Here is a 54349-nt window from a genome sequence, read left to right on the forward strand (position 1 = left end):
AACCCCGATGTTTCACCCTGGGTCGGCCTGCTGGTCTGCGCTTACCCGGTCATCGAAACCCTCTACACCATCCTGCGGCGTTTGCGCAGCCACCAATCCCCCGGCGCGCCCGACGCGGCCCACCTGCACAGCCTGGTCATGAGCTGCCTGGTTGCGCGCCGGGCACCCGGCTGGCCCGCCTGGGCGCAGCACAGCCTGGTCAGCCTGCCACTGTGGGGGCTGGCCGCGGCCCCGGCGGCGCTGGCCATCTGGCTGGCACTAGAACCCGCCCAAAACCTGGCCTTGGCCTTTGCCGGCATGTTCGTCGCCTACCACCTGATTTACCGCCTCGTGCTGTGCCGGCAAAAGGCGCGCCCAGCCAGCCCTCTTCGGCAAGACCCCCGTCAGGAACACCTCCACGCGCCTCGCTGACGCCGCCAACGGCCGACACAGTTCACACACGCACGCAGGGGCACCGCCCCCGGCCGCGCCATCCGCATGGATGCACAGATGCCACCCCACCCGCCACTGCAAGCACAACTGCGCCAGCAGCCCCATGTCTGGCTGGTCACCGGTGTGGCCGGCTTCATAGGCAGTCACCTGCTGCAAACCCTGCTCGAAACCGACCAGAGCGTCGTCGGTCTCGACAACTTTGCCACCGGCCCACGCAGCAACCTGCACGCCGTGCAAAGCCAGGTCATCCCCACCCAATGGGCCCGGTTCCGGCTCATCAAAGGCGACATCCGCGCCCCCGGCGACTGCCACCGCGCCTGCGACGGGGTCGACCACGTCGTCCACCTGGCCGCGCTGGGCAGCGTCAAACGCAGCCTGGCCGATCCCATCACCACCAACAACACCAACGTCTGCGGCTTTGTCAACATGCTGGTGGCCGCGCAGGAAGCATCGGCCAGCACCTTCACCTACGCCACCTGCAGCAGCACCTACGGCCAGCCAGCCGTGGCCGCTGCGGCTGAAACACAGCCCGGCCAGCCGCTCAGCCCCTACGCCGCCAGCAAACAGATCAACGAGCTCTACGCCGACGTCTTTGCCCGCAGCCTGGGCATGCCCTCCGTTGGCCTGCGCCTGTTCAACGTCTACGGCCCACGGCAAGACCCCGACAACGCACACGCCTACCCCGTGGCCCAGTGGATCCAGGCGCTGCAGCGCCAGCAAACGGTGCAACTGCAAGGCAACGGCCATGTGCTGTGCGACCTCACCCACGTTCGCGACGCGGTGCAGGCCATCTTGCTGGCCGCCACCGCCCGGCCCGAAGCCCGCAACCAGGTCTACAACGTGGCCAGTGGCCAGAGCGTGCACCTGCTGGCGCTGCTGGCGCAACTGCAACAGGCCATGGGCCAAGCTCCCCACGGCCACCCCCGGCCAGCGCCCTTTGGCGCCAGCGCCCTCACTGTCTGCGCCGACATCGGCAAAGCCCAGCAACACCTGGGCTACCAGCCCAGCGTGCCCCTGGCGCAGGGCCTGGCCGAAACCCTGGCCTGGTACCGCACCCACTGCGCCCACGCCACCGCCCCCGCCAAAGCGGCCCCCCGCACCCGCCCGCGCGCTCGAACACGCACATCCTCCTCTCTGACCCACTCTTCATGAACCTGCAAGACAAGACGATCGCCATCATCGGCCTGGGCTACGTCGGCCTGCCCCTGGCGGTGGAATTCGGCAAACAGCGCCCTGTCGTCGGCTTCGACATCAACCCCCAACGCATTGCCGAACTCCGCGCCGGGCAAGACCGCACGCTGGAGGTCAGCGCCGAAGAACTGGCCCAGGCCGCCCACCTGGCCTGCACCCACACCGCCAGTGACCTCGATCACTGCCAAGTGTTCATCATCACCGTGCCCACGCCGGTGGACAAAGCCAACCGCCCCGACCTCACCCCTCTCGTCAAGGCCAGCGAAACCGTGGGCCGCGCGCTCAAGTCGGGTGACATCGTCATCTACGAATCCACCGTGTACCCCGGCGCCACCGAAGAGGTGTGTGTGCCCGTGCTCGAACGCGCCAGCGGCCTGCGCTTCAATGTGGACTTCTTCTGCGGCTACAGCCCCGAACGCATCAACCCCGGCGACAAACAACACCGCCTGCCCAGCATCCAGAAAGTCACCAGCGGCAGCACCCCGGCCGTGGCTGACGAAGTGGACGCACTCTACGGCCAGATCATCACCGCAGGCACCCACAAAGCCAGCAGCATCAAGGTGGCCGAGGCCGCCAAGGTCATTGAAAACACCCAGCGCGACCTGAACATCGCGCTCATGAACGAGCTCAGCCTGATCTTTCAGCGCCTGGGCATCGACACGCTGGACGTGCTGCAGGCCGCCGGCACCAAGTGGAACTTTCTGCCCTTTCGCCCCGGACTGGTGGGCGGCCACTGCATCGGGGTGGACCCGTACTACCTCACCCACAAAGCCCAAGAAATGGGCTACCACCCCGAAGTGATCCTGGCCGGCCGCCGCATCAACGACGGCATGGCCCGCCACGTGGCCGACCAGACCGTCAAGCTCATGCTGCGCAAAGGCCAGCCCGTGCTGGGCAGTCGCGTGCTGGTGCTGGGCCTGACCTTCAAAGAAAACTGCCCCGACCTGCGCAACACCAAGGTAGTCGACATCGTGCACCACCTGCAGACCTACCACACCCAGGTCGACGTGTACGACCCCTGGATCGACCCGCAAGAAGCCCTGCACGAATACGGCCTGCACTGCATGGCGCAAGAACCCGAACCCGGCAAGTACCACGCCATCGTGGTGGCCGTGGGCCACCACGAATTCCTGCAACTGGGGGCCGACGGCATCAAGACATGGGGCGTGCCCGATGCCGTGCTGTACGACGTCAAAGCCATCCTGCCCGCCGGCACCGCCGACAGCCGGCTGTAACCCCCGCCATGGCTCTCATGCCCATTCCCCGCACCCCGGCGCCCCTGGCGGAGCCCACCCGCTACCAGGCGCTCTGCCAGCAACTGCAGGCCCAGCCCCGTACCTGGCTCGTCACCGGCGTGGCCGGCTTCATCGGCAGCCACCTGCTGGAAACCCTGCTCAAACTCGACCAGCACGTGGTCGGGCTGGACAACTTCGCCACCGGCCACCGTCGCAACCTTTGCGAAGTGCAATCTCTGGTAAGTCCCCTGCAGTGGGGGCGGTTCGACTTCATCGAAGGCGACATCCGCAACCCGGTAGACTGCCAGCGCGCCTGCGACGGCATTGATCACGTGCTGCACCAGGCGGCGCTGGGCAGCGTGCCCCGCAGCCTGGCCGACCCGGTCACGACGAACGCCACCAACATCGACGGCTTTCTGAACATGCTGGTGGCCGCACGCGACGCGCAGGTGGCCAGCTTCACCTACGCCGCCAGCAGCAGCACCTATGGCGACCACCCCGCCCTGCCCAAGGTGGAAGACGCCATTGGCCGGCCGCTCAGCCCCTATGCCGTCACCAAATACGTCAACGAGCTCTATGCCGACGTGTTCGCCCGCAGCTATGGCTTTCACACCATCGGCCTGCGCTACTTCAACGTCTTTGGCCCCCGGCAAGACCCCAAAGGCGCCTACGCCGCCGTCATCCCCAAATGGGCTTTAGCCTTGCTCCAGGGCGAACCCGTACACATCAACGGCGACGGTGAAACCAGCCGCGACTTCACCTACGTGGCCAACGCCGTACAGCCCAACCTGCTGGCCGCCACCGCCACGGCACCCGAAGCGCTGAACCAGGTCTACAACGTCGCCGTGGGCGACCGCACCACCCTCAACGACCTGTTCCGCGAACTGCGCAACAGCCTCGTACCCCAAGGCGTGCCACCCGACACTCAACCGCAGTACCGCGACTTTCGGGCTGGCGACGTGCGTCACAGCCTGGCGGACGTGGGCAAGGCCCAGCGCCTGCTAGGCTACGCGCCCACCCACCGGCTGGCTGAAGGCATTCAACAAGCTATGCCGTGGTACGTAGCGCAGGAAGACATGAAGTGAAGGTAAACGTTTTGGGGTTGATGCAACTACCCGTAAACAGCGTACAAAGACACTGAGCAATTAATCAGAATGAGTATTGGACGCCACACGTTACTCAACCTTGGGAGTGCACTGATTCCTATGGCGATTGCACTGACAACAGTGCCTCTTTATCTGGGATACATCGGCGCTGAACGTTTCGGCGTACTTGCCGTGATCTGGGCGCTGTTGGGATATTTCGGACTCTTCGATCTAGGCTTTGGTCGCGCAGTAACTCAACGTATGGCGCGACTTCCGGAGGCAGATGAGATTGAGCGCAGCAAGCTCCTTTGGACAGCCTTTCTAAGCACCTTTTTGCTAGGAATGCTTGCAAGCATGTTGGTTTGGCTTTTTGCTGACTACATCCTGCTGAACGTGATTGACATGTCAGCCCAAAGTCGTCGCGAAGTAGCCATCGCGGTTACATGGATGCTGATTGCACTTCCAGCGCTCCTGACAACGACAGTCTTGACAGGTGCAATGCAAGCGCGCCTCAGGTTCACCGAACTAAACGCCATCCAATTGCTCGGCAACTCAATTAGTCATATTCTGCCTCTCGCGGTTGCTGCTTCGGGACGCGTTGAACTAAATTTTTTGGTACCGGCAATGCTCGTATCGCGAGTACTACTACCATTCCTTTTATTTAGGCAATGCCGCCAACATGTACCGTTAATTGGAATACCAGTAATTGACCGCACGCATTTCAAGGCAATGCTGAACTATGGTGGCTGGGTGTCAGTAATGATGTTTATCGCGCCACTTCTAGTTATCGTGGACAGATTGATCATTGCCACTATCAGCGGTGCAAAAGCTGTGACCTCGTACACCGTGCCGTATGACCTAGTTTCAAGAACAATGATCATTTCAGGGAGCTTGTCCAGTGCGCTGTTTCCTCGACTTGCATCAGCTGGCGCAGTCGAGGCACACAAGCTGGCTGAACGGGCGACCATTGTTCTGATTGCGATAATGACACCAGTGGTGATCACTGGCATATTTTTAGCTCAGCCCGCCTTAAACTTATGGCTGGGTTACTCACTCGCGGCCAATAGCGCAGGGGTTTCCGAGCTAATTTTACTTGGGGTGTGGATCAACGCACTAACAATTCCTTATCACGCTAGACTGATGGCAACAGGCCATCCTAAAACCGTCGTCACAATTTATCTTATCCAGATACCCATCTATCTGTTCATGCTATGGATAGGACTCAGAAACTGGGGGATTGCAGGCGCTGCCGGTGCATGGACTTTGCGCGTCTCAATTGACACCATGATGTTGCTCAGCGCAAATCACGCACTAGCAAATACTTTACGCCACGCGGCGCCATATGCAGCTTTGATTGCTATCGCCTCCGCCAGTGTCTTTTTTTTAAACTTGGCACCTTGGTCACAGTGGAGTCTAGGTCTACTTTTACTGGGAATTACTTTAGCCAAGGATCTCGATCTATTGGTTACAACGATTAAAGCACTCACGTATCAAAAGGCACCCATCAAATGACATTTAGGCGCCTCCGCTCTCTTATAAGCAAGATTTGGGAACGTCTTTTTCACGCGGACAATGTACCACTCGCCGTGCGCTACCCAGAACACCAGATTGGGATAGGTACTTATGGTGATTTGACTGTTTATTCGTGGGGCGAACGCGCCAAACTCAGCGTCGGCAATTACACATCGATTGCAGCAGGGGTAAAAGTATTTCTCGGCGGTGAACATCGAATAGATTGGGTAACAACCTTCCCATTCAACGTACTCATGGAAACTGCCCGCCACCATACAGGACATCCAAAAACAAAGGGCGACGTCTTGATTGGTAGCGATGTATGGATAGGGACAGATGCTCTAATTTTTTCAGGAGTCACAATTGGTGATGGTGCCGTTATTGGCGCCCGCGCGGTGGTAACACGTGATGTTGCACCCTACGCCGTAGTGGCAGGAAATCCAGCCAGTTTAATTAAATTCCGGTTCGATGAAGCAACCATTGAAAGGTTAATTAAGTTGAAGTGGTGGTCATGGCCACAGTCACAGTTAGAAAAAGCTATGCCAGATATGCTCAGCCAAAAAGTGCATGTTTTTTTGGAGAAAGCTGAAAGAAAAGAATACCAATAAACAACTTTTACACTGTCACCGATTAGTTGTCAAAAAAATTTTCCAACTCAAACCATCAGATCCTAACCGGGCAAATTACTGGCAACAAGTTCACGGCACAAATACTCTTGCTGGGGTTCTGGATCAACGCGTTTGCACGCGTCCCCTATGCACAACTGCAGGCGGCGGCCTTGGCAAGTTTGGTAGCCAAGTGTCACCTCGGTGAGTTGATCCCGTACATGCTGGCGCTGTATGCAGGCCTGCATTTCTGGGGTCTGCCGGGCGCTGCGGCCGCCTTCGGTCTGCGCGCCTTTGCCGACTGCGTCCTGCTGCTTTGGCTGGCAGGCAGTCTAAGAGTCGCCTTTTCGGCACTCGGTGTACCGGTGTTGCAGTTGTTGCTCGGGCTGACGGTGGCGGTTGCCCTGCCCGCTGGCGGTGGCGTGTGGTGGCTGGCGACCCTCGGCCTGCTGGCAGTGTCGCTCGCGTGGGCGTGGCGTAGCGCCCCCATCAAGGTTCGCCGCCTCGTGATGAAGATAGTGAACCGCTGAGCGAACGGTCTCCACGTGCCAACAATTGATTGAAAACCGAACAATCCAATGAGTGAACCCATCCTGTCTGCCAATGCACCGTGGAACCAAGACTGGCCGCCGGGCGATCTCGATCGTGTGCCGGTCTGCCCCATCTGTGGCGGTACCGAGCGCTCCAACCTGCATGAGGATCTGGTGGACAACGCTTTCTTTGTCGCGCCTGGCAAATGGTCCTTGCATGGCTGTGCCCACTGTGGGGGGGCTTACCTCGATCCACGCCCCAGCAAGGACTCGATTCACCGCGCCTATGCCAGTTACTACACCCACCAGGTAACGGCAGCCAAAGATGCATACACCAGCCTGAGCCCGGTGCGAAAACTGCGCCGCCGGCTCGTCAACGGCTACACCAACTGGCGGTATTCAACAAGGGAACACCCGTCTTCAAGATTAGGCCTATTCATGTTTGCGCCCTTATGGGGGCAACGCAATAGGCTGGCCAGTGAATACCGTCATCTGCCAAGACACCCTGAGGGCGGCGGCACGCTGCTGGATGTTGGATGCGGAAGCGGGGCGTTCCTCCGTGTGGCCCAATCCGCAGGCTGGAACGTGACGGGCGTCGACCCGGACCCTTCAGCAGTGAAAAACTGCCACAACCAAGGGCTCGATGTTTTGCAAGGCGGACTTGAGCGGTTTTCTGAACACGAAGCTTTGTTTGACGTGATCACCCTCAATCATGTCATTGAGCATGTACCTGACCCCGTTTTGACACTGCAAGCTTGCCATCGCCTTCTCAAACCAAAGGGCCAACTCTGGCTTGCCACCCCCAACATCAACAGCCTGGGTCACCAGCGATACGGCCCCAATTGGAGGGGTATTGAAGCACCAAGACATTTGGTTCTATTCAATCAAAAATCTTTGGCCACAGCACTCAAAGCGGCAGGATTCAAGAAACTCGTCAACAAGGCGAGTTCGAATCCCCTGCGATCCATGACGTTGGCTAGCGAGGCAATACGCTCAGGTCACTCGCCTGATCAAGTGCCGAAGCTATCGCTGGCGAAGGAATGGGCGGTTGTCGTTGGTCGGTTGCGCCAGATAATTGACCCCAGCGTCCAGGAGTTTTTGACGGTGATTGCCTACCGGGATGAATCAAATTTGAAAGGAACCCAGTGATGCCGACAAGAATCTCCGTGGCCATGGCCACCTACAACGGGGAAAAATACCTGCGGGAACAACTGGACAGCTTGGCAAAGCAAACGGCACTCCCTTACGAACTCGTCGTGTGCGACGACGGCTCTAAAGATGGCACGGTTCAGATCATCCGCGAATTTGCAGCCACCGCACCTTTTCCGGTCAACATCCATATCAATGAAACGAACCTGGGGTATTCAGATAACTTTCTGAAGGCAGCCAGACTGTGCCAGGGCGACTGGATCGCATTTTGCGATCAAGATGATGTCTGGATGCCTAGAAAATTTGAGCGGGTGACTCAAACCATTCGAAGTCAAGCAGACCATGAATTGATGTTGATCGGCCACACCTCGTTGGTGGCAAACGACAGGCTTGAGCCGACAGGGCAACGACTTCCAAATTTCCAACGAGATAGCCGCGACAAAAGAGCTAGTAATTTTGGCTATTTTTGCATTGTCGGATTTTCAATGATCTTCCGCAACAAATTAATAAATGAAATTGATGCAACACTAAGACCCAGGATTCATCGTGAAAATGCCTCAGTGCCCCCAGGACATGATCAGTGGATCGGACTGCTTGCCAATGCTCTGGGTGATATGGCGTTCATAAGCGAACCACTCGCGATTTGGCGCAGGCATGAAAACTCGTTAACACGGCCACCCGGACCCATGAAATGGATGGGGGAGGTGCGCATTGCCAAAACCGCCCTGACGCCTGAACCGTACATACTGCTCGGAAACATGGCAAAAGAGACCGCTGAGTGCTTGAAAAATATAGCAGACAATGTACCGATTAGCATAACCAAGCGGCGTCTCCATGTGGCATCCAAGAGTTTTTCAAAACTCGCCAACAACGCGTTTCTCCGAGGCAACTTGTACGCTCAACAAAGTCGGATGTCCAAGATCTGGGTGTTTGCCAAACTTCTCAAAACGAATGCCTACACCGGTCCGAAAATCAGTTCGCTCGGCTGGAAGTCTTTGTTGAAAGATATTGCTTTCACTGTCGGGGCTATTCATTGAGCGGTGAAATCGAAAAATACAATGCCGATATTTTCTATTCTCACGCCTTCATGGAACCGGGCGGCTTACCTTGAACGCGTTTGGCGTGGCCTGAACAGTCAAACCTTCAGGAATTTTGAGTGGATCGTTGCTGACGATGGTTCTACGGACGAAACCGAAGAGGTCGTTCGGTTACTCGCGGCACAGTCGAATTTCCCTGTCACCTATATCCGGGCCGACAAACATGTCGGCAAGGCGAGGATGGACAACGAAGCAGTTCGACAGGCCAAGGGTGAACTGGTCCTCTGGTGTGATTCCGATGACTGGCTGCTGCCAAATGCCACGACAAGCTTATGGCATGCTTGGTGCGCCATTCCCCAAGAATCAAAAGATGGATTCGTCGGGCTGACTGCATTGGCTTCTACCGAAGCGGGTACTATTGCCAATCCCATTGCAAATATAAGTGCAAGGGATGTGAGTTGGAATGATCTTGTGGGCACTCATTGCCTCACGGGGGACATGCTGTTTGTTGCGCGTGCAGATGCCCTCAAGGAACACCCCTTCCCTGAGGTTGATCTGGTCATTCCAGAGAGTGTTGTATGGACAACAATTGGACATCGTGCGACCCGACTGATCCCAGAAGTTCTAAAGATGGTGGAGTACAGATCTGAACATGCCATCTCTTTCAGCGGAAACATGAGCTACAGTCGGGGGCGCGCACACGCCTTGGCCACATCGGTCCGGAATCTGCGTTCGTACCCGAGGCCATGGAGGGTGCGAGCCTGGCGCTTGATCACTTTTATCCGCTACAGCTTGCATGGTGAAATTTCCCTGCGCGAGATGCAGCAACTATGGGATTCCAATTCCAAAGCACTTGATTTTTGGCTGGCTTTTCCATTGGCTTGTGCCATGGCCATTAAAGATCGCTTGCAGGGCAAGGTGCGTAAAACACACCGGGCGTTCCTTGACGGAAAGAATGCAGCACACATCACCACCACCGAGTTAACAAATGGAGTTGATGCAAATTGAATCAAGCAGGATTGGAAATGGCACAGACAAAAAAAGTTGCATTTTTGCTACCCAGTCTTAAATTTGGCGGCGGAGAGCGCGTGGCCTTGAATCTTGCACATGCGTTCAAAGCAAAAGGCCTGGAAGTTGATTTTCTTTTGATGAGCTTCGAGGGAGAATTTCTGTCTGAAGCAATTCGGCACTTCAATGTGGTTGATCTTGAATGCAGTAGGACCTGGATGTTGCCCGGCAAACTGGCACGCCACCTATTGCGCCATCGGTCTGATGCATTAATTTCAAGCTTCTGGAAGCTGAATCTTTGCGCCTGCCTCTCGCGCTTAGCAAATCCCCGAACAAAATTGATCGCATGGGAGCATTCGCCCCCCACGCGAAGCAGTCCGGCTTGGCTGTACGCAATCTCCTCTTCCATTCTCTACCGGTTGGCGACTCGCGTAGTCGCGGTGTCATCGGGCGTGGCAGCCAATGTATTGAAGAATACTGTGGGTCTGCGACATAAAGTCTCAACTATCTTCAATCCAATTGCGCCGCCAATCAATTTGCCAGCGCCCAGCAATGGCGCCGGTCTAAAAAAATTGATTTGGGTTGGTCGACTTGATGCCCCAAAAAACCCAAGCCTAATGCTGGAGGCATTTTCTCTGCTGCCCAAACATTCTGGCTATGTCCTGGATTTTGTTGGAGAAGGCAGGCTAAGACCAACTCTAGAGAGGCGCGCATCCGAACTCGGCCTGAATAAGAGTGTGAATTTTCTCGGCTTCCAGAGCAATCCGTATGCATCGATGGCTGCATCGGACATGCTGGTACTCACCTCTGATTCAGAAGGATTGCCTACCGTTTTAATTGAGGCTTTGTATGTCGGGCTGCGAATCGTGAGCACAGACTGTGGCGAGGGGGTGCATGACATTCTTGGGGATAACACCCACGGACTCATAACGCCTACTGAAAACCCAATTGCATTGGCTACAGCCATTCAATCCGGCTTTGCCAAATACTGCAATCCATCAATGCAGCGGGCTGCAGCCGATCGATTTAAGCCAGAAATGATTGCCGGGCAATTTGCAGAAGCCATTGGGCTTGAGGTGGCTTGAAATTTTTTCTGAGACCAACCCGAGAGAAGGCGAAAGTTTCGGCCTGGCAAAATCATCCACACCATAAAAAAGTCACACAAGGCAATCACCCAGCCCTTACCTCTAATCAGATTGCTCCTCAATCATACAAATGGCGCTGAATTCCAAAATGCGTGTGACTCACGTCCTTTATTCAGGTCTTGGCGGACACAGTGCGGTACTTTTTAGTCTTTTAAGGGGTGGGTTGCTGCGCACGGACCAGCACAGTATTATTTTCGCTGGTGTGGAGCCACCCCCTCCCGATTATCTTCGGCAGTGCGATGAATTAAAAATAGATAATCTGTATATCCCAAAGGCGCTTGGCAAGGGCAACCTGAAATTCCAATATCAAATTTTCAGGCGATTGGCGGATTTGAATACAAACATACTGTTTGTCCATGGCTTGGCCGCTACGCCCGCAATTGTGCTTCTCAAGGCACTCTGCATCGGCCGCAGAAAAACTTTCGTGCTGCTCAGGGAAACTCAGGCCAATGATCTTAAGTCACGGCGTGAATGGTTGATGCTGGCAATCGCGCACCAGTTTGCGGATCGAATTGTCCACCTCACGGAAGAAGCTGCACAAGGCGCTGCGTTGTATTTGGGAAAGCTTGTCCGATCACAAAAGGTTGGCATCATTCCAAATGGTCTCGATGTTGATTTTTATTCACCCGCCCCGAATTCCCGCAGCGTCGATGGAACAATTCATATTGGAATGCAGTCTCGACTGCAGTCAAATAAAGATCACCCCACACTTATCAAGGCTTTTGCCTTGATTCGCGATAGACATCCAAGTAAAAGTTTCCATCTTCATATTGGTGGGGACGGGAGTACCTACGAAGCCATCAAGCAAATGATTGACGCGTACGGACTCGGCAAAGTAGTGACTCTGCATGGGATGCTTGATCAGGCCAATCTGCGGGCCCTTTTGCAAAGGCTCGACATCTATGTACATTGCACGCATGGTGAAACGATGAGCACTGCACTCATGCAAGCTATTTCCTGTGGACTTCCGGTTATTGCATCGAATGTCGCAGGCGTAAACAACATGATTTTACCTAACCTGGGACTTCTGTATGCGCCGGGCGATGAAAACGACTTGGTCAAAAAAATCGATGGACTCGTTCTTAATCCATTGATGGCTGATAGGTTTCGTGAATGCGCAAGGAGTTACGCGCTTAAAAACTATTCCGTTGCGAACATCGTTAAATCATACGAAAAACTCATAGGCGAAAATGTCTTGCAGTAGTCGTATAAAAGTTGTTCATGCCATTCCCTATGATGGCATTGGTGGCGTTGAAACTGCTGCACGCTCATTGGTGGATGGGGTTTACGACGACATCGATTTCTCCAAGCTTTATCTGGTCGACAAATCTGACCACCCTGACACCAACACGTACACCTCCGAGAACCATCCGCTTGCCTATTGGGCGGCTCTCAGGACATTGTGTGCCCGCAATCCGGATGTGCTCGTGGCGTCTTTGTGGCGCAGTTGTGCGGTGTTGATTGCTTTCAAGCTGTTGCGTCCGCGTACCCCGGTGGTGACTTTTTTGCATTTGCCCGTGGATGTCCATTGGCTTGATTGGGCGTTGAATCGGCTGGCCATGCTCCTATCTCGTGAAATCTGGTGCGATTCACAGACCACCCTGGTCACCCGGGTGCCCAAGGTCTTGCGCAGACGGACACGGGTGATCTCTTTTCTGGTTCATCGTCTCTCTGCACCGGTTGAACGGCCAGTAGGCCCAAGCTTTATTTTTTGGGGTCGCTTGCACCCACAAAAAGGGTTGATCCGGGCTTTACGGCTATTCGCTAGAGTGCGAGAGACACAATCTGGTGCGGCGTTTCACATCGTCGGCCCTGATGGCGGTGAACGTGCTGCACTGGATGAGGAAGTGACTCGTTTGGGTTTGCAGCCATGCGTGCATTTTCACGGCGCCATGGCACAGCCAGATATTTTTTCATTGGCTCGTGGATTCGCTTTTTATTTGCAAACCAGTGTGAGCGAAGGTATGGCCTTGTCGGTGGTTGAGGCCATGCAATTGGGCCTCGTGCCTGTTGTGACGGCCGTGGGCGAGATCGGGCGTTATTGCGTGCATGAAAAAAATGCGTTAATCGTTGACCGCGATGAGGACGCCGTGAAATTGATTATTGAAATGCTGAGCGATGGGCAGCGCTACCAAGCAATGAGCCGAAGGGCTGTGGCGACTTTGGCCGATCAACCGCTATATGCGGAATCGGTCTTGAGTGCATGCCGCGGGATTTTTGAACCCAAAATGGCGCAAGACCACTGATGTGCGAATTTGCTGGTTTCTTTCAGCCGGGCGACGCGCGTCCTGAGTCTTCAATAGCGGTGGCCACCCGCATGGTCGCGGCCGTCACCCACCGCGGTCCGGACGACGCCAGCGCCTAGGCCGATGAAGCAGTCGGTGTGGCCCTCGGGCACCGTCGCCAGGCCATCGTCGAACTGTCGGCCGCCGGGCACCAGCCCATGGTCTCGAATGAGTGCGCTTCGCCATCGCCTTCAATGGCGAAATTTGCAACCACCTAGCGTTGCGCGCCGAGTTGCAACCCACCGCTGCTGCGCCAGCCTGGCGCGGGCATTCGGACACCGAGACCTTACCTGCCGATTTTGAGCAATGGGCATTGAGGCCACTTTAAGAAATACAAGACAGAGGGAAACAACATGTGTGGAATCACGGGGCTCATGGCCCTGACAAAAGACAGAGCGCCGATGGTGTTGAGAGACGCCATGCACGCCATGACAGATGCTCTGCATCACCGTGGGCCAGACGATGCAGGCGCCGATGTCGACGAAGTCGAGGGTTTGGCCCTTGGGCACCGGCGCCTGTCCATCGTCGACCTGTCCGCCGCCGGGCACCAGCCCATGGCCTCGGCATCCGGCCGCTACGTGATCGCCTTCAACGGCGAGATTTATAACCATCTGCAATTACGGGCAGAGCTGGAGGGGGCTGGGTTGGGGGCGGGAACGGGGAGCCCTCACCCCGGCCCGCTCCCAGTGGGAGAGGGAGCAAGACAGTGGCGCGGGCATTCAGACACCGAGACCTTGCTGGCCGGTTTTGAGCACTGGGGCATTGAAACCACTTTGCAGCGCTGCGTGGGCATGTTTGCCATTGCACTATGGGACAGGCAAACCCGCACGCTGACGCTGGCGCGTGACCGTATGGGTGAAAAGCCGCTGTACTACGGCTGGGTGGGGCGTGGTGAAGACCGGGCCTTTGCCTTTGGCTCCGAACTCAAGGCCTTGCGGGCTTACCCGGGGTTTGCCAACCCGGTGTGCCGGCAGGCGCTGACGCAGTACCTGCGCTTCATGTATGTGCCGGCGCCGCGCAGTATGTACCAGGGCATTTACAAGCTGGAGCCGGGTTGCCTGCTGACGGTGCAGGGCCAGCCACCAGTGGATGCACCCGAGCAGCCGCTGCGGCCAGGCCAGGCCCACGGCAGCCTGCGCGTGCAGCGCTGGTGGGCACTGGCCGACGTGGTGCAGGCCGGTGCACGCAACCCGGTGACCGACGACACCCAGGCGGTGCGCTTGCTGGAACACCGGCTGAGCGAAGCCGTGGCCATGCAGGCCCTGGCCGATGTGCCGCTGGGGGCATTTTTGTCGGGCGGGGTGGATTCGAGCACCATCGTGGCGCTGATGCAGCGCCAGGCCACCCGGCCGGTGAAGACCTTCACCATCGGCTTTGACGAAGCGGGGTTTGACGAAGCCCCGTACGCCCTGGCCGTGGCCCGCCACCTGGGCACCGACCACCACGAAATGCGCGTGACCGCGCAGATGGCGCAAGACGTGATACCCACGCTGCCGTGGATGTACGACGAGCCGTTTGCCGATGCCTCGCAAATACCCACCCACCTGGTGTGCCGGGCCGCGCGCCAGCACGTGACGGTGGCGCTGAGCGGCGATGCCGGCGACGAGCTGCTGGGGGGGTACAACCGTTATTTTTGGGGCCCTCGCATCTGGAACCGGCTGGGTGCGCTGCCAGCCCCCCTGCGCCACGGCCTGGGCCATGCGATGGCGAGCGTGCCGGTGGCAGCATGGAACAGCCTAGGCGCACCGTTCATGGGCTCACGAGGCGGCGTGGCCCGCCTGGGCGACAAGCTGCACAAGCTGGCTGACCGCCTGCAAACGGTGCACAACCTTGATGGTGTGTACCGCAGCCTGGTGTCGGAATGGGCGGACCCGGCCGCACTGGTGCGGGGGGCAGACGGTGGTGCCGTGCAGGAGCCGGCCAGCCTGCTGGACGACCCGCTGCCCCCCACCGGGCTGCAAGACGACCCGCTGCCCATGATGTACCGCGACAGCATGAGCTACCTGCCCGACGACATTTTGTGCAAGGTGGACCGTGCCGCCATGGCCACCAGCCTGGAGACGCGGGTGCCCTTTCTGGACCACCGGGTGGTGGAACTGGCCTGGTGCATGCCGCTGCACATGAAGGTGCGCGGCAACGTGGGCAAGTGGGCGCTACGCCAGGTGCTGTACCAGCACGTACCGCGTGAACTGATCGAACGGCCCAAGGCGGGCTTTGCCGTTCCCATCGGCCCGTGGCTGCGCGGCCCGTTGCGCCCCTGGGCCGAAGACCTGTTGAGCGAAGCGCGCCTGCGCGCTGAAGGCTATTTGCACCCCACCCCCATACGCCAGGCCTGGGCCGAACACCTGAGCGGCCGGCGCGACCACACCGCCCGGCTGTGGGCGGTGCTGATGTTCCAGGCCTGGCTGCAGGCACAAGGCCCCACCTGACGCCCACCCACAACCCGACGGCACCCGCCATGGCCACGGCCGCGGTTTGATTTTTTTGAACGATTCCCTGAGCGACCCCCTGATATGTGGCCCTATTGGTTGATGTTTTTGGTGCCGGCTTATATGGCCTGGCAAGAAGTGAGGCAACGGCCGGCTGGTCTGGCTACCAGTCAAGGCGCGCCGGTGCCGCTGGGCTGGGCCTTGGCGGGCCTGGCCCTGGCGCTGCTGGTGGGTTGGCGGCACGAGGTGGGGGGCGACTGGGTGAGCTACCTAGGCCATTTCAACGCGGTGGGCTACGAGTCGCACCACGCTGACTGGTGGTGGAACGACCCCGGTTACCGCCTGCTCGAATGGCTGGCGTTCCAGAACGATTGGGGCATGCACGGCGTCAACCTGATGGCGGCCGCCGTGTTCAGCTTTGGGCTGCTGCGCTTTTGCCGCGAATTGCCCCGGCCCTGGCTGGCGCTGGCGGTGGCGGTGCCGTACCTGGTGATCATTCTGGGCATGGGCTACAGCCGCCAGGGTGTGGCGCTGGGTTGCCTGATGGCGGGGCTGGTAGGGCTGGGGCGCGGGCAGTTGTTGACCTTTGTGGTGTGGACGGTGCTGGGCGCCACGTTCCACAAGTCTGCCGTGCTGCTGCTGCCCATGGCGGCGCTGGCCGCCACCCGCAACCGCACCTGGGCCACCGTGTGGGTGGGCCTGGTAGTGGCACTGGCCTACAGCCTGCTGCTGGAAGATTCGGTGGACGCCCTGCGCAGCGGCTACCTGGAGGCGGAATACCAGTCAGAAGGCGCACTGGTGCGGCTGCTGATGAACGCTTTGCCGGCCGCCTTGCTGCTGTGGCATTACCCGCGGCTTGCAAAGACGCTGCCCCATGCGCAGCAGCGCCTGTGGTACTGGCTGGCGTGGGCATCGATGTTGCTGATGGCTTTGTATCTTTTGAGCCCGTCGAGTACGGCGGTGGACCGGGTGGGCCTGTACCTGCTGCCCCTGCAGCTGATGGTGTTTGCCCACCTGCCCGAAGTGCTGGGCCACCCACGCGCGGCCAACCAGGGCTGGGTGGTGGCGGTGCTGGGGTATTACGCCACGGTGCAATTTGTCTGGCTGAATTTCGCCACGCACGCATTTGCCTGGCTGCCCTACCGCTTTTACCCGCTTGAGGTGCTTTTCTGACATGCACTTCAAAAGTGCTTCCGCCTGTCAATTTAGATCATGCATGCATCAACAATCACCGATTTGAGATCTTTTTTGGTTAAACATTCATCTATATGAACACAGTCAACTATAGAAGACTTGTCGCGCTCCTATGCATGATCACTGCTATTTCGATAACTAACAGGTGGCTCGTAACGCCTCTCGGCCTCGAATCATTTGGACGAATATGGTATTTGTTTGTTAGCTATCAAGACCTCGGATTTGTCAAGAGAGCTCTTGAGGGAACGATCCTCAAAGCCACAGGCTTATCTTTGGCATTTGAAAACCCATACCGATTTGCCTTCCTCTATCACTCCTGCAAACTAATATTATTAATTGGGCTTATTTGTCGATTGCTGGTGAAAAATCAAATTGAGAACCGCGCATTAATATACGCAATATTTTTTCTCCCGCACTTGTTTTGCATTATGGATATGAAACAGGAAGCATGGATGCAACTCTTGCCATCCTCACACTTGCCATATTTTTGTTCAATATCAGCAACCTCCTTTTTATCATCGCACTTTGCACTGGCGTGATGCTGCATGAGGTGTATATTTTTTTATCCCTTCATTAATAGTACTTAGACTTAATTATACAAAAGAGATGCCGCAATCTTTTGTTGGTCTTATTTGGAAACTACTTCTATATTCAGCCGCACCCACACTCATTGTGGCAATTCTAATCTATGCAGCACAAAATCCTCCAGATAGACTTTGGTACGAGGAGATTATTTCAAAATACCTTGGCCCAGCCGTCAATAAGCATCCATTTTGGAGCGGCTATTTTGAACTATATAAAGGAATCAAGGAAAATGTTGACGCCACACACAATTCTCGCAACCTCTCACCAACTGACATTGCATTAACACTGATTCCCCTGCTTTACACTTCACTTTTGCTAAGATTAATCTATCTTCTCTACAAGAGGATAGATCACTCAAAGGCATGGATACTGGTCATCTGCCTGTGCCTGCCGATGGTAGCTTTTTATTTCGCCACTGATCTTTACAGGTATTTTTCATACATTGGCACAATATCCATTCTTGGAATAATATCAACCTGGAATAATAAGACGGGTACTTCAAATCAAATTAAATATATATTAATTGCGATAACCATACTAACAATAACCGGACCGCTAGGTAATTTTCCGGTATCAGACCCCTATCCCGTGCTTAGATTTGCCGTAGATAAAGTTCTCTAAATTCAATTTAGACACAAAACTCCATAACGGCAGCCATTATTCAGGCGGCCGTTGCAAAAGCATCAATCGAACAGACGCCGAGTATTGATTTCGAAAAACAAACCCACACCGCCCGCCGGGGCCGGCGCCTGCTGCTGGTGGCGGGGCTGTGGCTGACGGTGTGGTCGCTGCCGGTGGTGAGCGAAAGCCTGCGCGGCGCCTGGGAGGCGCGTGCGGGCGAAAGGGTGTGGCAGCGCCTGCCCCCTGCGGCTGCCCTGGTGGTGCTGGGCGGTGGCGTGAGCGGCGCCCAGCCGCTCCTGCGGCCCGAGTCCGACATGGGCCGCAGTGCCGACCGCCTGTGGCACGCCGCGCGCCTGTACCACGCGGGCAAGGCGCCGGTGGTGGTGCTCTCGGGCGGGGTGGTGCGCACAGGCGGCGGTAGCGAAGCGCAGGCCATGCGCCAGGTGTTGCAAGACCTGGGCGTGCCAGCCGCGGCCATCTGGCTGGAAGACCAAAGCGCCGACACCGCCAGCAATGCCGAACGGGTGATGCGGCTGCTGCGCGCACGCGGCATTGAACGGCCCTTGCTGGTGACATCGGCACTGCATATGCCGCGCGCGGTGCGCGAATTTGCCCGCGCCGGCCTGGCGGTCACGCCGGCGCCCACCGACTTTGAAGTGATCAACCCGACCCAGGACCTGCTGCAGTGGGTACCCAGTGCCGACGCACTGGCCGGCAGCGGCCGCGCTTTCAAAGAACTGCTGGGCTGGTGGCTGGCCGCACGCTGAGCGGTTTCTACACCGGCCGGTTGGCTGCCTACGCGCACCGGTAGGCCACACACGCAGACCTGTTGGTTGGTCTGCACCCCAGTGCACCAGCACTGAACGCCACACCTCATTGCCCTTTTTGCTCTTTGGCGCCAACCGCTGCCGGTTGGCCTGCGCCTGACAGCCGCTGCCCCTCTGGCGTGCCTGCTGCGTTTCCGCGTCCCCCGCTACATCCCACCCGCCCCCGGCACCGGCCGGCGTGGCGCTGCGTGGCGTTGCCTTTCGCCCCCCTTCCCCCCACCCGACCAGGAGACCCCATGAAAATCATGCTGTTTGCCAACACAGACTGGTACCTCTACAACTTTCGCGGTTCTTTGGCGCACGCACTGCGCGATGCGGGGCACGATGTGTTGCTTGTGTCACCCGCAGGCCCGTACGGCCCGAAACTACAAGCGCAGGGTTTTCGCTGGGTGTCTGCCCCCATGGACCGGTGCAGCCTGAATCCGCTGCGCGAGCTGGTGTTGATCAACTGGCTGCGCCAGCTGATGAACCGTGAGGCGGTGGACGTGGTGCACGGTTTCACCATCAAGTGTGCGGTGTATGGCTCGCTGGCCGGACGCCTGGCGCGCGGCAGTGGCGGCGTGCCTGCACGAGTGAGCGCGGTGGCCGGTCTGGGTTATGTATTCACAAACAACGCCCCCAAGGCAAGGGTGCTGCGGCCGGTGGTGCGTGGCCTGTTTCGGCTGGCGCTGGGTGGGTCACGGTCACGGCTGGTGCTGCAAAACCCGGACGATGTGACGCTGTTTGAACAGGCAGGCCTGATCGCGCCCGAACGTGTGCGCCTGATCCCGGGGTCGGGTGTGGACTGCGTGCGCTTTCACCCGGCTGAGCCGACCGAGGCCGATGCACGACCACGCTCGCTGCGCGTGCTGTTGCCGGCCCGTTTGCTCTGGGACAAGGGTCTGGCCGAATACGTGGCCGCAGCCCGTGCGTTGCGCGCCAGCGGGCGGTCGATTCATTTCTTGCTGGCGGGCACCCCCGACGCCGGCAACCCGGCCACGGTGCCCGAAGCCACGGTGCGCGAATGGGAGGCCGAGGGCGTGCTGAAGTGGCTGGGCCACGTGAACGACATGCCTGCGCTGTACCGGGCGGTGGATGTGGTGGTGCTGCCCAGCTACCGCGAAGGTCTGCCCAAGGGCTTGATCGAGGCGGCTGCCTGCGGCCTGCCACTGGTCACCACCGACGTGCCCGGCTGTCGCGAGGTGGTGAGCGATGGGGTGAACGGTTACTTGGTACCGGCTAAAAACGCGAACGCCCTGGCACAAGCCATGGCCCGGATGCACGACGACCCGGCCGAGCGGCAGCGCATGGGCGCGGCTGCTCGCGCGCGTGTGCTGGCCGCATTTGACGAGCGCATCGTCATTCGGGACACGCTGGCGGTTTATGCGGAGCTGCTGGACATGGACGGTGGAACACCCACAGGTCCACAGGCGCTGATGCCTCTGAGCAACGCCAAGACCCACACCACACCACAAGGCCAGCCTGCGTGACCCAGCACAACGCGGAAGATCCCGACCAGCCCGACAACACTGCCGCAGCCCATGGCCCACACCGCGGCCCAGAAGCCCAAGGAATGGGAATGGCCCTGGACAACGAACACCCGGCGGCGTTCGATGCCCTGCTGCAGGGGCTGATGGCCGACTTCAAGCCACAGGGCACGAGCGAGACGCTCATCGTGCAACGCATGGCACGCTGGGCATGGAAGCAGCAGCGCCTGGAAGAGCTGGAGCACCACAGGCTGGCACATGCCGCGCAGAGCCGGGTGACGCCGGCAGACATCTTCAAGAAGATGAATTTGCCGGCTGTGCCCGAGAAGGCCGTTGAACTGTTCGACGTGTTCGACACCGGGCATGGCCTGGACGACGACGCAGCACTGGAGGAAGTGAACGAACTGCTGGTCGAATGCGAAGACTTTGAACGGCTACCCGGGCTGCTGCTGGACCCGGCGCGGGGACCGACAGCGTTCCCACGGCTGTGGACCCGCGTGGTTCCGCCAGACTGGCAAGAGAACCCCGAATGGATGCACCGCCCGGACCGGAGCGGGGACCAGCCGGCGCCGGAGATCCTGCAAAAGGTGCGGACCTTGGTCGAGCTGACACGTCAGCACTTTGAAGCTGTCGCGTTTTTGGTGCGCAACCGCGATGGCATTCACAAGGCGCGCGCTGCCGTGCGCGCTGACAACGTGGCCGCAGCCTGGCATCTGGACCAATCGCACCGTCACCACACGCAGCTGGAGGAGCGGTTCGACCACGCGCTGGAGATCCTGCACCAACTGCAACAACGGCGCCCGCCACCGAAACCCGGCGCGGTCAGTGGCTGACGGGCGGCCCACGCAGGTGGCGGTGGCAGCCAACGGCCCAAGCACGCCACCAAAGTCGCGTTCCAGGATGACCCGAGGCGTGCCAGGCCCTAGCACCACAACGGTGGCATCCCGCGAAATTGATACACAAAAATATCAAACATATATAATATGACATTTATCACAATCTAAGAGGCAACCACATGCCAGCGATCGCAGTCGTGAATCGCAAAGGCGGTAGCGGCAAAAGCACGCTGTCCACCAACATCGCGGCGTGGTGCGCCCACCAAGGCTGGCAGGTCATGCTTGGCGACTCCGATCGTCAGCAGTCCATGCGCACATGGCTGCAGCGCCGTTCGCCAGCGCTGCCACACATCACCAGCTGGATGGTTGACAACAGCAAGATGTTTCGGGCGCCACGTGGCACGACCCACGTGGTTCTGGACACCCCCGGGGCGCTGCATGGTTACGAGCTGGCGAAGCTGTTGGTCCAGGTCAAGGCCATCGTGGTGCCTGTTGGGCCGTCGCTGTTCGATCGCGAAGCTTCTCGGCCCTTCATCCGTGAGTTGCTCAACCACCCGCGCGTGAGCAGCGGCAAATGCAGGATGGCGGTCGTCGGGATGCGCTGGCCAACTGGCGCGCTGGACGGCTGGCGGCGCGGCAGCGAGGAGGTGTGGGGACAGTCGCTACTGACCGTGATCCCCGACGACCCGCGGTACAGCGCGCTGCTGGACAGCGGGGCAAGCATCTTTGACGACCGCCCTGCCCCAACCCCACAGGACTGGGAGCACTGGGCGCCGCTGATGCAGTGGCTGAGCAAGTTCTGGTGCGATGTCCAGGCACAGGCAGCGGCCCCCGTCACACGCGCATGCCATCCACAAATGGACACCGTGAACTGAGCCGATGGCTCGCTTGTTTCAGGGGACGTTCGATGAAGTGCTTCTTTTTCCGCTACCTGATCCAGGACAGGCGTTTGGCCCCGGCAGAAACGGCATCGCGCGCCGTGGTGATCGTGGACCACCATGAAAGTCACGCGCGACAGCGGCTGCTGAAGATGCATCCCACAGCCAGGGTCGTGGAGGTGGTGCAGACACCATTCGATGCGGAGTGCGGACCGCATGACTTGCCCAGCAGGCGGCATGGTTGACTTCGTGGGCGGAGGGCCACCTTCACAGCATGCAGGCCTTTGTAGAGCGCCGGATGACCAGCAGTCACGCAACAAATACCACTTTCACCACATTGATTATTATTTTTTCACATTTAATCAGATATAAATGCCACTCTCATTTAAACAGAGACGGTGCGGCGGTTGGTGTCTGTTGACAACGGCTGCGGGTCGCCGGATTGCACAGCCTTCCAGAAGACAGCCAAGCCAAGCATGACCGATGAGCGCGAACAACCAGGACAGCGGTGGACAGATGATGATGGGCTGGTGGTGGCCGGTGTGACGGCGTTCGGTTGAGCATGGCGCCGCCCCGCCCCACATACCTCCCAGCGCTGTTGCTGTGCGTTGCCGCGGTTGGCGCCCAAGCGCGCGACTGGACGCTCACGCAGGTGCTGACCGAGGCGCAGTTCAACCACCCTTCCGTCAAATTGCGCCGCAGCGAAACGCGCGCAGCGGTTGCCGAGTTGCAGACCGCACATTGGGGCCGTTACCCCGCACTGAGCGCAGAACTCCAGGCCGGAAAAGGAGCCGACGAAGCGATTGCCCGTCTACAGCAGCCGCTGTGGACCGGCGGTCGCCTGACGGGCCAGATCAAGCGGGCCGAGGCCAACCTGGGCGCCGCTGAAGCCAAGGTGGAACAGGCTCGTCAGGCGATCCTGCTGGAAGCAGGGCAGGTTTTTTTTGAACATCTGCGCCTGAAGGCCCGGCTGCTGGCGGCACAAGCCAATGTGGCGGAACACCGCCGTTTGCAGGAGGTCATCGAGCGGCGCGTGCAGGCCGAGGTCAGCCCCGCCACGGACGCGACGCAGGCGCGGGCACGGCTTCAGCAGGCGATCTCGGAGCGCCTTCAATTCGAGCGACAGCTGGAAGCCTCACGTTCGACCCTGACGCAGATCGTGGGTTCGGATCCCGGCCAGCTGTCGATGCCGCGCGCTGTCCATCTGCAGGCGACGTCCATCGGAGACCTCCAGTCCGCGGCCTGGGCGCATTCGCCGGAGCGCCGTCATCTGCAGGCCCTGGTCGAGGCGGGACAGGCTGAGGTGGATACCACCCGGTCGGCCCTGATGCCGCAGGTCCACCTGAGTTACGACCTCAAGCTGGGCCACCTGCCAGCGGGCGAGGACAGAGGGCGCCTTTTCCTGGGGTTGTCCATGCAGACCGGCGCCGGGCTTTCAAGCCTGTCCACCATGGAGACGGCCGTGGCGCGCCAGCAGGCTGCGCGCGACGGGCTGGAACAGTACCAGCGACAGCTGGAACAAAGCGTGCGCGCCGGCTGGAACGAGTTCTCTTCGCTGTCTGAACAGCTTGAGCCGGCCCGCGCCCTGCTGGGTGCTGCTGACGAGGTGGTGGCCTCGTACTTGCGGCAGTTCCAGGTAGGCCGAAAAACCTGGCTGGACGTGCTCAACGCCCAGCGCGAGAAAACCAACGCCCGATACACGCTGGCCGACATCGAAGCGCCCTTGCTTCACGCCAAGCTGCGCCTGGTGGTGCTGGCGGGCTTGCTCCAGCCCGATGCCATGGGGGAGGTCATCCATGACTGACGAACACAACACATTGTCGGGAGACGCCCTTGAGCACCCCGCATCCGTACAAAGCCCGAAGGATGCGGTGGACGAAATCCAGCTCACCTGTGCAGGCCTGCTGTCGCGCCTGGCGGCGTTGCTGGGAACCGCCTTGCCCGAGCACCGTTTTTCCATGCTGGTGAACACCACGGAGGGCGTGGCGTTGTCTTCGCTGGGGGTCGCGCAGCGGGCCGTCGAAATGTGGCGGTGCCGGTTTCCCGGTGCCGACACGCGCGAGACGACGGCCACAGCACTTCAGCCAGGTGATTTCCCGGCCCTGTGGGTGGACGGCGAAAGCCAGCGCGTCTTGCTGTTGCGGGGCAAGCTGGCATCTGGTGTGCTGGCGGCCGAAGATGCGCGGGGTCGGGCTTGTCAGATCACCCCCAGCACGGCAAGCAATGGACAGGTGCTGTGCTTGCACACTACCCCGGTCGCCGAAGACGGCGGCGAGGTTGGCGCCCCCAAGTCGGCCAGCCAATGGTTTGCCTACGCCATCCGCAAGCACCGGCGCATTTTTTATGAAGCCGTGTTCGCTACGTTCGTGATCAGCAGCGTGGGGCTCATGACCTCGCTGTACACCATGCAGGTCTATGACCGTGTGGTCCCCACCAAGGGCTATGCCACGCTCTGGGTGCTCACCGCGGGTGCGCTGCTGGCCATTGGGCTGGAGTTCTTGATGAAGCAGGTCCGGGCCCACATGGTGGACCAGGCATCCAAGGCCATCGATCTTGAGCTCTCGGCCGTGTTCTTCGGCAAGGCGCTGGACATTCGCATGGACGCACGCCCGGCCACGGTGGGCACCTTTGCATCACAGATTCGCCATTTCGAATCGGTGCGCCAGTTCATGACCACGTCGACCCTGTTCGTCATGGCCGACGTGCCATTCGCCCTGTTTTTCGTCGGGGTGATCGCCCTCCTGGCAGGCCCTGTGGCGGTCGTCCCGCTGGTCATGATCCCGACGGCGGTGCTGGTTGGTTTCATGTTTCGCAAACCCATCGAGCGGCTGAGCACCGCCAACATGGCCGAATCCAACCGCAAGAGTGGCCTGCTGATCGAAGCCATCGACGGCATCGAGTCTGTCAAGGCCTGCGCTGGCGAGTGGAAGATGCTCGACCGCTACCGCAACCTCAGCGCGTCGATGGCCGACAGCGAGTTGGCGTTGCGCACCATCACCAGTCGCGGCACCAACCTGACCCAGGTCCTGCAACAGCTGAGCTATGTCGGCTTGATCGCCGCAGGGGCTTACGCCATCACGGCGGGCGAGCTGACCATGGGGGGTCTCATCGCCTGTTCCATCATCAGCGGCCGGGCCCTGGCCCCCATGGCCCAGATTCCACAGCTCATGATTCAGTGGAAGAGCGCGCAAATCGCACTCAAGTCCCTGGATGACATCATGGCCATGCCCAGCGACCGCGATGCTGCACAGCGACTGGTGGTGCCCGAGCAGTGTCAGGGCCACTTGCGTCTGGACCAGATCAAATTCCACTATCAACACCAGCAGCCGGCGTTCGAAGTGGCGGCGCTCGAATTCCGTCCAGGGGAGCGCGTTGCGATCATCGGCGCAGTCGGCTCGGGCAAGACCACCTTCATCAAGTTGCTCTCAGGCCTGTACAAGCCGGGCGCCGGCCAGGTCTTTCTGGATGGCGTGGAAATGCAGCACCTCGCCCCGGAGTACATGCGGCAGCACATTGGCTATCTGCCGCAGGACGTGCGGCTGTTCAATGGCTCTCTGCGCGACAACCTCACCCTGGGTCTGCCCACTCCCAGCGACGCGACGATCTTGGCGGCCTGCCGACTGACCGGCCTGGACCAGGTCATCCAGGCGCACCCCAAGGGCCTGGAATTGGACATATCCGAAGGCGGCCGCGGCCTGTCGGGTGGACAGCGTCAACTCGTCGGCCTGACGCGCATGCTGATCGCACAGCCCAACATCCTGTTGCTCGACGAGCCGACCGCGTCCATGGATGCGCAGCTTGAAGCCAAGGTGATGCATCACCTGTTCCAGAAGATTGCCCCGGACGCCGTGCTGGTGGTCGTGACCCACAAGCCGGCCGTGCTTTCAGAGGTGAACCGGATCATCGTGGTCGATCGGGGGCATGTGATGCTCGACGGGCCGCGCGACGCCGTGATCGAAAAGCTGCGCCAATTGCAGATGGCAGCCAAAAACCGTGCGGCCGTTGGTGCCATGCGCCCCGTCACACCGAATTCCGCCACCGCCGCGCCGGCCCACACACCCGCCCGTTCACTGCACGAGGAAACACTCACGTGAAACCCACACCCCACAGGCGAAGCTCACACCGGGCGGCCTCTTTGGCTGCAGATCTGCACACCTCCCGTCGCCTGATGTGGATGACCGCCCTCACACTGGGCTGCTTTCTGGCTTGGGCGCACTGGGCCGAGATCGACGAGGTGACGCGCGCTCCTGGCTCTGTGATTGCCAGTTCCCGCACGCAGTTGATTCAGTCCCAAGAAGGCGGCGCACTCGAATCCGTGCTGGTTCGGGAGGGGGACATCGTAGAAGCCCAGCAGATCCTGGCCAGGATCGAGAAGACCCGAGCCGAAACCGCCTACCTCGAAACCCGGGCCAAGGCGGCCAGCCTGACCGCCACGATGGCGCGCTTGCAAGCGGAGGTTTTCGGTGGCACACCCAACTTTTCAGCAGCACTGCGCACCGACTACCCAGACTTGGTGGCAAACCAGCGCATGCTACTGCGCAAACGCCAAGCCGCTTTGCAAGAGGAAGCACAGGCCATCAACACCATGGTGCAACTCGTTCAACAAGAACTGGACATGAATCTGCCACTGGTGGCCTCAGGCGACGTCAGCAAGACCGAGATCCTGCGCCTTCAGCGGCAGATCGCCGACATGAAGTCCCAGATCACCAACAAGCGCAACAAGTATTTTCAAGATGCGCAGGCCGAACTGAGCAAGGTACAGGAAGACCTGCTGGGCGTGGAACAGTCACTGGCCCAGCGGCATGACGTGCTGGCGCAAACCGAGCTTCGGGCGCCCGTGCGCGGCGTTGTCAAGAACGTGCGCATCACCACACAGGGCGGCGTGATCCGCCCTGGCGAAGAAGTCATGCAGATCGTCCCGCTGGAAGACGATCTGCTGATCGAAGCCAAGCTGCGCCCAGCCGATATCGCATTCATCAAGCCAGGTCTGGACGCACGCGTGAAAATCGATGCCTACGATTACACAATTTATGGCGATTTGCCCGGAAAGCTTGACTTCATCAGTGCCGACACACTAACTGAGGACCTTCGGCAGGGAGAGGCGCCCTATTACCGCATGCGTGTGAGAACAACTGGCCGGCAGTTCAGCGGGCGCCCTGATGCCACCTTGGAAATTTTGCCGGGTATGACCGCAACAGTGGAAATCATGACCGGTCGAAAGACCGTACTGCAGTATATCGCCAAGCCCATTGTGAAGACGCTCAACGAGTCAATGGCCGAAAGATGACAGATGAAAATTTCCGCCCCCCCAAAACCAAGACATATGCATCGATATGTTGCAGCGCATCGCCTGACGACCTGTCATTCGGCACACCCATCTGCACAGGCTATTGAGAACACCCCGACTGGGTGTCGCATTTGATTATAGATTCCGCCCCTTGAAAATTCGAGGCAATCTTATTCACCTCCTCTTCCATTTCGCCAATATTGCATAGTACCTCCTTCAAAAGTGGAACATTGACGGCGATATCACTGTGCTTCAACGCAGACTCCAGCTGACCGATGTCCTCTGCAAGATCAACAGCTCCCATCATTGCGCAGCACCCTTTCATTTTGTGTAGGCTGGCGGACAGGGCTTGCACATCTGAATGAACCAATTCATCCCGAACCTCTGCGCGCAAATTTCGAACCATTCGGGCAAATGCCCCAGCCACAGCGGGGAATATACTCAAATCATCATAGAGTCGCACAAACAAATCCAGATCAATATGATGATGCTTTAAGCCGAACGAACTAGATGCCATTGAATTACCTCAAGATCCAAAGCCGAATCACCAAGACCCATATAAACCCATACTGGAGCATGCATTGACACAGGTAGCTTTTCGAAAAGCAGAATAAGCAGATCAGAAACTTTGCTTGGCGAAAAGCCCACTCAATGCCAACTCGCCGACTCGAGCAGCCCTTTTTCGTGGAATCTTCACGAAAAGTTGTTCGTCTGCAGACATCCGTATTTCCAGCGCCACCGACCGACGGGGGGCACTGCTGATGGTCAATAGACGTCCATCCTCCAGATCTACCAAACCAAGCCGAATATCAATGTCATGATCTGCCTGCGAAAGACAGCGGATGGACTCATTCCCTGCGATCGTGCACTCTCCGGGCGAAGCCGAAAAGACATCGGGAACACTCAAAGCCACCTGTTTGATGCTGCAGGACACCGATGCCAACTCATGCTCCGGCAGGACTGCACACCCTGTCGTGAACGCCGCCATCATTGCGGAAATCAAATAGAGACGAGTCATACCGCGTAGTACAACCTGGGAACAGGCTGGCCAGGACCTTCATGTGTCTGTACCAACGTCAGAGTCGCGGGCCTGGCGCTGCAGTACTCCACCCGATAGGCGCCAAGCTGTCCAGCGACTTCGGCATCCACCCCTCCGCTCAAGGTAAAGATTGCCTGTGCAACTTCATCACCGGATAGCCGCTCATCCGCCCTGAACTCCATACTTTCAAATCCAATCCAATGCCCAGCCGAAACGGACCCAAAGTAATAAACGATCGACCTTTCATACCCGGTGGAATGCAAGGCATCGCCTTCAATACTGGGAAATACATCAAACTTTTCAGCCCATGGAAATTCTGAGATCAACATACACGAATGCCGGCTTTATGCAGAACATGGAACATATCTAAAATTCATCTTGCTCAAACACCAATTGATTCTTAGAAACCAACTCAGGCTCCAAATCCTGCTGATCACGACCAACAAAATCACGCAAAATAACCCGAATAAAATCATCTGTAGATACAACATCACGAAATGACGAAAGCTCGACAAAATCCTTCAATCGACCCCAGAGCACCACCTTCAAATTCAAATCCAAAACTTTCACTATTAACTCAAAAACCCTATCGATATCACCAAACCGAACGCACCCAAGATCGTCAAGCACCACAACATCCAAGCCGGCTCGCACCAGTTCTGGCAAAAATGTCAACAATGAATTCAGCCGATCAACATTTCGTTTCAATGCGTTTTCAGAAAAACCACTACCACACACAGGCGATCGACGGCAAGAAGACGCTCGAGTGATTGAGCAAATGAATTTCTCCAACTCGATATGGAGATCAGAAAACACCTCATCAAAGCCTCCGCGCCCCAGAGCGGACACCTTGATGTAGTTCGATTTTTTTCTTGCACGACTCCTGCTCATTGTTCAGCCTACGTGAATCTGGAAATCATTTTTCCACCGCAACAATGCGCATCAAAGCTCTCATAAAAGTCGAGTTAGCGACGTAACCGGTTTCTGCGACTCATGCATTGCATTGCTTGTGTTATCAGACAAGTGGGCAGGTATCTTGATGCCCAGGCGCCATGATCACTTTCCACCTATACAGCGAACCCCACCGATGGGCTCAGCACCAACCGAAGAAGCTTCTTGAATAAAGCAAATTGATATCACAAATGATTTGTCATTTAAATAACAACATACTATCATTAATCTATTTTAACTTTATAGCACGCAATATCAAAAAGATCAACATTAGTATTTAATGACTATTTATTGATTTGGTATTTTTAAATTTAGTACTTTTAAATCATTAATACAATAATGAAAACAAAAATCCTGCAACAGGATCAGCAGATCCAAACTGCTGCAGCGTGTTTAAATTAAGAAAGATCTGCAGAACCTCGGCATCCCAGGCCCGATGTGAGACAGAGAGGACATGAAACAGGTGAGCCTCGGCGCGAGCGGATTCGAGCGCAAGACCGAGAGCACGGGTAAGCGCGAGTTCCTGACGAGATGAGCCTGTTGGTGCCGTGGGCAGATCTGTTGTCGTTGATTTCGCAGCCCGCGCCGCCCCTGGCACCAAGTGCCGACACCCTCCGTCAGCAGTGAGACCATGCTGCGCATCCACCTCATTCATGTAGCAGTGATTCAACCTCTAGGGTCCGGCGATGAAGGAAGCGCCGCCCGACATGGCGCTGTGGGCAAACGGGAAGAGACGCAAGAGATCAACGTCTACTGGCGCGTAGCCATGCGCCCGGGCAAACGCAAAGTACTGGACAAGAACTCCCCGATGGGCGCGATCATGGACAAGCTGGTGCAGGCCCAGGCGCGCATTCGGACCAAGGTCAAACACCCGTTCCGGGTGATCAAGCGCCAGCTCGGGCATGCGAAGGAGCGCTACAGCGGGCTGACCAAGAACACCACGCAGTTGCACACGTTGTTTGCACCGTCCAACCTGTGGATGGTGCGGCGCACGCTGCGGCAGACGATAAGAGGATGGGCGCGTCTTCGTGCGGCCAGAAGGCCGAGAATCGGGTCGAAAACGCCCTTCGAAGCGACCTTTTGGGCCGGAAATTGACATCATCCGAAATCAATTGCATCAACTCACGCCGTAGCGGGTGTTGTGCAGACGTTCCTTAGTAGTATGCGGTTTTATTTATCATTTGAATCACTATAAATATATATAACAGTATAAAATTACAAAATCGATCTGACACATAGTCATTTCGTCTATGGATCGTGCTCAATTTCCCGGTCGAGGCCGAAGGGCCCCAACGAAAAGCAGTGGGAAACTTGACGCAAGCCTGGCCTCAAGGCCCTTGTTGTGAGGTTGGCAGGAGCAGGTCAGCATGTGTCCATATGCAAGACAGTGGACATACCCCCGAGTGGAACGGCCCGAAGGTTGAGCGCCCCCTACACAACGGCAAGCACATCTATTTGTCAGCCTTCAAGGCTTGGCTGGTCGAGCAGGCCAGCAGACTAGGTGCCTCCGTCTCTGGTCTGGCGCTGCGCAACGGCGTCAACGCCAATCTGCTGCGTCACTGGATGAGACTGTGACATTGGCAGCCCAACACCTCGGCGTTGTTGCCAGTCACCGTTCTCGCAGAGCAGCCATGCTCCGAGGTTGTGGCGTCTCCCATGCCCACAAGAGTCCACGTGGGCGGTGGAGATCGAACTGTGCAGTACCGTCATCCGCCTGAGCGGTCAGGTCGATGCCGCGCAACTGAGGACGGTGCTGCCCGCGCTGCGCTCATGATCGGCTTGCCAGCGAACACGCTGGTGTGGATCGTGGCTTGTCAACGACGGTCGAAATCGTCCGCACCCCCGCGCCTACGTGGAAGAGATCAGTCCAGCATCCGACAACGTGCTGAACCGAGATTTCAGCTCCGACGTGCCGAACGCCGAGTTGGTCAACACGATGCTGGACGCTGCGATCGACAAGGTCGCAGCCAGTGGCGAGCGGCCCGTAATGCATTCCGATCGGGGCGGCCACTATCGGTGGCCAGGCTGGCCGGCTCGAATCGCTGACGCCAAGTTGGTCCGCGCGACGTCACGCAAGGGATGCTCGCCCGACAATGCCGCCAGCGAGGGCTTCTTCGGTCGGCTCAAGACCGAGATGTTCTTTGCCCGCGACTGGCTTTCGACGACCATCGACGAGTTCGTCGCGCCGGTGGATGCCCACATCCGCTGTTACAACGAGGTTCGGACAAAGAGTCCACTGGGCTTCCACAGTCCCACTGAGCATCAGCGGTGTCTGGGGTTCGCTGCACAACCAGTCCAAGAATTCGTCCACACCGGTGCTCAGTTTTCGGTGGGCGCCAACACACTAGGGAACATGAGTTCGATCTGCTGTGCGCAAGCCTGAACATTGAACATCGGCGGACTATGCCCAGAACGCCGCGCACCAATAGCATGGTCGAACGCTGCAATGGGCGCATTGCCGTTGTGCTGCGAAGCCACTGCCTCCAAAGCGGGCTGGACTTGGAGCAGACGCGGCTGCGGTACGTGGCCTTGTACAACCACAAACTGCCCCAGTCAACGCTGAAGTCCAGAACACCGATTCAGGCCATGAAGGACTGGTGTTGATCGGCCGGATCTGTTCGTCAAACGACCCTACGATCATCCGGGAGCGACATCTAGCGACTGGCAGCATCTCGCCAGGTAGCAGGCAAATCCCTATACAGCGAGCGAGCAACAACCATGGCATTCAAGAACCCATGCATCCATCGCATGTCCAGCGGCTTGTGCAAGACTGGTGTTCCCTCCGGAACCCCCCCCTTTGCTTCGATTTCCTCCGGTGTGAGTGAAGTGATCACAAGGAATGCGGTTAAAACGAAATCAGGGTTGGAACGCAACTTCCTCAAGAACTCAAAACCATCAACCAACGGAATACTCAGATCGCTGATCAATACATCTGGCTTGATTTTCCCGATATCCAACATCGCCTCAATCGCTGACGTCATAAATGTGCAGTCAATCGGCAAGTCCCATTTCGCCAAAGAACTGCGAATGAACTCTAGCGCAACCTCATCGTCATCCACGACAAGAACCCGGAGGTTCGGGCTTAAAACGTTGCCTGCATCTTTACTGCCATGCTTTTCCAAGTAAGCACGCAGCGAGGCCATAGAGATACGTCGATGCCCCCCCTTGGTCTTCCATGCGTCCAACTCCCCCCGTTCAGCAAGGCCTTGAACAGTTGCCACAGCAACGCCAAGCACCTTCGCCGCATAGAATGTTCCACAGACGTCTGCTGCGGGATCGCCAACACTCTTCAAAGTCATATTCTCAGAACCTCAATTGACACTTGTTAGATAAACTTACGGAATTTATTAAAATCAAAACCAAAATATGACAAAAGAGTATCACGCAAAAACAGGACGACAACATTCTCGAAAAACCAAGTCTTCATCAAGGTTTAATTATTATTAAAAATCACATGAAATGCATTCACCGATGTAACGAGACGCACATCAACTCAGATGGGATATTGATCGATAACCGACGAGTCGGGAAAAGGGAAGTAAAGAGGCCATCGAACAACAAGTGCTTGATGGTCCAAACATGCAGCCAATCAAATCCACAACATGTGGTCACGGGCACTAACCAAAAAACCTCAGGAAAGTCATGCCTTTAGCTTCGAATGCCCCATCTGAGGGTGCAATTGAATCACTGAGCCACACACCCAATAGCATACAAATATGACACAGCGCATCCAGATTTACACCTAACCGCTCACGAAAGCTCCACTCAAAATCTCAATACCGATGGCAAGTTTGCGGCGAGCAGTACTGTAGAGTTTTCTTGGAGTTCAGACAAGAGCATCATTCTCTTATCATTCAAATCAACACAATGATGTACAAATAATTTTCCTCACTTTTTGTGAGGTTTTTAGTTTGAACTAACCCCCCTGGCTGCCCGAGTATGGACACTTAGCACGGGCCCGCCGAAAACCTGTCAGTGTGCGCACCACCCGCCCAATGGCGACGCGCATCAAGCAAGTACCAAATGATCTGAGTTTCGCGTCGGCCTCGTATAGACACGGAGAGAAGGCGCATGATCTGAACTTACCGCCGGAGCTGCACTGGAGGTGGCACGCTTTCACAGACTCCAAGCACTGGGTTGATTCTCAAACCGTTTCGGTTGTTCTCTAGACGCGCCCGTCAACATGCTCGCCTAACTTGCTTGCTGGCTCCTTTCAAAGTTCAGGTCGGGAGTGCGGCGCCCGCCAGAGGTTCTACCAGCCCTCAATCCAGGTGAAGGCGCCACGCGGGTCTTCTTGATGCCATAGAGCATGAGAGGCTGGCATAGAGACCCAAAAGTCAGGTGCCGTACCATGGTGCGTCGCGCCGCAGACCTACCCCGGCGAAACGGAGCGGGCCGCCTGCGCGCACTGGGTGCGCCGGGCATCGCACACATAGGTTCGCCCGCTGACGCGGCGCTCCTGCACCAGCGGTGCGCCCAAAGGCAGGTTCAGAGGGTCGTGCAAGGCCACGAAGCCGGTGCTGGTTTTGAGCACCAGCACCACGGGCTTGAAGCCCGCCGGCTTTTGCACCGGGCGCAGGTCTTGCAGCGTACCGATGGGGCTGCTGCTGACGACCTGTGCGTTGCGATACTGCTCCCACCCATAGACGGCCACGAGCAGTATCGGCATGGCCAGCCCGGCCAGGAACCAGCGCTTGAGCGAGCGGGTGTTGGCCGCCAGACGCATCTGCAGGGCGGTGTGCTGGGCATGTTCGGCCGCCCGCCAGGGAATCGGGCTGGGGGTTTGAGTGTCGTCGTGCACGCGGCCCTCCTCATTCATGGCGATCATCGGGGTCGGTACAGAACCAGCCCGTGGCCGGAATCCAAAACTCGTTCAAGCGCAATTGTGAAAGGTGCAAGGCCGTGCCCAACCGGCCGAGTTGCCGGGCCTTGCAACCTTCATTGCCACCGTCTCCGATCAAGGCACGCATGGCCCGCCCTTGAACCGCACTGACACTGAGCATGGCCTTGATAGCGCAGTCCACCAGCTCGGCCGTCATGTCACGCGCCTGCACCAGGTCTTCAAGCTCCCGGCCTTGGGCTTGCACCGAGGGGTGAGACAGGTGAAAGATACCGGCCGGACAAGCCCAGGCCGCGATGTAGGCCAGCTCCTGGTCCTTGGGAAGCTTCTGCAAGGCGTGCGAGCGCCGTGCTTTCTCGGCCGCGCGCTTGGCCTCCACCCAAGGCAGGGCCTCCAGGCGACGCCCGCCTCGCTGGAACGCCAGCCCCACCGGGTCTTGCCGGACCAGGGGCTGAAAGTAACTTTCCACAAGGAGGTCGTCAGAGAGAAAGCTGTCCACGAAGCGCGCCGTGGCTGGGTGATGCAAAGGGCCGATCTCACACAACAGATAGCCCCGCAGGGTTTTGACGGCCATGGAGTTCAGACGCCGAGGGTCATCGCGACGGAAAAATTCCGGAAGCGCACTGATGTCCACACGCGCAGCCTCGGTTGCTCGTATGGAGGAAGGATCGGGATGGGATGCGTCTTGGTTCATCTGCATGCTTTTCGGTAGAGGTGATCGGGCAAGGCTCCGCCCTGCCCTGCTGCTTGGGCCGTTGAAAATTTCAGGGAAATCGAAGCGGGTGCTGGCCGGGGATGTCGGCGGGGGTCGGGCTTGGCCCTCAGGGTGAGCGACAGCCTTGTGCGCAGGTGCTTGGTGAGGTCATGAAACCAGAATCTCACAAGTCCGCAAAAGTTCAAGCCCCCGTTGCCGGGTATGCATGTTGGCGCCGACCGAAAACTGAGCCACTGTGGCTCCAATTTGGATCGGCACCGACAGCAGTGCCGACACGGGAGGCTGTTGCCGGCCTTTACAGCCTGATGCCACACTGGGCCACCGACCTGTCCATCAGTCGCCACACCTACAACGCCCGCACAGAGACAGTGGCGGAGAAGCCGAACTTCCGGGATGCCTGGCGGCATGGGCAGCACTGAATCGTGCCGACCGAGGCATGTACGAACCGGACTGGCGCAGCGGGAAAGCGGTACCCACACGCATCGCCCGCCAGAACGACAAGCCGATGGGCATGGCCGGGCTGTGGACCAGCAACCGCAAGGCCACGGGTCAGGAATTGCCGAGCTTCACCTTGCTAACCATCAACGCCGATGGCCACGAGATCTTCGGGCACCTGCACAAGCCGCAGGACGAAAAACGCATGGTGGTCATCCTGGGTGAAGATCAGTACGACGCTTGGCTTCATGCGCCGATGGCTGGTTCGATAGATTTCATCAAGCCATACGCGGCAGCGGATTTGTCGACGCGCTGACGAACTGTGCGCGTGGCGAGGTCTGGCAGCTCGGAACGGATCACGACGAAGTCGTTGCCCGACACGAGCGCTGCGAATGCACTTCAGATACAAATCAGGAAATTGAAACGTGCTTTTGTCGTGCGGCATGAATGCTCGCCACTTTCGAACGAATTTGTTCGTCAGTGGGGCCTGCCGCCATGAATAAGATCATGTCTTCGACTTCATAACAGAACCATCGACCGGTTCGAGGCGCAATTTTTATAGCCTTGGGCCACAAGCCCGCTTTCATTTTCGCGTACATCGCCGATCGGCTGATTTTCAGCCGATTGATAAGCTCTTTGAGGTCAATCAGGTTCATTTGCGTACTGCTCCTTCACAGCAGTAATCATGCGCCACCGGTCTTCGAAGGACCCGAACGAAACCCCCCTTTAAGAACACTTATCTCTTGGAGAACTGCAGATTTTTTAGTTTTTTTCAGCTTTACACGGGACAGCCTTGGGTTGCTCAACGCTGGCCCGCCACAAACCGGGCAGTTCCAGGCGCTCGCAGGCTTCGTCCGACCCCTGCGGAACCAGCGATTCGGGCGCCAGGGTGGCAAGGTGGCCCACTGCCCGCGTCGCCGCGGCCGCCACAGCCAGAGCCGTCATGCCGATGGCCGTGTCCGCCTCGGTCTGGTCCACGCCCTGCCCCACCTCTGCCCGGTAGGCAAGGGTCCAGGTGCCACGAAGAGGTTTGCCAGCGGCGACCGCTCCCACGGCCCACCAGCTGCTGGGGCCGCAGGCGCGAACGGCCGACAACACCAACGGGTTGTTCTCCAGCCGGTCGATCAGCCTGTTCAAGTTCTTGCGCTGGGTGTAGTCTAGGTGCCTCTGGGAGCCCAGGTAGGAAGCGCCGGCATCCTTTCGGCCGTGGCCCAGCTGCTCGGAAGTGATCTGCATGGCGCGGCGCACCAGATCCTGGTCATCGAGCCGGCCACCGTTGACCGGCGCCTCGACACCGGTGATCTGCTTGAACAAATCCCCGGCGAACTCGTGGCGCAGGCCGTGGAGCGTCACGCCCAGCTTGGACTTGCCGATACCGACTTTGCGGGCGAGGTTGTAGTAGCGGTTGACGGCCTGGGTCAACGACAGACTCGGCTTGGCCGAGAGCACGCCCCGGGAGTTGCGACGGGCGATTTCCTTGTCCTGCTCCAGCAACTCGCGCTTGCGGTGGGTGTCGATGGGCACCATCCGCGCCCGACCGCCCTTGGTGCCATCGGTGACGAACAGGTTCTTGCCCTGGTCGGCCGACATGGGCTTGAGCATCACCACCTCGCGCGGACGCAGACCGAAGGCAAGCTGGAGCCGCAATTGCAGGCCAGCGACGGAGCACTCCAGATCCATGCGCTTGCAAATCTCATCCGGATCAACACCGTTGGAGGTCCAGGCCTTGCTCTCGACCGCCGAGTAGCTGCGCATCGCCCGGTTGGGATCGAGTGTTGGCGCCGATTCAAATCTGACCAGGCGTGCCGATTGAATTTTGACCAGGGGCCTGCACCGGGCTCTTTGGTGCCCGGTTGTGGATAACTATACGGTCTCGCTGCTTCTTGAACCTCCTTCTCGCTGCGTTGTGGATGGCCGCCGGCAAGCCGCGAAGGGCGTAGCCCGCAGCGGCCTTCTGGCGGCCAGTCAATTCAGAATGGCTCGGGCTCTGTAGCCTGCAGGACCGACTTGCCTTTGTCTCTTGCCTGCTCACGTGCTTTGCCCTTGGCCTTGACCTGCGCTGAGCTGTGGCGGAACCGGTAGGACTCGTTGCCCGTCTCCACGATGTGGCAGTGGTGCGTCAGCCGGTCCAGCAGTGCCGTGGTCATCTTCGCGTCGCCGAACACGCTGGACCACTCGGCAAACGCCAGGTTGGTCGTGATCATCACGCTGGTGTGCTCGTACAGCCGGCTGAGCAGGTGGAACAGCAGCGCCCCGCCGGCCTGGCTGAACGGCAGGTAGCCCAGCTCATCGAGGATGAGCAGGTCCACATGCAGCAAGCTGGCAGCGATGCGCCCCGCACGCCCCTGGGTTTTCTCCTGCTCCAGCGCATTGACCAGATCGACCGTGGAGTAGAAGCGCACCCGTTTGCCGTGCTGGGTGATGGCGGCAATGCCTAGCGCGCTGGCCAGGTGGGTCTTGCCCGTGCCGGGGCCACCGATCAGCACCACGTTGTGGGCTTCGTCGGTGAACGCCAGGCTGGCCAGCTGACTGACCAGCACCCGATCCACCGACGAGGCCTCGAAGTCGAAGCCGGCCAGATCCCGGTGCATGGGGAATCGGGCCGCCTTCATCTGGTAGGACACCGAGCGCATCGCCCGGTCCACCCCTTCGGCCTGCAGCAGGTGCTCCAGCAGCCAGCGCGCGCTCTGCAGCGCCGCCGTCTCCCCTTGCCCCAGCAGATCATCCCAGGCGCTGGCCATGCCGTACAGCCGCAGGCTCTTGAGTTCGCTGGCAATCTCAGTTCGCATGACCGGCCTCCTGGGCGTCGGCGGCGCGCAGCCGGTCGTAGCGATGGGTGTCGGCGCGTGGCGCCTCGCGCAGCGCCAGGGCCGTGTCCGCCGGTGGCGGACGCTGCGGATCACTCAGGCGTGCCAGCACGTTGCGCACGTGCTCCACGCTGATGTGTCCGCTGGGTGTGGCGTGCTCGAGCACCAGTTCCACCGCCACCAGCAGCGCATCCAGCCCGGCCGTGGGCACCAGGGCCAGCACCTCCGAGAGCACCCGGTCGCCACCGGCGTGGCGCATCAGGGCATGACGCAGTTGCGCCAGCGGCCGGGGCATGTCGGCAAACGGCGCGCCGTTCCTCAATGCGCCGGGCTTGCGCTGCACCAGCTCGATGTAGTGCTGCCAGTCGAACACCGTCTGCCCCCGGTTGAGCACACGCTCGTGGCTGGCCACCAGCGCGTCCCCAGCGACCACGTCCACGCGCCCGGGATACAGCCGCGTGCTCACCATGTGCCCGGCCCACTCGCAGGGCACCGAGTAGCGGTTGCGCGCCACCGTCACCAGGCAAGTGCTGCTGACCCGCGCAGGGCGCTCCACGTAGCCGTCAAACGGCGCCGGCATGCCCATGAGGTGCTCGCGCTCGAGCTGCAGCACCTCGGCGATGCTCAGCTCCCGGTGCTGCGGGTGCGGCGTGTCCGTCCATACCGCCTTGCAGCGCTCGGCCAGCCAGGCGTTGAGTTCGGCAAAGTTGCTGAACTTGCGCTCTCGCGCCTCCAGCCACACCCGCCGCCGGCTGTCCTGCACGTTCTTCTCCACCACCCCCTTCTCCCAGCCCGAGGCCACGTTGCAGAAGTCCGCATCAAACAGGTAGTGGCTACACATGGCCGCAAACCGGGCGTTGACCACCCGGCCCTTGCCCTTCTTGACCTTGTCCACCGCCGTTTTCATGTTGTCGTAGATGCCCCGGCGGGCCACACCGCCCAGCGCCGCAAACGATCTCGTGTGCGCGTCAAACAGCATCTCGTGCCCCTGGCTGGGGTACGCCACCAGCCAGAACGCGCGCGAGGCGCACAGCTTCAGGTGCGCCACCTGCGCCTGGTGGTACACCCCGCCCACCACGATGCCTTCCTCGCTCCAGTCAAACTGGAACGCCTCGCCCAGCTCGAAGCTCAGCGGCACAAACGCCTTCGTGGTGTCCTTGCCCGAGTCCTGTCTCCACGCCCGGATGAAGTCCGTCACCGCGCTGTAGCCGCCCCGGTAGCCTTGGGCCTGGATCTGCACAAACAGCGCCCGCGCCGTGCGCCGCTGATCCCGTGCCCGGTGAGCATCCGTCTTGAGTGCCGCCACCAGCGTCGCCTCGAACGCCGAGAGCTTGCCCACCTTCTGCGCCCGCTCATACCGCGGCTCGGTCGCCGCCGGCGCCTTCAGCCACTTCTTGACGGTGTTCCTCGACAAACCCGTCTTCCTCGAGATCTCGCTGATCGAGACCCCATCGCGCATCTTCATGCGCCTGACCTTGCCAATCATGTCCATGGTGATCACCTCTTTTGCTCCTGCCAAAAAATTCAGCAGTCGCGTGATACACCCTGGTCAGTTTTGAAGCGGCACACCCACCTTCAGATGGTCAGTTTTCGGTCGGCGTCAACAGGGATCGAGCACCAGATCACGCAGGCGCGGGGCCATGTCGGGCTTACCGATCCAGGTCCCGAACCGCCTCAGCACCGTGTTCTTCTTCTGAAGACTCGACGCAGACAGACCCTCCGCCTCGTAGTGCCGAGTGAGCGCCGCCACATGCCGCGGACTGAACTCCCCGAGGTTTTGAAGCGGCATGTTCAGGTCGCTCAACTGCCTGACCATCACGCGCATCTGCACGATGTAGATCTCTTCGGTCTTGATGCCCACCGTGCGCTTACGACCGGTAGCGGCGGGGATCACGAAGTCCGTGAAGAACTCGGTGACCTGGCGCAGCGGATCGCCGGGGTAGAGCTTCTGGACCCGCGCCAGGACCTTCAAGCCCATGCCCGTTTCCTTTCGGATGGCCTTGAGGATCGGCGGGCCGCCACGGCTTTCCTTGCCACCCGCGCTCGAACGGCTCCTGCGGCCCTTAGCCGACTTGGCTGCCGGCGCATCCGGGGTGATCGCGAGTTGAAGACTCAACTGATCTTCCTCGCTCCACTTGGAGGAAGCCCGCGCCACTGGCGTTTTGCCATGCGGCGGCCTGCCCGGGGAGGGCAGCGGATCATTCGCAGCTTCGGTTCTCGACATAGCGTTTCGCCTTTCTCGGCATCTGGTTCCAGGCACCCTGCTCTTGGCTTCCCACCAGCAACAGCGGACAGCAAAGGGCACGGCACCCGGTTCCGGGTCACACATCTGGCTCAAAACACAAAACACAAAACGGAAACAGCAGTTGGGGGTTCTTCATGCGTCGCGAAGTCAAGCTTCTGGCCGACCACAAAGCGGGAGGTGTCGTTAGCACGCCTTCCTGCAAACCGTTTTCCAGACGGCTGCCTCTTCCATCCACAGGGGAGGAAGACACCTACAGCCAGAGACGGCGGCTGTAGGGGGTTGTTGATCAATTCAAGGAGATCAACCCTGCGTCACCCTCAATACGGGTAACGATGCATCTGTCTTTTCACCGGCCGCTGCTACGACTCGGTGCGCTACTCCCACTGGTACGCCGGCCGCTCGATGACATGCTCATAGGCATGCCCCTGCGGTAGCTTTCATGGCAAGTCGCAAGGATTCACCTTGCGCCTCCACGAAATCAGTGGGTAGGTACGACAGAACAAAAATCAGGAAACCATGGGGAATGCCATGGCCAGGCTTCCCATCCGCGAGCCAGCAAGGGCGGAATGGGGAGGTAGAGCTACATCGCTCCTGGTGTGCTAATGCTCAACCGCCCGAAAGGCAGTCAAGACTTGCGCTGCACCCGTAGAAGGGTCAGCAACCGTGTCCGCTCGATGTCAGTCGAGGGCGCTGTGGGACGAGAAGTCCCGAGTGAAGCCACACAAAGTTGGCAGGTCCTGAAGGACCACTGGCATTGACTGGCCAGACAGTTGTAAAGGCTGAGAACCGTCAGCTGCGGAGAGCTTTCGCCCCGGGGTGTCTTTCGACCGGCACTTTTTATTGGGGGATGTGCCCTCCCACTAAGGCTGAAGTTCGATCTTGCGATGCGGGTTTCATCAGCTACCCGTTTGGCCGCTTGGACCAAGTGCGCCAGATGATACAGCAGAAGAAGTTGAATCTGTAAACCGTGTTTGTAGTTTTCCACAGACAAGCGCGGTTTCACATTTTTTTCCCTTTGCATTGTTCGTTTTGAAACCATGCCGTGCGCCCAGTGTTTATGCGGGTTCCGCCGTCTCTCCCTCTGTACACCCCATGTGACGCACACTTTTTAAGCAGGGTGAAATTCGACCTTGGATAGCCTTCGAGGTGAAGAACCAGCAGAACCGAAGGCGATTAGGACGGGCTGACGCAGGAACTGGCGTCTGCTGCGCGCGGTGTTTGTTTGATCGGCTGACGCATTCAGTCGTCCTTGCGCCCGTAGGTGGACCACTGTGGCCCATTTGTGCCCAGATATGGTCACGCTCGGCCAATCCCGGGCCAATGTGGTCCACATCGGCGAGCCGCAACGCGCCCGCCTCGGATCGGTGGACCACTTTTGGCCAATCCTGCCCGCTTCTGGGCACTATTGGCCAACAATTGCCACTTCTGGTCCATGGCAGTTTGTGTGCCGTGCGACCGAAGCCTGGCCGACTCAGTTTTTTTACAAGGCGGATTCAAGTCTGAAGTGCAACACCCTGGGATTCAATGAACGAGGGTGGAATGCTGCGGGCTGTTGAGCAGAAGTTCCCGGTAGACCGCCAAGGGTGATCGTACGCCCAGCCCTTTCCTGGGCCGGTTGTTGATCTGATCGGCAATGGCGTCCAGTTGCTCCTGGCTGTAGCCTGAGAGATCGGTGCCCTTGGGCAGGTACTGGCGCACCAGTCCGTTGGTGTTCTCGTTGGAGCCGCGCTGCCACGGGCTGTGCGGGTCGCAGAAGTAGACCGCGATGTTCGTGCGACGGCTCAGCTCCTTGTGCATCGCCATCTCCCGCCCCTGGTCATACGTCATGCTCTGGCGCATGGGCGCAGCGATGCCCAGCAGCTTGTCAGAGAAGGCCTGCATCACGTTGGCTGCGCTGGCGGGCCTGAACTCGGGCAGCTTGATGAGCATGAGCAACCTGCTGGTGCGCTCGACCAGGGTGCCCACCGCTCTGGCGTTGGCCGCACCCTTGATCAGGTCCCCCTCCCAGTGTCCGGGGAACTGCCGATCCTCAATCTCGGGCGGGCGCAGGTGGATGCTCACCATGTCTGGGATCTGACCGCGCCGGTCCTGACCTTTGCTTCGGGGAACGCGCTTGTTGTGCGCGCGGCGCAGGGTGGCGATCAGCTCGCGCTTGAGCTCGCCCACGGGCTGGGCGTAGATGCAGTTGTAGATGGTCTCGTGTGACACGCGGTGCTCATGGCCTTTGGGGAAGATGGCAGCCAGTGTCAGGGCAAGCTGTTCGGGTGACCAGCGCTGGGCCAGAAAGTGGCGCATCAACCCGAACAGGATGCCATCACGATGGAGCTTGCTCGGTGGGCGGCCTTGCTGGCGCCGTCGTTGGGCGCAGGCTCGCGCAGTGGTGCTGGCGTAGCCTGCGGGCTGTATGTTGCGCCGAAGCTCCCGGCTGATGGTGCTCGGGAAACGCCCCAGGACTTGGGCCATGGCGCGAACGCTGTACTTCTGCTGGGCCAGACTGGCCAGCGTCACGCTGTCTTCCGGCTGGAGCTGTGATATCTCTTCGGTGCTGTGCTTTGCATCGGCGGACCTTACTCGGTGGCAGGTGTTGCACTTCAGACTTGAATCCGCCCAACTATCGACATGTAGTCGAGAGAAATCGGGTCGTATGAGGCCTTTGTCTTCCCCTCCCGAGCGTGCCCCCCCTCCTGACAATAGAGTGGGCTGTTTTGGCGCGCTCGGGCCCCGGCGGCCACCCAAACTGCTCCACCTGGCCGCGGTGATCTGACGCATTGAGCCCGGTGCGTAGGGCGCCGTGAGGCCCGACAGGCAGGACGTTACTTTCTGCTCCCTTATCCCGAGGGAGCCCGAGGTTGAACGTCTTGAAGCCACATCTACAAACCACCATCTGGACGCTGCTCAAAGGCGGTGCCACGCAGCGCGAGATCGAACGCATCACCGGCATCTCGCGCCACACCATCCGCTCGTATCAGCAGCGCTTTGCCGCCGACCCTGCAAACTGCCCCGGGGTGGCCACCGACTCTCCCAGTCAAACTGCTCCACCCTGGCCACCGACTTGCCTGCCGGTGTCGCCGCCAGTGGCCACCTCCAGGTGCGAACCCCACCGCGCCTTCATCGACGCCCAGTTGCGCCTGGGGCGCAACGCCACGGCGATCTACCAGGACCTGGTGGACCTGTACGGCTTCGATGGCGCCTACAACTCCGTCAAGCGCTTCGTCGCCCAACTGCGCCACAAGGAGCCCGAGCAATTCGACCGCCTTTCGTTTGCTCCCGGCGAAGAGATGCAGGTCGACTACGGCGAGGGCGCGCCCACCCGCGTGCCAGGCACCGAGCGCTGGCGCAAACCCCGCCTGTTCGTGGCCACGCTGCGTTACTCGCGGCGCAGCTTCCGCCGTGTGGTCTGGAATTCCGGCCAGCTGGTCTGGGCCGAGCTGCACGAGCGGGCCTGGCGCTACTTCGGTGGCTCTGCCCGGTACGTGGTGCTCGACAACCTCAAGGAGGGTGTTTGAGGCCCGACCTGTACGAGCCCTCACTCAATCCGGTCGAGGGCAAGAGCTACCTGTTTGCCAACCAGCGTGCCAACCGCATGAAGGTGCTGGTGCACGACGGCATCGGCGTGTGGCTGGCCGCGCGGCGCCTGAACAGCGGCAAGTTCGTCCGGCCGCATGATGGGGTCGCCTCGGCTGCGCTCAGCCGCTCACAGTTCGATGCCCTGGTGCTGGGCCTGCCCTGGCAGCGTCTGGGCGACGGTGGTGTCATCACCGTGCTCTGAATCTGATCGCTGGCCTGCTGCCTGCCAATCGGTGCATGTGCCGATGGCGTGACCACCACGGTGCTGGCACAGCCATGCCCATGGTGGTGGAGCCGCAATCGCTGTCGAGTCTGAGTGCAGAACAACTGCGCTCAGCGCTGCTCTCCATGCTGCAGGCGGCCGCCGACAAGGACCAGGAACTGGCCTTCAAGCAGACCCTCATCGACAAGCTCACGCACGAGAACGCGCTCCTCAAGCGCATGAAGTTCGCAGCCCAGTCCGAACGCTTCAACCCCGAGCAAAAGAGCCTGCTCGAAGACGAGATCGAGGCCGACCTGGCTGCCGTGGCCACCGAGATCGATGCGCTGGCGCAAGCACAGACACAAGCCCCGGCCCCCCCCGAGAAGCAACAAGCCAGGCGCTTACCTCTGCCAGCGCAGCTGCCGCGCCGCGAGATCCACCACGAACCCGAGTCAACTACCTGCGCATGTGGATGCCAGATGAAACGCGTGGGCGAGGACGTGGCCGAGAAGCTGGACTACGTGCCAGGCGTCTTCAGCGTCGAGCGCCACATCCGCGGCAAGTGGGCCTGCGCGAAGTGCGAGAGCATTCAACAGGCGCCGGTCCAGGCGCACGTCATCGACAAAGGCATCCCCACCACCGGCCTGCTGGCCCAGGTGCTGGTGGGCAAGTACGCCGACCACCTGCCGCTGTACCGGCAAGAGGCGATCTTCGCTCGCGCGGGCCTGGCCATCCCCCGCTCGACGCTGGCGCAGTGGGTGGGCACCTGCGGGGTACGGCTGCAGCCGCTGGTCGATGCCCTGAGGGCCGAGATCCTGGGCCACCGGGTGCTGCACGCTGACGAAACACCGGTGGCCATGCTCAAGCCCGGCGAGGGCAAGACGCATCGCGCTTACCTCTGGGCCTATGCGCCCGGGGCGTTCGAGAGCATCAAAGCCGTGGTCTACGACTTCTGCGAAAGCCGCTCGGGCGAGCACGCCCGGCGCTTCCTGGGCCATGGCACCGACAAGGCCTGGGAGGGCAGCCTGACCTGCGACGACTTCAGCGGCTACAAGGCCCTGATCGCTAGCGGCGTGACCGAGGTGGGCTGTCTGGCCCATGCACGGCGCAAGTTCTTCGATCTGCACGCAGCCAACCAGAGCCAGATCGCCGAGTTCGCCCTGCAGCAGTTCGCCCGGGTCTACGACATCGAGCGCGAAGTCAAAGAACTGGGCACCGAACAACGACAAACCGTTCGGCAGCAGCAAAGCCGGCCGATCCTGGATGCCCTGCATGAATGGATGACGCTGCAACGGCGCCAGGTGCCCGACGGCTCAGCGACGGCCAAAGCGCTGAACTACAGCCTGCGGCGTTGGGTGGCGCTGACCCGGTTCGTGGATGACGGGCAACTACCGGTGGACAACAACTGGATCGAGAACCAGATCCGGCCCATTGCCATCGGTCGCAACAACTGGCTGTTTGCCGGCAGCCTGCGCGCGGGCCAGCGGGCGGCGGCCGTGATGAGCCTGATCCAGTCGGCACGCATGAACGGGCACGACCCGTATGCCTATCTCAAGGATGTGCTCACCCGGCTGCCAACGCATCCGAACAGCCGCATCGCCGAGCTCATGCCGCACCGCGGGCAGTCCACCGGCACCTGATCGTCAGCATCCGTCGGCCTGGGTTTGCCGGACGCTTACGGGCAATCGCCCAGTCCACGCCGGCGGCTCGGGCGTAGCTGGCAATGTCGCCAACGGAGGATTTGGAGATGCCGAGGGCGGCAGCGATTTGACGGGCGCTCAAGGCCCCCGCCGTGCAGCAGTTGCAGTGTGTGTCGTAGTTTGCTCATGGTGACCCTGGGTGTGGGCATCGCTGGTTCCGGTCAAAAAGCCGGGCAGCGTATGCCGCGTTTGGGTCACTCAGAACGCCCCGCAGGTGTCCGCCACAAGCATGGAATCGTGTGCGCCATGGCGTGGAATACACACTGAAGAGGACTTGAACTTTTGGAGAAGTGTGGGATTGTGTTTTCATGAAAACACATCCCCCACCCGCCTCCACCCAACTGCACAACGGCCTGCCCATCGGACGGCGCGCCAGTCATGACTGGAAACGCTTTTTCCGCCTGAACGCGCTGGATCTCAACCCGCTCCTACAGAACACCACCACCGAGGCACAGCCCTGGGTCTGCGACGAGCCGCAGTTGATGCGGCTTCTGCAGTTGGTCAACGACGAAATCTCGTCGCTCAATGGACTGCTCCGCACTGCCGGCGAGCCCATTTTGTCTTGCAAACCAGCGGACCTGCTGCGCATGCTGGGCGTCGCATCGATCAGGAAGCCGGACACACTGGCGAGCAGGTTGCGCTACTGCTTGCAGTTGTTGGTTGGTCTGGCGCACCTTATGAATTCGACCAGCTCCGCACGTCTGCAGCTGACGATCACTCGGCCCGCTGGGCACTGAATCTTTGGACTTGCTCACCATGAACAAGACCCTGCACAGCATGCCCAAAGCCATTTACAGCTCGGCCTTGGCCGCCAGAGACACCTGGTACTCCCGCCCCATCACGCGCAGCGTCGAATGGCTCAACTTTATGTCCTTGCTCGTCAGTGCCATCTCAAAGTGGGTGGTCGGCTTGTGGTGGCTACTCGGAACGATCCCCCCACTGGCAGACACCTTCGCCAACTCGCGCGGCTACATCCTCATCTTCTTCATTGGCCTCGTGCTGCTGGCCTTCCTGGCCTATGTGGGCAATATCGCCGTGCTCAAACCCCTGGCCCAAGGAGGCTGGCCTTGTGTTGCACCTATTGAGCCGACGTTTGCTGGAGGCTTGCGAGTCAACGAACTGCGGGAGGCGTTCACCGCCGGCGCGGCGTGGCCAGCATTGATTTTCGGTGCGCTGCTGCTGTTTTCTGCCTGGTATGCCACCAAGGATGGTGCCTCCATCGTCTGGGTGGACGTCGGCTACGCAGCACTGTCCCTGGCGATCAGTATTGCAGCCATTCTTCTGGACCTGTTTCCGCCAACGTTTGGAGTCAAGATCCCAAGTTGGGGTGAGTTCCATGCCGCGAGAGCGGAACATGAACGCCGACGAACCGAAGCACAGCCGACGCAGGCTGCCAGCGCGACACGGGACGAGGACTATCACCTGCCTGTTTCCGCGAAGCAGGTGGCTATACGCTTTGCCGACATCTTCGGTATGCAGACGCTCAAAGACAAACTCCTGCAAGCTGCCCGCGCTGTACTGGCGGACCGCGGAGACGCGCGGGAGGCGCCACGCAATGGCATCCTTTTGCACGGGGAGCCCGGCAACGGCAAGACGGTGTTCGCAGAGGCGCTGGCTGGAGAACTGCAGGTCCCGTTCATTCAGTTGACCTATGGGGACGTGTCGTCCAAGTGGGTGGGCGAAATGCCGCGCGTGATCTCCAACGTATTTGCGTACGCCCAGCGGTCTGCGCCGTGCGTGCTGTTCATCGATGAGATCGATTCGTTCATCACGTCACGCGATCAGGCCAACGGCAACGCCGAGGATCTCAAGATCACCAACACGCTGCTCACCGAAATCGTGAATCTGCGAGCCCACCCAGTGGTGTTGGTCGGCGCAACCAACTACCTGAAGAACCTCGACGCAGCGGCCATCAGGGAAGGCCGTTTTGACTTCAAGGTGGAGGTCACGCCGCCGGATGAACCGGCACGCCTGGGGCTGCTGGAGCTGGGGCTGCGGAGATATGCCCCTGACGTCGCTGCCGATACCGAGATACTGCATTCCTTGGCAAGGCGCTGGAATGGGTTTTCTGTCAGCCGCATCGTCGCGGTCACGAAAGCGATCCCATCGCTCTTGGGTGACCATACTGGCCAGGTCATGACCTACGACCACTGGATGGCGGCCCTGCGGGAGGTACAAGGACGAAACGGGCGGGTGCCCAACGAAACCAAATCCTTGGGGGAGCTGATCTTGAACGCGAACACCCGTGGTGCCCTGGAGCTTGTGGCGACACGGCTTCGCGATGCGCACAAGATCGAGACGCTGGGTGGCACGCTGCCGACGGGCGTCCTTTTCCATGGCCCGTCCGGTACTGGCAAAACCGCGGCGGCACGCGCATTGGCAAAAGAAGCGGGTTGGGCATTCCTGTCTGTGGCAGGCCCCGATCTGCTCGCCGATCGCAAGGCTCTTGACCGACTCTTCACGGAAGCCAGAGACCTTCGCCCGACCATCGTTTTCATCGATGAGGCGGATGATGTGCTGCGAAGCCGCCAGATTTCCGCGACACCCGAGCTGTGCAACAAGCTCCTGGTTCTCATGGACGGCACGGAGGACCGTGTGAAAGACGTGGTGGTCATCGCTGCAACGAACCACCCGGACCAAATCGATCCAGCCCTTCTACGTGCCGGACGCTTAACCGAGAAGGTCGAGTTTTCCGCGCCGCCAGCACAAGAGCTGCCCAGGTTTCTGGCGGACTGGCTCAAGTCCAAGCAGGTGACTCTGTCTGAAGAGCTGGACATCTTTGCCCTTGCCGACCTTTTCCAAGGTCACACGATTGCGGATATCGAGGGTGCCATGCAGTACGCATTGAACCTGTCCATCACCCAGAACAAGAGTGGCGCTCAACCAGAAATCGGGGATACAGCCGTCCGCATGGCATGTCGCGTAGTGCTCGGCAAAAACGAATCCGGCTCAACCTCTGGCCAGTCGATCCACGCGAACACCTGAAGCACGTGAGCGTTCACAGGGCATGCAAGCGGGTACGCCGATGACCGCTTTTGGACACTTTTTGGACACCACAAAGAAAAAAGGTCTTACGACGAATCGTAAGACCTTGTTTTCATTCACTTTTTTGGTGGGCGGTGCAGGGTTCGAACCTGCGACCCCTGCCGTGTGAAGGCAGTGCTCTACCACTGAGCTAACCGCCCGAAAATCTTGCTGACGTTTGCTTTCGCTGTCAGGCCCGATCGTTCGGAAGCCTCAAATTATAGCGTGACTTTTGCTCACTTTCAGAGTGCTGCACGGAAAATTTGCGTGCGGCCTCAAAAAATCCGCTCAGGCCGCTTGCAGCTGGCGCCACAACGTCTTGCCTTTGCAGGCCTTGTCCAGGTCCGCCAGCGCCGTTTCGTGCGCTTGCAGTTCCTGTTCGTTGGCGCGCAGCACCGGCAGCTCGAAACGGCTGAGATCGACCTGCTCCACCACCACACCCGGGGTGCTGTTGTCGCCCGCCTCTATAAGCAGCGCGTCCTGGCCGCGCGTCATGTTGATGTAAACGTCGGCCAGCAGCTCGGCGTCGAGCAAGGCGCCGTGCAGCGTGCGGCCCGAGTTGTCCACCTCCAGGCGGTCGCACAGCGCGTCCAGACCGTTGCGCTTGCCCGGGAACATTTCCTTGGCCATGACCAGGGTGTCGGTCACGCCAGAGACGATTTGCGTGATGGGCGGCCGCCCGAGCAGGCTCAGCTCCTTGTTGAGGAAGCCGATGTCGAAGGGTGCGTTGTGGATGATGAGTTCGGCACCGTCCAGGTAAGCCAGCAATTCATCGGCGATCAGCGCGAACTTGGGTTTGTCACGCAGGAACTCGTTGCTGATGCCGTGCACCTTGAGCGCGTCTTCGTGGCTGTCACGCTCGGGGTTGACGTAGTGGTGCAGGTTGTTGCCGGTCAGCTTGCGGGCCACCAGCTCCACGCAACCGATCTCGATGATGCGGTCGCCGTTCTCGGCCGACAGGCCGGTGGTTTCGGTGTCGAGGACAACCTGGCGCATCAGTGGTTTTCCTTGGCGTGGTTGATCGAGTACTTGGGGATTTCGACCGTCACGTCCTGCTGCGCCAGGATGGCCTGGCAGGACAGGCGCGAATTCGGCTCCAGGCCCCAGGCACGGTCGAGCAGGTCCTCTTCCGCTTCGTCCAGCTCGCCCAGGCTGTTGAAACCCTCGCGCACCACCACATGGCAGGTGGTGCAGGCACAGCTCATGTCACAGGCGTGCTCGATGTTGATGTGGTTTTCCAGCAGCGCTTCGCAGATCGACGTGCCGGCCGGCGCGCTGATGCTGGCGCCCTGCGGGCAGTACTCGGGGTGGGGCAGGATTTTGATCGTGGGCATGGTGTTCAGACTTCTTCGACTTTGCGGCCGGCCAGGGCCTGCTGGATGCCGCGGTTCATGCGCTGGGCGGCGAAGGCTTCGGTGCCTTTGGCCAGGGCTTGCGTGGCGGCCTCAATGTCGGACGCTGTGCCACCGACGGCCACCCCCGCCAGGGCGGCGATGAGGGCTTCGATGGCCTCGCGGTCGGGACCGTCCAGCAAGTCGCCATCGGCCGCCAGCGCGCTGCGGGTGGCGGCGATCATGCGGTCGGCGTCCACACGGGCCTCGACCAGCGCGCGCGCCGCCATGTCCTGCTGGGCGGTATTGAAGCTGTCCTGCAGCATGGCCGCGATCTGCTCGTCCGACAGACCGTAGGCGGGCTTGACGTCGATCTTGGCTTCGACACCGCTGCCCTGCTCTTTGGCGGTCACCGCCAGCAGGCCATCGGCGTCCACCGTGAAGGTCACCCGGATGCGCGCCGCACCGGCCGCCATGGGCGGGATGCCGCGCAGCGTGAACCGCGCCAGGCTGCGGCAATCGGCTACCAGGTCCCGCTCGCCCTGCACCACGTGCAGCGCCAGCGCGGTCTGACCGTCCTGGTAGGTGGTGAAGTCCTGCGCGCGGGCGGTGGGGATGGTGCTGTTGCGCGGCACGATGCGTTCGACCAGCCCCCCCATGGTCTCGATGCCCAGGGACAGCGGGATCACGTCCAGCAGCAGCAGATCGCCGTCCTTGCTGTTGCCGGCCAGCGCATTGGCCTGGATGGCGGCGCCCAGGGCCACCACCTCGTCCGGGTTCAGGTTGGTCAGGGGCTCGCGGCCGAAGAATTCACCCACCGTGCGGCGGATCACGGGCATGCGGGTCGAGCCGCCCACCATCACCGCGCCCTGCACCTCGTCCTTGGTCACGCCCGCGTCACGCAGCACCTTGCGCACGGCGCTCATGGTGCGCAAGGTCAGCTCGGCGGTGCAGGCTTCAAAGTCCTCACGGCGCACAGTCTGTTCGATGGCGCGGCCTTCAATCTCGGCGCGGAACGGCACCGGGTCATGGCCCGTCAGCTGCTCCTTCACGCGCCGCGCTTCGCGGTGCAACGCGGCCCGTTCGGCGGCGTCCGCCACGGGCCCCAGGCCCACCTGGTGCAGCACCCAGGCGGCCAGGGCCTGGTCGTAATCATCGCCGCCCAGGGCCGAATCGCCGCCGGTGGCCATGACCTCGAACACCCCGCGCGTCAGGCGCAGGATGGAGATGTCGAAGGTGCCACCGCCCAGGTCGTAGATGGCGTAGACGCCTTCGCTGCCGTTGTCCAGCCCGTAGGCGATGGCGGCGGCGGTGGGTTCGTTGATCAGGCGCAGCACGTTGATGCCCGCCAGCTGGGCCGCGTCTTTCGTCGCTTGCCGCTGGGCGTCGTCAAAGTACGCAGGCACGGTGATCACGGCGCCGAACAGCTCGTCATCGAAGCTGTCTTCGGCCCGGAAGCGCAGCGTGGCCAGGATTTCGGCGCTCACTTCCATCGGCGTCTTGCGGCCGGCCACGGTCTCGACCACGGCCATGCCATTCTCGTCCACCACGGTGTACGACAGCTTGTCCACGTCGCCCACTTGGTCGCGGCGGCGGCCCATCAGGCGTTTGACCGAGCTGATGGTGTTGGCCGGGTCGCCGATCTGCGCGGCCAGCGCGTCAAAACCGATCTGGCGCCCGGCACCGCCCTGGGCGGGGTCGAGGTAGCGCACCACGCTGGGCAGGATGGGCTTGCCGTCGAGCGCGGGCAGGCATTCGGCCACGCCATGCCGCACGGCCGCCACCAGCGAATGGGTGGTCCCCAGGTCGATGCCCACCACCACGCGGCGCTGGTGCGGGTCAAGGGATTGGCCGGGTTCGGAGATCTGCAGGAGTGCCATGAACGGAAAGCTGAAAACGGGTCGGTGCGCCGACGAACCTCTTATTGTCCCAGTTGATCGAGGCGCTCCGACACGTCGCGCGCAAAACGCTCAACGAACATGAGGGCTCTCACCTGGGAGGCCAGCGCTGGCCAGTCGCGCTGCACGTCGGCGGTCTGCTGCAGATCGGCCAGCAACCGCTTTCGGGTCGCGGCCACCTCGTCGGCCATGTCTTCCAGCTGAGCCAGCGTGGTGGCCTCGTCCAGCGCCTCACGCCATTCCATCTGCTGCATCAGGAAGGCAGCGGGCATGGCGGTGTTGTTCTCGGCCTGGATGGGGGCGCCGTGCAGTTCGCACAGGTAGGCGGCGCGCCGCAGCGGGTCTTTGAGCCGCTGGTAGGCCTCGTTGATGCGCACCGACCACTGCATGGCCTGGCGCTGGGTCTGCGCGTCGGCCGCCGCGTGGCGGTCGGGGTGCACCTCACGTTGCAGCGCCTTCCAGCGCTCGTCCAGCTGGGCACGATCGAGCGCATGGACCAGGGGCAACTCGAACAGTTCGAAGTCGTTGGATTGCAGGTTCATGGGGGCACCAAACAAAAGCCGCCAGTGAGCGAACCCGCTGGCGGCGACGTACGGACCGAAGGATAGCGTCAGACGCGGAAACTCTCGCCACAACCGCAGCGGTCGCGCTCGTTCGGGTTGTGGAACTTGAAACCTTCGTTCAAGCCCTCTCGCACGAAATCGAGTTGCGTGCCATCGATGTAGGGCATGCTCTTGGGGTCCACCAGCACCTTGACGCCGTTGGCCTCGAACACCACATCTTCGGGAGCGATCTCATCGGCGTATTCCAGCTTGTAGGCCAGGCCCGAGCAACCGGTGGTCTTGACGCCCAGACGCACGCCCACGCCCTTGCCCCGTTTGGCCAGGTAGCGGGTCACATGTCGGGCCGCGGCTTCGGAAATCGTGACGGACATGGCAGTGGCTCAGTTCGAGTGTTTCTTCCGGTAGTCGTCCACTGCGGCCTTGATGGCGTCTTCGGCCAGGATGGAGCAGTGGATCTTGACCGGCGGCAGCGCCAGTTCTTCGGCGATCTCGCTGTTCTTCAGCGCCGCCGCCTGGTCCAGCGTCTTGCCCTTGACCCACTCGGTCACCAGCGAGCTCGACGCAATGGCCGAGCCGCAGCCGTAGGTCTTGAAGCGCGCGTCCTCGATCACGCCGGTCTGCGCGTTCACCTTGATCTGCAGCTTCATCACGTCGCCGCAGGCGGGCGCGCCCACCATGCCGGTGCCAACGGACTCGTCGCCCTTGTCAAAAGAGCCGACGTTGCGGGGGTTTTCGTAGTGGTCAACGACCTTTTCTGAGTAAGCCATGGCGTTTCTCCTTCAGTGTGCGGCCCATTGAATCGTCGAGATGTCAATGCCGTCCTTGAACATTTCCCACAGCGGGGACAACTCACGCAGCTTCGCCACGTTTTCCTTGATGGTTTGGATCGCGTAATCGATCTCTTGTTCAGTGGTCCATCGGCCAATCGTCATGCGCAGACTGCTGTGGGCCAGCTCGTCGCTGCGACCGAGGGCGCGCAGCACGTAGCTGGGCTCCAGGCTGGCCGAGGTGCAGGCCGAGCCGGACGACACCGCCAGGCCCTTGATGCCCATGATCAGCGACTCGCCCTCGACGTAGTTGAAGCTCATGTTGAGGTTGTGCGGCACGCGCTGTGTCTCGTGGCCGTTGATGAACACCTCCTCGATGTCCTTCAGGCCGGCAACCATGCGGTCGTGCAGCGCGCGGATGCGCGCGTTTTCAGCGTGCATCTCTTCTTTGGCGATGCGGTAGGCCTCGCCCATGCCCACGCACTGGTGCGTGGGCAGCGTGCCCGAGCGCATGCCGCGCTCGTGACCACCGCCGTGCATCTGCGCTTCGATCCGGATGCGCGGCTTGCGGCGCACATACAGCGCACCAATGCCCTTGGGGCCATAGGTCTTGTGGCTGGTCAGGCTCATCAGGTCCACCGGCAGGGTCTGGACGTCGATGTCGACACGGCCAGTGGCCTGTGCCGCGTCCACGTGGAAGATCACACCCTTCTCGCGGCAGATGGCGCCAAGGGCGGCGATGTCCTGGATCACGCCGATTTCGTTGTTCACGAACATGACCGAGGCCAGGATGGTGTCGGGGCGGATCGCGGCCTTGAAGGCGTCAAGGTTGACCAGGCCATCGGCCTGCACGTCCAGGTAGGTGACCTCGAAACCCTGGCGCTCCAGCTCGCGCATGGTGTCCAGCACGGCCTTGTGCTCGGTCTTC

At 60.0% G+C, this 54349-nt stretch carries 53 protein-coding genes, 1 tRNA gene and 5 pseudogenes (1 of these 59 running past the window's edge); 37 read left to right on the forward strand and 22 right to left on the reverse strand.

Annotated features, from left to right (window positions below; all coding sequences use genetic code 11):
* The 13 genes from RMP09_RS04430 to RMP09_RS04490 form a co-directional block, all read left to right on the forward strand.
* Positions 1-411, forward strand: partial view of a glycosyltransferase gene (locus RMP09_RS04430; RefSeq protein WP_310564792.1) — the end only. The gene continues 702 nt to the left of window position 1, outside the view; only the last 411 of its 1113 coding nucleotides appear in the window; the start codon falls outside the window, past its left edge; its stop codon occupies positions 409-411.
* A gap of 66 nt (positions 412-477) precedes the next feature.
* A complete protein-coding gene (locus RMP09_RS04435) occupies positions 478-1584 on the forward strand; it encodes an NAD-dependent epimerase/dehydratase family protein (protein WP_310564793.1) in 1107 nt (368 codons plus the stop codon).
* Positions 1581-2858: a Vi polysaccharide biosynthesis UDP-N-acetylglucosamine C-6 dehydrogenase TviB gene (gene tviB / locus RMP09_RS04440; protein ID WP_310564794.1), complete on the forward strand. Its 1278-nt coding sequence runs from the start codon at positions 1581-1583 to the stop codon at positions 2856-2858. The genes RMP09_RS04435 and tviB overlap by 4 nt, the downstream gene beginning before the upstream one ends.
* A gap of 17 nt (positions 2859-2875) precedes the next feature.
* Positions 2876-3943 (forward strand): SDR family oxidoreductase, encoded by a 1068-nt coding sequence (locus RMP09_RS04445; protein ID WP_310564795.1) that lies wholly within the window; start codon positions 2876-2878, stop codon positions 3941-3943.
* Between the two features lie 69 nt (positions 3944-4012).
* On the forward strand, positions 4013-5455 hold the full coding sequence (locus RMP09_RS04450; protein WP_310564796.1) for a flippase: 1443 nt from the start codon (positions 4013-4015) through the stop codon (positions 5453-5455).
* A gap of 74 nt (positions 5456-5529) precedes the next feature.
* On the forward strand, positions 5530-6063 hold the full coding sequence (locus RMP09_RS04455) for a CatB-related O-acetyltransferase (RefSeq protein ID WP_310564797.1): 534 nt from the start codon (positions 5530-5532) through the stop codon (positions 6061-6063).
* Between the two features lie 26 nt (positions 6064-6089).
* A complete protein-coding gene (locus tag RMP09_RS04460) occupies positions 6090-6590 on the forward strand; it encodes a hypothetical protein (RefSeq protein WP_310564798.1) in 501 nt (166 codons plus the stop codon).
* A gap of 48 nt (positions 6591-6638) precedes the next feature.
* Positions 6639-7739 (forward strand): class I SAM-dependent methyltransferase, encoded by a 1101-nt coding sequence (locus RMP09_RS04465; RefSeq protein ID WP_310564799.1) that lies wholly within the window; start codon positions 6639-6641, stop codon positions 7737-7739.
* Positions 7739-8776: a glycosyltransferase gene (locus RMP09_RS04470; protein ID WP_310564800.1), complete on the forward strand. Its 1038-nt coding sequence runs from the start codon at positions 7739-7741 to the stop codon at positions 8774-8776. The genes RMP09_RS04465 and RMP09_RS04470 overlap by 1 nt, the downstream gene beginning before the upstream one ends.
* Before the next feature lie 3 nt (positions 8777-8779).
* The gene (locus RMP09_RS04475) at positions 8780-9784 is read left to right on the forward strand and encodes a glycosyltransferase family 2 protein (protein ID WP_310564801.1); all 1005 of its coding nucleotides are present in this window, start codon (positions 8780-8782) and stop codon (positions 9782-9784) included.
* 17 nt (positions 9785-9801) lie between these two features.
* Positions 9802-10869, forward strand: coding sequence for a glycosyltransferase (locus RMP09_RS04480; RefSeq protein WP_310564802.1), 1068 nt, complete (start codon positions 9802-9804; stop codon positions 10867-10869).
* A 130-nt stretch (positions 10870-10999) separates the two neighbouring features.
* Positions 11000-12133 carry a glycosyltransferase family 4 protein gene (locus RMP09_RS04485; RefSeq protein WP_310564803.1) on the forward strand — a complete coding sequence of 378 codons (1134 nt, stop codon included), beginning with the start codon at positions 11000-11002 and terminating at the stop codon, positions 12131-12133.
* Positions 12120-13175 carry a glycosyltransferase family 4 protein gene (locus RMP09_RS04490; protein ID WP_310564804.1) on the forward strand — a complete coding sequence of 352 codons (1056 nt, stop codon included), beginning with the start codon at positions 12120-12122 and terminating at the stop codon, positions 13173-13175. The genes RMP09_RS04485 and RMP09_RS04490 overlap by 14 nt, the downstream gene beginning before the upstream one ends.
* Before the next feature lie 50 nt (positions 13176-13225).
* On the opposite strand, the gene RMP09_RS04495 is transcribed toward RMP09_RS04490, so the two are convergent.
* Positions 13226-13366: a hypothetical protein gene (locus RMP09_RS04495; RefSeq protein ID WP_310564805.1), complete on the reverse strand. Its 141-nt coding sequence runs from the start codon at positions 13364-13366 to the stop codon at positions 13226-13228.
* Positions 13367-13386: 20 nt separating this feature from the next.
* On the opposite strand from RMP09_RS04495, the gene RMP09_RS04500 reads away from it, so the two are divergent.
* From RMP09_RS04500 to RMP09_RS04555, 12 genes are all read left to right on the forward strand, one after another.
* On the forward strand, positions 13387-13542 hold the full coding sequence (locus RMP09_RS04500) for a hypothetical protein (RefSeq protein ID WP_310564806.1): 156 nt from the start codon (positions 13387-13389) through the stop codon (positions 13540-13542).
* Positions 13543-13567: 25 nt separating this feature from the next.
* Positions 13568-15643, forward strand: coding sequence for an asparagine synthase (glutamine-hydrolyzing) (gene asnB, locus RMP09_RS04505; RefSeq protein ID WP_409559683.1), 2076 nt, complete (start codon positions 13568-13570; stop codon positions 15641-15643).
* 123 nt (positions 15644-15766) lie between these two features.
* Positions 15767-16816: an EpsG family protein gene (locus RMP09_RS04510; RefSeq protein WP_310564807.1), complete on the forward strand. Its 1050-nt coding sequence runs from the start codon at positions 15767-15769 to the stop codon at positions 16814-16816.
* Positions 16817-17443: 627 nt separating this feature from the next.
* Entirely contained in the window at positions 17444-18043 is a 600-nt protein-coding gene (locus RMP09_RS04515; protein ID WP_310564808.1) for a hypothetical protein, read from the forward strand.
* A 137-nt stretch (positions 18044-18180) separates the two neighbouring features.
* A complete protein-coding gene (locus RMP09_RS04520) occupies positions 18181-18810 on the forward strand; it encodes a YdcF family protein (RefSeq protein WP_310564809.1) in 630 nt (209 codons plus the stop codon).
* A gap of 296 nt (positions 18811-19106) precedes the next feature.
* On the forward strand, positions 19107-20339 hold the full coding sequence (locus RMP09_RS04525; protein WP_310564810.1) for a glycosyltransferase family 4 protein: 1233 nt from the start codon (positions 19107-19109) through the stop codon (positions 20337-20339).
* A gap of 89 nt (positions 20340-20428) precedes the next feature.
* A complete protein-coding gene (locus RMP09_RS04530) occupies positions 20429-21169 on the forward strand; it encodes a hypothetical protein (protein WP_310564811.1) in 741 nt (246 codons plus the stop codon).
* A 182-nt stretch (positions 21170-21351) separates the two neighbouring features.
* Positions 21352-22047, forward strand: a complete 696-nt coding sequence (locus tag RMP09_RS04535; RefSeq protein ID WP_310564812.1) for a ParA family protein — start codon at positions 21352-21354, stop codon at positions 22045-22047.
* Positions 22048-22079: 32 nt separating this feature from the next.
* Positions 22080-22295: a hypothetical protein gene (locus RMP09_RS04540; protein WP_310564813.1), complete on the forward strand. Its 216-nt coding sequence runs from the start codon at positions 22080-22082 to the stop codon at positions 22293-22295.
* Positions 22296-22648: 353 nt separating this feature from the next.
* The gene (locus RMP09_RS04545) at positions 22649-23854 is read left to right on the forward strand and encodes a TolC family protein (protein WP_310564814.1); all 1206 of its coding nucleotides are present in this window, start codon (positions 22649-22651) and stop codon (positions 23852-23854) included.
* Positions 23847-26144, forward strand: a complete 2298-nt coding sequence (locus tag RMP09_RS04550) for a type I secretion system permease/ATPase (protein WP_310564815.1) — start codon at positions 23847-23849, stop codon at positions 26142-26144. Before RMP09_RS04545 ends, RMP09_RS04550 begins: the two co-directional genes overlap by 8 nt.
* The gene (locus RMP09_RS04555; protein ID WP_310564816.1) at positions 26141-27337 is read left to right on the forward strand and encodes an HlyD family type I secretion periplasmic adaptor subunit; all 1197 of its coding nucleotides are present in this window, start codon (positions 26141-26143) and stop codon (positions 27335-27337) included. Before RMP09_RS04550 ends, RMP09_RS04555 begins: the two co-directional genes overlap by 4 nt.
* Positions 27338-27437: 100 nt before the next feature.
* On the opposite strand, the gene RMP09_RS04560 is transcribed toward RMP09_RS04555, so the two are convergent.
* The 4 genes from RMP09_RS04560 to RMP09_RS04575 form a co-directional block, all read right to left on the reverse strand.
* Positions 27438-27854 carry an Hpt domain-containing protein gene (locus tag RMP09_RS04560; RefSeq protein WP_310564817.1) on the reverse strand — a complete coding sequence of 139 codons (417 nt, stop codon included), beginning with the start codon at positions 27852-27854 and terminating at the stop codon, positions 27438-27440.
* 102 nt (positions 27855-27956) lie between these two features.
* On the reverse strand, positions 27957-28355 hold the full coding sequence (locus RMP09_RS04565; RefSeq protein WP_310564818.1) for a hypothetical protein: 399 nt from the start codon (positions 28353-28355) through the stop codon (positions 27957-27959).
* The gene (locus RMP09_RS04570; RefSeq protein WP_310564819.1) at positions 28352-28705 is read right to left on the reverse strand and encodes a hypothetical protein; all 354 of its coding nucleotides are present in this window, start codon (positions 28703-28705) and stop codon (positions 28352-28354) included. Before RMP09_RS04570 ends, RMP09_RS04565 begins: the two co-directional genes overlap by 4 nt.
* Before the next feature lie 37 nt (positions 28706-28742).
* Entirely contained in the window at positions 28743-29192 is a 450-nt protein-coding gene (locus tag RMP09_RS04575; RefSeq protein WP_310564820.1) for a hypothetical protein, read from the reverse strand.
* Positions 29193-29781: 589 nt separating this feature from the next.
* On the opposite strand from RMP09_RS04575, the pseudogene RMP09_RS24030 reads away from it, so the two are divergent.
* The 5 genes and pseudogenes from RMP09_RS24030 to RMP09_RS04595 form a co-directional block, all read left to right on the forward strand.
* Positions 29782-29919 (forward strand): annotated as a pseudogene (locus RMP09_RS24030) (IS5/IS1182 family transposase); the annotation flags it as partial.
* Positions 29920-30171: 252 nt separating this feature from the next.
* Positions 30172-30324, forward strand: a pseudogene (locus RMP09_RS24035) (IS5/IS1182 family transposase); the annotation flags it as partial.
* Between the two features lie 380 nt (positions 30325-30704).
* A complete protein-coding gene (locus tag RMP09_RS04585) occupies positions 30705-30902 on the forward strand; it encodes a transposase (protein WP_310564821.1) in 198 nt (65 codons plus the stop codon).
* A 268-nt stretch (positions 30903-31170) separates the two neighbouring features.
* A pseudogene (locus tag RMP09_RS04590) lies at positions 31171-31611 on the forward strand (IS3 family transposase); the annotation flags it as partial.
* Positions 31612-31655: 44 nt separating this feature from the next.
* Positions 31656-32010 (forward strand): annotated as a pseudogene (locus RMP09_RS04595) (integrase core domain-containing protein); the annotation flags it as partial.
* Here RMP09_RS04595 and RMP09_RS04600 read toward each other — a convergent pair.
* The 3 genes from RMP09_RS04600 to RMP09_RS04610 form a co-directional block, all read right to left on the reverse strand.
* A complete protein-coding gene (locus RMP09_RS04600) occupies positions 31982-32626 on the reverse strand; it encodes a response regulator (protein ID WP_310564822.1) in 645 nt (214 codons plus the stop codon). The pseudogene RMP09_RS04595 and the gene RMP09_RS04600 sit on opposite strands and share 29 nt — an antisense overlap.
* A gap of 1073 nt (positions 32627-33699) precedes the next feature.
* Positions 33700-34128 carry a hypothetical protein gene (locus RMP09_RS04605; protein ID WP_310564823.1) on the reverse strand — a complete coding sequence of 143 codons (429 nt, stop codon included), beginning with the start codon at positions 34126-34128 and terminating at the stop codon, positions 33700-33702.
* Between the two features lie 10 nt (positions 34129-34138).
* Complete coding sequence (locus tag RMP09_RS04610; protein WP_310564824.1) at positions 34139-34867, reverse strand: hypothetical protein; 729 nt, start codon at positions 34865-34867, stop codon at positions 34139-34141.
* 164 nt (positions 34868-35031) lie between these two features.
* Here RMP09_RS04610 and RMP09_RS24040 point away from each other — a divergent pair, with 164 nt between their 5' ends.
* Positions 35032-35301, forward strand: coding sequence for an SOS response-associated peptidase family protein (locus RMP09_RS24040; protein WP_409559684.1), 270 nt, complete (start codon positions 35032-35034; stop codon positions 35299-35301).
* Between the two features lie 17 nt (positions 35302-35318).
* Entirely contained in the window at positions 35319-35633 is a 315-nt protein-coding gene (locus RMP09_RS04615) for an SOS response-associated peptidase family protein (protein WP_310564825.1), read from the forward strand.
* Positions 35634-35727: 94 nt separating this feature from the next.
* Here RMP09_RS04615 and RMP09_RS04620 read toward each other — a convergent pair whose 3' ends face one another.
* The 6 genes from RMP09_RS04620 to RMP09_RS04645 all read right to left on the reverse strand — a co-directional run bounded on the left by RMP09_RS04620 (position 35728) and on the right by RMP09_RS04645 (position 42904).
* Positions 35728-35973, reverse strand: coding sequence for a helix-turn-helix transcriptional regulator (locus RMP09_RS04620; protein ID WP_310564826.1), 246 nt, complete (start codon positions 35971-35973; stop codon positions 35728-35730).
* Between the two features lie 106 nt (positions 35974-36079).
* Positions 36080-37072, reverse strand: coding sequence for an integrase domain-containing protein (locus tag RMP09_RS04625; protein WP_310564827.1), 993 nt, complete (start codon positions 37070-37072; stop codon positions 36080-36082).
* A gap of 215 nt (positions 37073-37287) precedes the next feature.
* Positions 37288-38106, reverse strand: coding sequence for an IS21-like element helper ATPase IstB (gene istB / locus RMP09_RS04630; RefSeq protein ID WP_310564828.1), 819 nt, complete (start codon positions 38104-38106; stop codon positions 37288-37290).
* Complete coding sequence (gene istA, locus RMP09_RS04635) at positions 38096-39616, reverse strand: IS21 family transposase (protein WP_310564829.1); 1521 nt, start codon at positions 39614-39616, stop codon at positions 38096-38098. The genes istB and istA (RMP09_RS04635) overlap by 11 nt, the downstream gene beginning before the upstream one ends.
* A 108-nt stretch (positions 39617-39724) precedes the next feature.
* The gene (locus RMP09_RS04640; protein WP_310564830.1) at positions 39725-40348 is read right to left on the reverse strand and encodes a phage integrase N-terminal domain-containing protein; all 624 of its coding nucleotides are present in this window, start codon (positions 40346-40348) and stop codon (positions 39725-39727) included.
* Positions 40349-41890: 1542 nt separating this feature from the next.
* Positions 41891-42904, reverse strand: a complete 1014-nt coding sequence (locus RMP09_RS04645) for an IS30 family transposase (protein ID WP_310564844.1) — start codon at positions 42902-42904, stop codon at positions 41891-41893.
* Between the two features lie 314 nt (positions 42905-43218).
* Here RMP09_RS04645 and istA (RMP09_RS04650) point away from each other — a divergent pair.
* The 5 genes and pseudogenes from istA (RMP09_RS04650) to RMP09_RS04670 form a co-directional block, all read left to right on the forward strand.
* Positions 43219-43910 (forward strand): annotated as a pseudogene (gene istA, locus RMP09_RS04650) (IS21 family transposase); the annotation flags it as partial.
* Between the two features lie 42 nt (positions 43911-43952).
* Positions 43953-44138 (forward strand): IS66 family insertion sequence element accessory protein TnpB, encoded by a 186-nt coding sequence (gene tnpB / locus RMP09_RS04655; RefSeq protein ID WP_310564845.1) that lies wholly within the window; start codon positions 43953-43955, stop codon positions 44136-44138.
* 80 nt (positions 44139-44218) lie between these two features.
* Positions 44219-45778, forward strand: coding sequence for an IS66 family transposase (gene tnpC / locus RMP09_RS04660; RefSeq protein ID WP_310564846.1), 1560 nt, complete (start codon positions 44219-44221; stop codon positions 45776-45778).
* Between the two features lie 368 nt (positions 45779-46146).
* Positions 46147-46575 (forward strand): hypothetical protein, encoded by a 429-nt coding sequence (locus tag RMP09_RS04665; RefSeq protein ID WP_310564831.1) that lies wholly within the window; start codon positions 46147-46149, stop codon positions 46573-46575.
* A 19-nt stretch (positions 46576-46594) separates the two neighbouring features.
* Positions 46595-48823: an AAA family ATPase gene (locus RMP09_RS04670; RefSeq protein WP_310564832.1), complete on the forward strand. Its 2229-nt coding sequence runs from the start codon at positions 46595-46597 to the stop codon at positions 48821-48823.
* 125 nt (positions 48824-48948) lie between these two features.
* Here the strand turns inward: RMP09_RS04670 and RMP09_RS04675 are convergent.
* The 8 genes from RMP09_RS04675 to RMP09_RS04710 all read right to left on the reverse strand — a co-directional run.
* Positions 48949-49023 (reverse strand) — tRNA-Val (locus RMP09_RS04675).
* A gap of 127 nt (positions 49024-49150) precedes the next feature.
* Complete coding sequence (gene dnaQ, locus RMP09_RS04680; protein ID WP_310564833.1) at positions 49151-49858, reverse strand: DNA polymerase III subunit epsilon; 708 nt, start codon at positions 49856-49858, stop codon at positions 49151-49153.
* Positions 49858-50196: an ISC system 2Fe-2S type ferredoxin gene (gene fdx / locus RMP09_RS04685; RefSeq protein ID WP_310564834.1), complete on the reverse strand. Its 339-nt coding sequence runs from the start codon at positions 50194-50196 to the stop codon at positions 49858-49860. The genes dnaQ and fdx overlap by 1 nt, the downstream gene beginning before the upstream one ends.
* Before the next feature lie 5 nt (positions 50197-50201).
* Positions 50202-52073 (reverse strand): Fe-S protein assembly chaperone HscA, encoded by a 1872-nt coding sequence (gene hscA / locus RMP09_RS04690; RefSeq protein WP_310564835.1) that lies wholly within the window; start codon positions 52071-52073, stop codon positions 50202-50204.
* A 41-nt stretch (positions 52074-52114) separates the two neighbouring features.
* Complete coding sequence (gene hscB, locus RMP09_RS04695; RefSeq protein WP_310564836.1) at positions 52115-52633, reverse strand: Fe-S protein assembly co-chaperone HscB; 519 nt, start codon at positions 52631-52633, stop codon at positions 52115-52117.
* A 68-nt stretch (positions 52634-52701) separates the two neighbouring features.
* A complete protein-coding gene (gene iscA, locus RMP09_RS04700; RefSeq protein ID WP_310564837.1) occupies positions 52702-53025 on the reverse strand; it encodes an iron-sulfur cluster assembly protein IscA in 324 nt (107 codons plus the stop codon).
* A 9-nt stretch (positions 53026-53034) separates the two neighbouring features.
* Positions 53035-53421 (reverse strand): Fe-S cluster assembly scaffold IscU, encoded by a 387-nt coding sequence (gene iscU, locus RMP09_RS04705; protein ID WP_310564838.1) that lies wholly within the window; start codon positions 53419-53421, stop codon positions 53035-53037.
* A gap of 12 nt (positions 53422-53433) precedes the next feature.
* Positions 53434-54349 (reverse strand): IscS subfamily cysteine desulfurase (locus RMP09_RS04710; RefSeq protein ID WP_310564839.1); only part of this gene is annotated, 916 nt, incomplete at its 5' end.

Origin of the sequence: Hydrogenophaga sp. (assembly GCF_031426985.1) — a bacterium.
Classification (GTDB): Bacteria; Pseudomonadota; Gammaproteobacteria; order Burkholderiales; family Burkholderiaceae_C; genus Hydrogenophaga.

Coding starts and splice junctions, on each gene's coding strand:
- tnpB (WP_310564845.1), top strand. CDS start 43,953: ATGAAGGTGCTGGTGCACGACGGCATCGGCGTGTGGCTGGCCGCGCGG.
- RMP09_RS04540 (WP_310564813.1), top strand. CDS start 22,080: ATGAAGTGCTTCTTTTTCCGCTACCTGATCCAGGACAGGCGTTTGGCC.
- RMP09_RS04470 (WP_310564800.1), top strand. CDS start 7,739: ATGCCGACAAGAATCTCCGTGGCCATGGCCACCTACAACGGGGAAAAA.
- RMP09_RS04585 (WP_310564821.1), top strand. CDS start 30,705: ATGCAAGACAGTGGACATACCCCCGAGTGGAACGGCCCGAAGGTTGAG.
- RMP09_RS04485 (WP_310564803.1), top strand. CDS start 11,000: ATGGCGCTGAATTCCAAAATGCGTGTGACTCACGTCCTTTATTCAGGT.
- iscU (WP_310564838.1), bottom strand. CDS start 53,421: ATGGCTTACTCAGAAAAGGTCGTTGACCACTACGAAAACCCCCGCAAC.
- RMP09_RS04480 (WP_310564802.1), top strand. CDS start 9,802: ATGGCACAGACAAAAAAAGTTGCATTTTTGCTACCCAGTCTTAAATTT.
- asnB (WP_409559683.1), top strand. CDS start 13,568: ATGTGTGGAATCACGGGGCTCATGGCCCTGACAAAAGACAGAGCGCCG.
- RMP09_RS04600 (WP_310564822.1), bottom strand. CDS start 32,626: ATGACTTTGAAGAGTGTTGGCGATCCCGCAGCAGACGTCTGTGGAACA.
- RMP09_RS24040 (WP_409559684.1), top strand. CDS start 35,032: ATGAAACCAGAATCTCACAAGTCCGCAAAAGTTCAAGCCCCCGTTGCC.
- RMP09_RS04435 (WP_310564793.1), top strand. CDS start 478: ATGGATGCACAGATGCCACCCCACCCGCCACTGCAAGCACAACTGCGC.
- RMP09_RS04610 (WP_310564824.1), bottom strand. CDS start 34,867: ATGCAGATGAACCAAGACGCATCCCATCCCGATCCTTCCTCCATACGA.
- RMP09_RS04515 (WP_310564808.1), top strand. CDS start 17,444: ATGCCGCAATCTTTTGTTGGTCTTATTTGGAAACTACTTCTATATTCA.
- hscB (WP_310564836.1), bottom strand. CDS start 52,633: ATGAACCTGCAATCCAACGACTTCGAACTGTTCGAGTTGCCCCTGGTC.
- hscA (WP_310564835.1), bottom strand. CDS start 52,073: ATGGCACTCCTGCAGATCTCCGAACCCGGCCAATCCCTTGACCCGCAC.
- RMP09_RS04525 (WP_310564810.1), top strand. CDS start 19,107: ATGAAAATCATGCTGTTTGCCAACACAGACTGGTACCTCTACAACTTT.
- RMP09_RS04490 (WP_310564804.1), top strand. CDS start 12,120: ATGTCTTGCAGTAGTCGTATAAAAGTTGTTCATGCCATTCCCTATGAT.
- RMP09_RS04615 (WP_310564825.1), top strand. CDS start 35,319: ATGTACGAACCGGACTGGCGCAGCGGGAAAGCGGTACCCACACGCATC.
- tviB (WP_310564794.1), top strand. CDS start 1,581: ATGAACCTGCAAGACAAGACGATCGCCATCATCGGCCTGGGCTACGTC.
- RMP09_RS04465 (WP_310564799.1), top strand. CDS start 6,639: ATGAGTGAACCCATCCTGTCTGCCAATGCACCGTGGAACCAAGACTGG.
- RMP09_RS04670 (WP_310564832.1), top strand. CDS start 46,595: ATGAACAAGACCCTGCACAGCATGCCCAAAGCCATTTACAGCTCGGCC.
- istA (WP_310564829.1), bottom strand. CDS start 39,616: ATGGACATGATTGGCAAGGTCAGGCGCATGAAGATGCGCGATGGGGTC.
- fdx (WP_310564834.1), bottom strand. CDS start 50,196: ATGCCCACGATCAAAATCCTGCCCCACCCCGAGTACTGCCCGCAGGGC.
- RMP09_RS04560 (WP_310564817.1), bottom strand. CDS start 27,854: ATGGCATCTAGTTCGTTCGGCTTAAAGCATCATCATATTGATCTGGAT.
- iscA (WP_310564837.1), bottom strand. CDS start 53,025: ATGTCCGTCACGATTTCCGAAGCCGCGGCCCGACATGTGACCCGCTAC.
- RMP09_RS04530 (WP_310564811.1), top strand. CDS start 20,429: ATGGCCCTGGACAACGAACACCCGGCGGCGTTCGATGCCCTGCTGCAG.
- RMP09_RS04550 (WP_310564815.1), top strand. CDS start 23,847: ATGACTGACGAACACAACACATTGTCGGGAGACGCCCTTGAGCACCCC.
- RMP09_RS04620 (WP_310564826.1), bottom strand. CDS start 35,973: ATGAACCTGATTGACCTCAAAGAGCTTATCAATCGGCTGAAAATCAGC.
- RMP09_RS04665 (WP_310564831.1), top strand. CDS start 46,147: ATGAAAACACATCCCCCACCCGCCTCCACCCAACTGCACAACGGCCTG.
- RMP09_RS04535 (WP_310564812.1), top strand. CDS start 21,352: ATGCCAGCGATCGCAGTCGTGAATCGCAAAGGCGGTAGCGGCAAAAGC.
- RMP09_RS04570 (WP_310564819.1), bottom strand. CDS start 28,705: ATGTTGATCTCAGAATTTCCATGGGCTGAAAAGTTTGATGTATTTCCC.
- RMP09_RS04640 (WP_310564830.1), bottom strand. CDS start 40,348: ATGTCGAGAACCGAAGCTGCGAATGATCCGCTGCCCTCCCCGGGCAGG.
- RMP09_RS04445 (WP_310564795.1), top strand. CDS start 2,876: ATGCCCATTCCCCGCACCCCGGCGCCCCTGGCGGAGCCCACCCGCTAC.
- dnaQ (WP_310564833.1), bottom strand. CDS start 49,858: ATGCGCCAGGTTGTCCTCGACACCGAAACCACCGGCCTGTCGGCCGAG.
- RMP09_RS04625 (WP_310564827.1), bottom strand. CDS start 37,072: ATGCGCAGCTACTCGGCGGTCGAGAGCAAGGCCTGGACCTCCAACGGT.
- tnpC (WP_310564846.1), top strand. CDS start 44,219: ATGGTGGTGGAGCCGCAATCGCTGTCGAGTCTGAGTGCAGAACAACTG.
- RMP09_RS04450 (WP_310564796.1), top strand. CDS start 4,013: ATGAGTATTGGACGCCACACGTTACTCAACCTTGGGAGTGCACTGATT.
- istB (WP_310564828.1), bottom strand. CDS start 38,106: ATGCGAACTGAGATTGCCAGCGAACTCAAGAGCCTGCGGCTGTACGGC.
- RMP09_RS04565 (WP_310564818.1), bottom strand. CDS start 28,355: ATGACTCGTCTCTATTTGATTTCCGCAATGATGGCGGCGTTCACGACA.
- RMP09_RS04510 (WP_310564807.1), top strand. CDS start 15,767: ATGGCCTGGCAAGAAGTGAGGCAACGGCCGGCTGGTCTGGCTACCAGT.